This is a genomic window from Maribacter zhoushanensis, assembly GCF_029350975.1.
Classification (GTDB): Bacteria; Bacteroidota; Bacteroidia; order Flavobacteriales; family Flavobacteriaceae; genus Maribacter; species Maribacter zhoushanensis.
In genome coordinates this window covers 287,970-345,640 of record NZ_JARKMR010000002.1, presented here as the reverse complement: position 1 = coordinate 345,640, position 57,671 = coordinate 287,970, and the positions used below count along the sequence as shown (strand labels likewise).

The window sequence follows — 57,671 nt, the reverse complement described above, 5'->3', positions numbered from 1 at the left end:
TGTTTCAATTGAAAATTCTAGCAACACTATTAATTATGAATTAGATAAAAAAATTGTCATTTCATCTCATGAACAGTCGTCCGATGGAAAACTATATCGATATTCCAATTATGAAAATCCTATTGAATTTGAGATATTCAACAATAGTTTAAGAGCATTTTTGGAAACGAATAAATATTTCAACGAAACTATTCTTTCAAAAGATTACGAAGGCTCTATGTTATTGCAAATACTAACAGACTATAAAGGCAAAGTTTTAAATTATGAGATATTGAATGCCAATAATAGTACTCTTGAAAAAAACATCTTACCTTTTTATAATGCGTATTTAACAGATGAAGGCAAGAGTACTATAAGATTTAAACAAATTAAACTCGAAAATAAAAACGACCGTTGTACTTTTCTTTTACCAATTAATTTTGAGCACAGACAGTTTTATAAAACTTTTTCTAGATCAAACGACACAAACTGGCTATGGGATTGGCAGTGGCAACAACAAATGTATTTTCATAATCAAATGATGCAACAACAGATGATGAATAGTTTGCCAAAATTTTAATAAAATTTAAAACGAATAATATTTTAAACAAAGGCAAATTTACATCTAGTACTAGCAGAGTAGGCTTCACATAAAAATTCCATATTTTAGCTTAAAATATACGCATAGTATGCAACAATCTATAAAGCTTTCTGTTGACGCCGTGGTTTTTGGGTATGAATCTGAAACCATATCCGTTTTACTCATCAAGAGAAAATATGAACCTTTTAAAGGGAAATGGGCAATACCCGGCGGATTTGTTACAGACTCGGAATCTTTAGAAGAAGCGGTAGAGCGGGAGCTGAAGGAAGAAACGGGAATCAAGATTAATTACTTAGAACAATTATACACCTTTGGAAAACTTAATAGAGATCCAAGAAACAGAGTAGTTTCCGTTGCGTATTTCGGTTTGATAAAACCTAGTGCTTTTAAACTTTCTGCTTCGACCGATGCGGAAGAGGCACAGTGGTTTACTATCAATAATTTACCTGAACTATCTTTTGACCATGCCGAGATTCTAAAACTTGCCATAACACGGTTACAGGCAAAAATCACATATGAACCCTTAGGGTTTGAATTATTGGATACCAAATTTCCTTTTTCTGACCTTGAGAAACTATATACTTCTGTTTTAGGTAGGGATATAGATAGACGTAATTTCAGAAAGAAAATGCTTGGTTTAAATATTTTGGACGAGTTAGACGAAAAAGTATCTAAAGGTTCCGGCAGACCCGCAAACCTCTTCATGTTCAATAAAAATAGGTACTTCAAGCTCAAAAAGGAGGGTATCATCTTCGAAATCTAAACTACTATTTTTTTAATTTGCGTAAAATAAACACAAATAATTCTTTGCGAACTTAAATTATATTTTATATTTGCGTTATAATTACGCAAATTCATTTCATGATTTATACATCTAACGACATACTACCAATAAATAATAGTAACCAGCGTTCTATTTTTCTAGCAGGTAGTATGGATCATAAACAAGAGGGGAGTTGGAGAGCAAAAGTAATTGCCGAGTTTGGCGCCCATGATATTTTTGACCCTACACATGTACATCACAATAATTTAAATGATGAACAAATGAAACGTCATGTACAATGGGAACTAGATGCCTTACAACTTGCAGACATGATTCTACTTAATTTTCTACCAAATGCATTATCACCAATTTCTTTGGTAGAATTAGGATTATACGTGAACTCGGAAAAACTCATCGTCATTTGTCCGCATGAATTTTACAAAAGCAATTATGTAAACATCCTTTGCAACAAGTACAACACACCAATATTCAATAACATTACAGAAGCGAAAACACTGTTGAAAAACAGTATCTAAATTTAAGATTATGAACGGATTACTATTAACAGACGGTTATAAAACAGGACACCACCAACAATACCCTAAAGGTACAGAAGAGGTATATTCTAACTGGACCCCTAGAAGCAATAAATATGCTCCTGAAGGTTGTGATAAAGTAGTTTCTTTTGGACAACAATATGTTTTTAAATGGTTGCATGATTATTTTCAAGACAACTTCTTTTCTAAGCCAAAAGCACAGGTTTGTAATGAACTAAAAGAAGAATTATCGCTTTATTTAGGCACTGATTATGATGTTACACATTATGAGGAACTGCACGACCTTCAATACTTGCCAATTAAAGTAAAATCTATAGTTGAAGGGGTAGAGGTTCCCATTAGAGTACCAATGGTTACCGTTGTAAATACAGATAAAAAATTCTATTGGATTACTAATTTCCTGGAAACCATCTTATCTACCATGTTATGGCAGCCAATGACATCGGCTTCTATTGCATTATGTTACAAACGAATTTTCAAAAAATGGACCCTAAAGACTGATAAGGACAACTTGGCTTTCATTGATTTTCAAGGGCACGATTTTTCTATGAGAGGTATGGGCGGCTTGCAAAGTGCCATTTCATCTGGTATGGGTCATGCATCTGTATTCTTAGGTTCAGATACCCTACCGGTAATCAGTAGTTTACGTCACTACTATAAAGCTAAAGGTTTTGTAGTTGGTTCTGTAAATGCTACTGAACATTCCGTAATGTGTGCCGGTACAAAAGATGATGAGATTGGTACCTTTAGAGCTTTAATGAATACGTATCCTACAGGAATTTTATCTGTAGTTAGTGATACGTGGGATTTATGGAAAGTACTCACAGATTACCTTCCAAAGCTTAAAGAAGAGGTATTATCAAGAGATGGTAAATTAGTGATTAGACCAGATAGCGGAGATCCTGTAGATATCATTTGTGGTGAGTCTGCCACTCTTGGCAGTAACACTCCAAAAGATAAAGGGGTGGTAGAGCTGCTTTGGGATATTTTTGGCGGTACCCTAAACGAACAGGGCTATAAAGTATTGGATAGTCATATAGGCGCTATTTATGGTGACAGTATTACCACTGAAAGGGCAGAGGCTATCTGTCAGCGTTTAAGTGATAAAGGTTTTGCTACGACCAACGTGGTATTGGGTATTGGTTCATTTACCTACCAATTTAATACTAGAGACACCTTTGGTTTTGCTATGAAAGCAACTTCTGTTGTAGTAAATGGTGAACGCAGAGAAATTTTTAAAGACCCTATTACCGATGACGGAGTTAAAAAATCTGCTAAAGGATTAGTCAAAGTGGCATTACAAGATGGAGAATATGCCTTAGTAGACCAAGTGACACCTGAAGAGGAAAACACGGGCGAATTACAAGTGATTTATGAAAACGGACAATTTGCAAATCAAAAAAGCATACAAGAAATAAGAGAACGTATTAATACGAATCTTTAATTTATAGCTTATGAAATATAGTAATAAATGGTTAAAGAATCAGATTGAAGAAATGGAGGTTAAATACCTATTTTTCTGGGGGCATCAACCACTCAATAATGGTCAAATAGGCAAATCCTGCTTTAGTCAATGGTTTGAAAAAGGATTTGAGCACGAAGGAATTACTTATTTAACGGCTGAGCACTGGATGATGGCTGAAAAAGCAAGACTCTTTGTTAATGAAGACATATTATCTAAAATTTTACAAAGTGGCTCAGCTGGGGAGGTTAAAAAATTTGGAAGACAAATTATCAACTTTGATGCAGATATTTGGGATAGACATAAATATGATATAGTAAAAAAGGGAAATTATTTAAAGTTTAAACAAAATGAAGATTTGCTTACCTTTTTGCTTAGTACCAACAATAGAATTTTAGTAGAGGCTAGCCCTTATGATAATATTTGGGGAATTGGGATGACGGCAAATGATGAAAATATACAAAATCCGGATATGTGGAAAGGCCAAAATTTATTAGGATATGCCTTAATGGAAGTTAGAGACTCTTTAAAAAAATAATCATATGAAATACGAAATTAAAAAATTTAAAGACGGACAAGTAGCTGCTAAAATCACTGAAGGCGGAGATATTCATATTAAAATTAGAGGAAACAGTTATGAAGATTTATTCAAAGCTGCTGCCATAAAAGAAGCTTGGGATGCTGAAAATGCGACCAACAAAACAGCGATAGCTAAACTGACTATATTTTGCCTCATTGGACAACGTTCTGATAGACGATTCAATAAAGGGGAGTCGTTCGATTTAAAAGTCATTTGCAAGTTCATTAACGACATGAAATTCGATGCTGTTTCTATCTTACATCCGCATAGTCCTATTTCATTAGCTTTAATTGATAATTCTGAAAAAATATCTCATATAGACTACGTTGAACAGGCTTTTAATAGCATTGGGAATCCGGTATTGGTAAGTCCAGATGCTGGTGCGTATAAAACTACCCATGAAATTGCAGAAAAGCTAAATGCCGATTTGGTACCTTCTAACAAAGTACGAGTAGATGGTGCTCCGGTAATTAGTATTCAAGGTGATGTCAAAGACAAGCAATGTCTAATTGTGGATGATCTTGCCGATGGTGGAAGAACATTCAAATTTTTGGCAGAAGCGTTGAAAAAACAAGGTGCCGCAAAAGTTTTTCTATATGTTACCCACGCACAATTCAACTATGGTTTTGAAGAATTAAAAGAAACCATTGACCATGTTTATTGCACCAATAGCTATAAAGATATTGATGATGATTTTGTGACGCAGTTTAAGTTAGGTGGGGTATAAAATTCAATTAAATAAAAAGTGATTTTTTATATCTGACATTTGAGATATAAAAAATCACTTTTAAAATATGGTGCAGTTATAATACTATAACCAGACAAGCTTTAATCAAAATAGGAATACAATTCCTTTTTAAGGTTATCCCATTGTCCCTTATCTCCACTAATTACTTGACCAACTTCTTTTACTTTAGATGTTCCAAAACCTATAGCTTCCTTTAAACCGATATGTGGTGGTAATGACAATGCGCCACTGCTCACTACGGCATCGATAATAAATGGTTTTTTACTCGCTTTGGCCTGTATAATGGCTGCATCTATATCTTCAGCATGTTCTACTCTTACACCCTCTCCACCACAAAGTTTCGCATATTCGGCAAAATTTACATTGGTTTCATGTAAGGCATCTAAACTCGCTGCTAATCCTGCTTCTTCCATTTCCAATTTTACAAAGCTCAATTCAGAATTATTGAATACCAGTACTTTTATTGGTAATTCATGTTTAACGGCGGTTATAAAATCTTGCATAGACATATTAAATGCTCCATCACCGCAGAAAGCCCATATTTCTTTATTCTTATTGGCAAATTGTGCACCAATGGCAGAAGGCAGACCTACAGCCATAGAACCGTGGTTAAAAGAACCAATAAGCCTTCTTTGACTATGAAAAGATATATGATGTGCCGCCCAAATGGCCGAAGTACCTGTTTCTACTGTAAAAATTGCATCGTTGGCGGCATGTTCATTTACCAAATCAGCAAATATTTGTGGGTGTAAAGGTTCATGGTCACGGGTAGGGGAGGCTTGTTCTTTCATATTAGCCCTCCAATCTTTAAAATTACCTCTTAATTTATCTAAAAAGTCGGAATCGCTTTTTTGCTCGATTTGTGGATTCAATAATTCTAAAAATGATGATATATCACTCCAAACACCAAGGGATACCGATGTTCTGTTCCCAATATTTTCTTGGCGTATATCTACTTGTATCGTTTTTGTTTTATGTGGAAGAAAATCTATATATGGAAAATCGGTTCCTAGCATCAATAATAAATCACATTTCATAACAGCATTATAACCAGAAGGATTTCCTATTAAGCCGGTTAAACCTACTACATTATTAGTATCATGATCAAAAATATCACTTGCACGCAAACTATGGGTAATTGGTGCTTTTAATTTCTTGGCTAATTCTAGTACTTCAGCGCGACTCTCACGGCAACCATCACCTGCCAAAATACCTACTTTTTTAGCTCCATTTAAAAGCTTAGCTGCTTCAATTATACTAGCTTCATCGGGCACTAGATGAGATATATACTTTTTAATAGGATGAATAAATTCCTCATTTTCCGCTTTCATTTCGGCAACGTTAACGGGCAGCTCTATTCTACAAACGGCATTATTTGCCATCGCAATTTTAATGGCGCGTTGTATGACCATGGGTGCCTGTTCAGGAGTTTCTATTACTGCCTGATAATCACAAACATCATCATAGACCTTTTTTAAATCTACCTCTTGAAAATAGTTGGTACCTTGTTGTTTCTGGTTAATTTGACCTGTAATGGCAATTACCGGCGTACGTTCTTTTTTAGCATTGTACAACCCGTTTATTAAATGCAAAGCACCTGGACCAACAGTACCTGCGCATACCGCCAATTTATTACTTGTTTGGCTATCACCAAAGGCTGCAAAAGATGCGTTGCCCTCGTGCTTCATACCGATCCATTCCACAGTGTCTCTCTCTTCAATTGCTTTCACAAAAAAATTCAAGGCATCGCCCGTTACTCCGTATATTTTATCTACTCCAACACTTTGTAAAATATCGAGTAGTTGTTCTGATACATTTTTACTCATAATAGTATTCTTTAAATTTTATAATTGGATGTAAAAATCATCCGTTGTTTATCTATATTCCGGATTTTCAAAATTCCATCGTGTACCGTCATCCCAATCTTTTCTTGAGTTTCCGTAGGATGGATATCCACCGTTATCCTTCAGCATTTTTGCTAAATGCATAAGGTTATAAGACATAAAAGTGGTGTTTCGGTTAGTAAATTCCGAATCGAAACCTACTGGTGGATCCATTTTTTCACTATCCCATTCCGTATCTCCATAACTGGGTCCGGGACCAACGCTACCGATCCACCCGGCATCTGCCTGCGGCGATATGCTATAACCTATATGCTGTAATGCATATAACAGCCCCATAGAACAATGTTTAACGCCATCCTCGTTACCTGTAATTATACAACCACCGGCTTTGCCATAATACACGTATTGCCCTTTGTCATTTTGGTAGCCGCTCATAGCATATAAACGCTCTATAAGTTTAGTGGCTACCGATGAACGCTCGCCCAACCAAATAGGTGTACCGATCACTAAAATATCCGCAGCCATAACCTTATCATAGATTGCAGGCCAATCATCCTTATCATAACCTGCCTCGGTCATATCTGGCTGAACACTAACAGGTATATCATAATCTGCCAGTCTTAAAATTTCTACATCAACTCCTTCAGATTTCATAATCTTGGCAGACACATCAATTAAATTACGGGTGTGACTTTTAGATGGTGATTTCTTTAAGGTACAGTTGATGAAAATTGCTTTTAACGTACTAAAATCTGTCTTTTTCATAGTCTTCTTATTTACCAATTACTTTTACGGTGACCACACCAAATACCACATGACCAATTAGCATAGCTAGTAAACGCATTGGCATAGAACCATCCATAGGCGGTATTTCAAAAAGTAATCCCATTACTTTCATACCTATTTGTGCCAATATTAACGCCATAATACCAAAAGCGATTCCTTTGAAGAAAAGGTTAGAAATTGCGACTTTAGGAGCAAACACGTAACCGTAAAACAGCGCGAATAGAATACCCATTATAAAATGTAAAATCCACCCTACCGCAATTGGTACATTCATTGCACCTGCTAATAATTTCCAGGGTGCCATTTTGGGCATACCCATGTGTGGTGCTACTAACATAATTACTGTCATTACCACTGTTCCTAAAATACCTGCCAATATAAATTTGGTCACTTCACTTTTCATTCAATTATTTTTTTTGCTTCATATTAAATATATCGGTGTTATGATTTATCACTCATATACACTTTACTATTTAATACAAATCTGATTATCAGTATGCAAGCTATCGTGATTGAGGCAAAATCATTAGTGCATACCATTTAATTATTAACGTGAAGAATTAGAAGGTCTCTGGAATGTAGAGTTGAATAAATTATTGTTGAGCTGATAATGGACTAGCGTAACAATCCTAATTATTAATGACTTAGAAAGTAAAAAGTATTATTAAGGGTATTCGCTTCAATTACTAATTACATCACATAAATGTATGTACTTACAGCGTTTAAACCCCTTCTTTGTAGTTCGATTCAAAAATTCGGTATTTGAAAAGTCCAACAACTACTGCGCCACCAATACTATTACCTAGTAAAGCTAAAAACAAGAACCACCAGTAATCTAGCATGCTAATATCTTTAGAATGTAAAAACGCGCCGAACACTTCTATGTTACCCACTATGCTATGGTGAAACCCGCCAAAACCAATAACGCCGGTTATCATGATAATCAGTGCAACACGGGTAAGGGAATTCATGGTACTGTTCAGCAACCAGGTAAGTAGCCCCATTAACCATCCGGCAACAATGGCACTCGTTAATAGTATCCATGAACTCTCTTTTATAACGTGAGAACCAATATCTATCATTGTCTCCGCTGTAAAAAGATTAAGATGGGGAGCCAATAACCCAATAAAAGCGGCAAAAATATTACCTCCAATGATATTCCCTAAAATTACCACGCCCCAAACGCGAAACAATTCCCATATACTTCTTTGCCCATTCAGCATTGGTAAAGCCAGTACAGAGGTTTGCTCTGTAAACAAGGCAGATTTCCCAAGGATAACCAATATAAAGCCTACAGGATATACTACTGCAAAAAGCTTGAATGTCATATTGGCATCTACGGTACCATTTAATAGATAGTATAATGCACAGATAAGAAAATAACTAAACCCAATTTCCAAACCGGCAATTACCGCACTTAAAAACATAGCTTTATTTTTTATCTTGAAAATTTCTTCTCCTTCATGAATAACCCTACTAAGAATAACACTGTACTCGTTGTCCCCCTTAATCTCTTCAGATTTTTTCTCTAGTTCTTTCTGATGGTCTTGTTGTTCTTTTTTTTCGGTTTCCATAATAGGATGGTTCGTTTAAACTGCTTGGTTGTAATTCATATATTGCTATATAATTGATAGGTTTAGGTCTTGTACTTTTTTAAAAATAAACAATAGTCCTAGTTCTAATTACTCCAAACAAATATTTAGATAGCTCAAAAAGAAACAAGACACAACAAAATTATTTTTATGGTTTTGTGTGATAAAAAGAAGTATTGATATACTAATAGCATAAACAAACATCTATAACATAATGAAAACAGTAACTAAAAAATTTAACCTTCAGAAAATCCTTATCAAATTTTATACCTGTGAGATACGTACTTTTAAGCGAATATTAGGACTAAAATAACAGCGTTAAATTAGTATTGGTTCATCCAGCATTGAAACCGTTTCACTTGATATAAGGGCGTAATTATGTTACCTTTATACTGGTGCTAGTTTTTAAAAGCACACCAATAAACAGCTAGGAAATTTAGCTGGTTAAATCAATAAAACGTGCATACAAGCTTTTCATATGAAGCACATCCCATTTAAAATGTTGCTAAAGAAATCATATTTCTATATCGTTTTTATCTTTTTGGGTTGTACATCTACCAAAACAAACAATCAGCACACAAACAGTTCTAGTACCGAACCTACTATCATACAAACACAAAACGGACCTGTTAAAGCAAAGCCTGTAATTCAAAATTTGGGTTTAGATGATCATTCATACATCAGTCTAACACCAAGCCAAACAGAATCAACAATCCATCATAAAGATTCGCTTCTACAAGATTATAATAATACTCAAATAAGTAGTAGTTCAGAGGAGGTCAAGTTTAATAGCGATAGTCCCGTAGCGGATAGAATTGTTCAAAATTATCTGAATAGCGAAATTAAAGAGCCTGGCGGACATTGCCTTACCGTAAGTAAAACTCGGTTTGAAAAGGCGTTCAAAGAAGTGCACGGTCATTTGCCTTATCAAGATTTTCCCGATAGCATGGCTACGGCTACATATACTTCTAAACAGGTATTTAACTTGCTTTATGTGACTGCTTCTAAACCAGATAAAAGCTGGCAAAGCCTTCCCGAACAATATAGGGGCAAAGGTAATGCGGGTGCTATTACCTACGCCGGTATGGGAACTTTGGTTGATTCTACCGGTATTTGGGGCGGAAAATTAAAACCGGGTGCCCTTATGCAAGTCTGGCGGTATAAAGAAGATTATATAGAGGTGGTACAGGGTGCCGATGTTAAAAAACTAGATCCATACGGACATTCGTTTATTTTCATAAACTATGTACGTGATGACAAAGGTGTAATTACCGGACTCCGGATTGCGGATCAGGGTTTTCAGAGTTACAGACCACTAGTGCCTAGAGATTATGATGTCTGGTGGGCAGTGAACCTAAGCGTTTAGCCAACGCATAAAAAGCATCATAAAACTTTAACTTTTTATATGTAATTTACTCAGTACTAATACGTTCTAATCATAGTATCTTATCCCTAAATCTATTGTAACCTATGTTTCTTTTTTCGATACTTCTTTCTTTAGGCTTTTCTAATGATATATCACCTAAAACAAATAGGGTGATGCATCATAGCACTGCTGCTGTAAGAACTTCACCTGTATCGAAATCAATTGGTTTTAAGAAAGAAAAAACACTCGTGCTCAACATAACATCAGATTCTATCGCTGATTCTTATGCCAGTACTAAAGAAGATTCCCATCAACTTCGGTTGCGTTTAAAAGAAGATTTAAGGGCAGGTACTATTTCTATAGATTATATTAAAACAGCTTTTGCAAATCAACTGGTAGATAAAATTATACCGCACTGGTATGGTACTCCGTGGAGTTTTGGCGGACATACCGCTACGCCTAATGAAGGTAAAATTGCATGTGGTTATTTTATATCAACTACGCTGCGAGATATGGGAATTAATATCAACCGGTATAAATTGGCTCAAAAATCGCCCATAGACGAAGCTAAAATGATCAGTTGTGGCTCGGTAATTACCCAAGTGGAGCAAGAAACCCATGAAAAAGCATTTGAAGAAATAGATACATTAACCCAAGAGGGACTTTATTTTATAGGTTTTGATGAGGGACATGTGGGCTATCTTTTAAAACGTGAGGGCGAACTTTTCTTAATACACTCCAACTATCTTAACCCGGTGTCTGTTTGTATGGAAACTCTTAAAGAATCACGCGTTTTTAATCGGTTTACTAAATTTCATCTCGTTGCCATTTCTCATAATGATGCCTTGTTACAACGCTGGTTAGACAATGGTACTGTTATGTAATTTTGCATGACTGTATCTAACTTCCTTTATCATAAACATATACCATAGCGCTTTAAAGCGCTATTTTTTTTATTCGAAAGTATGTCGTTGTTCTGCTGTTGAAGATGCTTGCAGTAATTGGTGAAATGTCTTTATACTATCAAAATTGCTGGTGATTTCTTCTGATACCGCTATACCAGATACACCTGCTTCTAATAACCCTTTCACATCTGCCGTGGTAATGCCACCAAAAGCAATAATTGGGGTTTCAGATTGTAAAGCTTCTACTAATAACATGTACCCATTTAAACCTAAAACCGGACTCGAATCTTTTTCATTAGTACTCGCTTTAAAAGGACCTAAATTGATATAATCAACTTCCTTGGTCAATAGTGTTTCTGCCTCTTGCAAGGTGTTTGCCGTACCACCAATCATTTGCCAAGTGTATAGCAGTTTTCGTACCTCGGTAGGGGAGGTAGCTGTTTTATCTAATACAACACCATCTGCTTTAATGGTATGTGCAATCTTAAACTGATTCTCAATGATTAACCGGGTCTGAAAATGAGAAGTGATTTCCCTAGCTTCTTCGGCTATTTTTAAAAACTTTTTATCTGATACATTTTCTAAACCTAACTGCACTAATTCTATACCCGAAGTACACGCTTTTTGTATATTTTCCAAAACCTCTTTTGGTGAGTTTCCTTTTGGTATGTAATGTAGTTTAGGGATAATCATGTCCATATTTTTTGATGTAAATGTTGTAGTATTTAAGTTGGCAAAGTTACGGATGTATAGTGGTAAATGATACTGTATAGATAATAAGTCGAGCAGATAGGGGAGTGAAACAATATTTTACTGATAAATATTTCATAGACTACGAAAAACCGTAATAAATAACCGTGATAATTTAATACATTTAAAAAGTAAAGTTTAAAATCAAAAACGAAGAAGAGAGCTTAAGCTAATAAATTTTATTAGAGACAAAACAATGGGCCAGGAAACTTATCATAATTACTCTTAATACATAAAGTATACCAAGAGATTGAAATGATTAATCATTTGCTTATCTAATTATTTTTTATACTTTTATCATAGAGAAGTTTTAGTAGTATTGTATTGCAGGCTTATTTTTCATCATAAGGAAGAAATTGGAAAAATAAGTTTACTTCTTACAGAGAGTCTCTGTATACCTTAATTAGTTAATAGCTAATTGGTATGCAGAGACTTTTTTTTGCTTAAAAAACTAAATAGAAAACAAAGATTATGACAACAGTTATTCATTTAAAAGAAATTAAAGCCTTGTTAGAGCACACAGATGTTGTCACTGCTATGGAAGAAGGGTTCGTTCAATATAGCAACGGAAATACTGTGGTGCCTCCGGTGGGCGAATTATTATTCGAAGACCCAAAAGGGGATGCTCATATTAAGTATGGCTACATTAAAAACGAGGCGTATTATGTCATTAAAATTGCTTCTGGTTTTTATGATAATGCTAGACTGGGAATCCCTTCTAGTCAAGGCTTAATGCTGCTATTCGACCAGAAGACAGGAGTTCCAAAAGCGGTGTTGCTAGACGAAGGCTACTTAACAGATATCCGTACAGCTGCTGCTGGTGCTTTAGCGGCAAAGTACTTCGCCCCGAAAGAGATAAAAGCTATCGGAATTGTGGGTACAGGAATTCAAGCCAAATTACAATTGCAATACCTTCAAAAACATACACCGTGTAAAACTGTATGGGTTTGGGGACGCTCCAAAGAAAAGGCTGCAAAGTTCGCCAATGAACTAGGTACTGATTTTGATGTTCATATTGCTGACAGCACTACAGAACTTGCAAAACATTGCAACCTGATTGTAACTACAACACCGTCAGAACAGGCTTTACTTAAAGCATCGGACATTCAAAAAGGAACGCATATTACTGCCGTAGGTTCAGATACAGAACACAAACAAGAATTAGAGAGTGAGTTGCTTAAAAAGGCTGACATCGTTATAGCTGACAGTATTCCGCAAAGTAAAAGTAGGGGTGAAATCTATAGGGCTACGAAAGATGGTGAAATTACAGCAGACGATATTGTTGAATTGGGTACTGCGATCCAAGATAAAAAATTACAACGTACCAATGACGACCAGATTACCATTGTCGATTTAACAGGCGTTGCAGTACAAGATATTATGATAACCGAGGCGGTCTATACTGCATATTTAAAAAATAAATTATGATTCAATTTGTGAGTAACAAAGGAGGAGGGAAGCCAGTTGATTTTGAAACTGCCATCTTAGATGGTTTTGCTTCAGATGGCGGATTGTATGTTCCTGATACCTTACCGAACATCACCAAAGAACAACTAAGTGCTTGGAAAGGATTGTCTTATGTGGAACTCGCTTTTGAGATTCTTTCGCTTTTTATTGATCGCTCCATTGTTTCGGAAAGTGAATTAAAAAACATTCTTGAAACTGCATATGCACCTTTTGAGAAGAAAGAGACCATTCCGTTTTACCCCTTAAAAACAAGAAAGGACACGTACATTATGGAATTGTTTCATGGTCCAACAATATCGTTTAAAGACGTGGGACTCGCTTTTTTGGTGAATCTGGTGAACTTCTTTCTAGAAAGAAAAAATGAGCACCTAACGCTTGTTGTTGCCACCACAGGAGATACTGGTCCGGCAACCGCATATTTCACAGCAGGGAAATCGAACTTAGATGCTTGGGTGTTATACCCAAAAGGTTTAATTACGGAAGAACAAGAGCGCCAAATGACCACCTTGCAAAATGCAAATGTGCATCCGGTTGGGGTGTCTAATTGCCCAGATGGTGCAGATGATTTAGATATTGTAATTGCTAAATTATATGCGGACAAACGTTTTAAAGACAAACTGAAATTATCTAGTGTAAACTCCATTAACTGGGGACGTGTTATGATGCAAACCGTGCATTATTTCTATGGCTACCTACAGGTCGTGGATACGATTGGAGAACAAGTAAATATGTCCGTCCCATCTGGTGCTTTCGGCAATTTATGTGCAGGAGGTATCGCACGAGAAATGGGATTACCCATCAAATATTTTGTTGTTGCCAATAATACAAATGCTTGTTTACATCGTGTTTTTTCAGAAGGTCGTTTTTCAAAGGAGGAAATAATAGAAACGCCTTCATCTGCCATAGATATTTTAGTGCCTTCTAATTTTTGGAGGTTCTTGTATTTCAGAAATGAAAAAAACACCGAGAACATTAAAAAATGGGTAGATCTGTTTAACGCCACAGGCTCCGTTACTTTTGATAAGCAGACTTTTGAAAGCTATTCTAAAGGATTTAAATCTTACAGTGCAACGGACAAACAAACCTTAGATATCATCAATGAGCTGTATACTAATGAGGACTATTTATTAGATCCACATGGTGCGGTAGCATTAGTAGCGGCAGATAGTCTAAAAACGGAACTAGGTGATGAGAAATTAATCTGTTTTGCTACGGCGCATCCATCAAAATTTCCAGAAATAATTAAGAATGCATTACACACAAGCGTATTGCCAAAAGCCGCTACGCATAGTAGTGTAGAAACTGCAAAGCAACTTTGTGAGAAGGTGTATTTGTGTGATTACGCGCATGTAGAAGATGCACTTATGCATGCCATGGAAACGAATTGGGACTTAACGAAAGGAAAGTAATATGACACATACTAAAGTTATTACCGAAGTAGATATGGAAAGTATTTTGGTTCCTTATGGTATTAAAATGATGTCCAGCAAAATGTTAAGTGGTGGGTCGGCAAACACAAACTATTTGATACGTACAGAAGACAATGCTTTTGTATTGACCATCTGTGATGAAAAGTCTATTGAAGAAACGGAGAAACTAGCTTCTTTATTGGAGTATTTACAACAGCACAAATTTTCTACTTCTAGGCTGATACAAACCACAACCGGAGCATTAACTACTACCTGGAATTCGAAACCAGTAATGCTTAAAGGATTTATTGAAGGTGATATTGCCAAAGATATATCAGAAGACTTGTTACTATATTTAGGCAAGGAACTAGCACAATTACACCAAATAAAAGCACCTGATTTTATCCCAAGAGAAATCGCATTTGGACTACAACATTTTGATGAAGTAAAAAGCTACGCTCCAGATTCCTCATTATACAAATGGCTAAAAGCTACGCAACACTATATTGAGAATCATATCAACACCGATTTGCCAAAAGCTTTGATCCATAGTGATATTTTTAATAGTAATATCATTGTCGATCAAGAAAGGAAACAAGCGACTATCATGGACTTTGAAGAAGCGTGCTATTATTATCGCGTATTCGATATTGGTATGATGATTATTGGTACTTGCAGCAATAAAACCACCATCAATTTAGATAAAGTAGCTAATTTATTGAAAGGATATCGGCAAGAAATTCAACTTCTAGAAATAGAGAAAAAAGCACTGAAAGCATTTACGGTTTACGCAGCAACGGCAACCGCATATTGGAGATATCAGAATTATAATCACGTTAACTTCAATCCTGAAATGAAAGATCATTATCTAGAGATGAAACTTTTGTCGGACTATGTTATGAACTTACCAGAGAATGCTTTTTTTGAAAACTAAAAAAAGGAGGGAAGGCGAGGTGTTTGGAATAGAATTTTATACAAAAACGCTAAAAAATATAAATGAGTTACAGTAATTTTGTAGTTCATATAATTACAGCATATTGCTAGAAAAAAGAAATCAATTACCCCAAGAGCAATTTATAGATGAAGAAAACTTCATTTATTGTTTAGAAGGCGTTCAAGATATAGAAACGAATAAGGTTACCGAAGCACAGGAAAGCTTGGAGCAACTGGCCATGAAATACGGTATTGCCAGTATCTACAAAACATGCGACACCATTGAAGGATTGGAAGACAGCTTAAACGCCCTGGTTTTAGATGATCACAATTTTAAGGACTATGAAATTATCTATTTAGTGATGCATGGTGAAGCCAATAGTATTTGCTTAAACGATTACTATTATACCTTACAGGAAATTGCAGAGCTATTTGAAGGACGATTGAAAGGAAAGATTTTACACTTCTCCAACGCAAAAATTCTAGATTTAGACGAGGAGGAATCACAATACTTTTTAGATATCACTGGCGCAAAAGCTGTGTCTGGTTATGGCAATGCATTTAACGGAGTAAGTAGCGCTAACCTTGACAAGGCTTTCTTTAACTTATTTAAAGAAGATGATGATATGTTTGAAGTGGTAGAAGAGCTACACCAAAGACATTACAATGTCTGCAAACTACTAGATTTTAGATTGTATTATTAAATCTACTCTCAACACATTTATCAAAATAGAACTACAATTTTTATAGCAGCTGCTTTCTTAAAAATTGGTCATCATACCTTCTTTTAAAAGGAAGTATATGTTGTTTATCTCTATAGCTTTTGGTTTCTATAATACTATTGAAACCACAACCAGTGAAAATTTTAGTAGCGTTCTCTAATACCTCGTCTTCAATACGAGTACCTTTACTACTGCTGGTATTTTCTCGGATAAGGTGTGTTGGAATTTCTGAAAATGAACAGATATAAATGTGTTCATCTGTACGATATAACAAAGCTTGTTTGTACAATAATAAAACCTCTTCTAAGGGCGAAGAATGCATGACCAAAAAATAAGGTTTTTCAAGCGCTAGCTCGTTCAAAATTTCTCTTGGTTTTATTTGTAAAGAAAACGAAATTACCTTCTTATACCTGTAATTGATTAAGGTAATTCCGTTTTCTAATGTGTATATAATATCATAATCCGGACACGTATATTTTTCAAAGTAGGCTTTGTTTAAAATGCGCCCCAGTAATACGGTCTTTACGAAATGAAGATCAGAAAAGCTCTTTTCAAGTTCGCCATAAAACCCTGCAGGAAACACATCAACAACTAACGTATTGATCTTATGTTCCTTTATACAGTTTAGCAGAAACCGGTTGAAATGAACTTGGTCCTTAAAAAATGCATCTTCTTTGTATAACGTTTTTATGTTTTTAGGTACCTGGTCATGAAAAACAGAGTTCGTTACTAACACGCAATCCTCTAAGGGAATTTCTTGAGTGTATATAAAATTAAGGACCCTATTTATATGCCCAAAACCAGCACCATAAACATAAAATAAATACACTATATCTTATTTAATAATTCGGCTATAATGAACATTTTATGCTCATTAGGTATCTCGTCTATTGCCAAAATAGCATACACATAACTTTGTTGGTTAGAAGAAAGTTTAAAAGCTTCGGTATCATTTACCTTAACACTATTTCCTTCAATATTAACCCTATACAGCTCTTCTTCATTACGTTTTACCTTAATTTTATCATCATAAGGTCTTACTTCAAAAGCATTTTCATTCTCTTCATTATCAGATATTTTTACTTTGTCTGGGTATATTTTAATCTTCCATAACAAATCAGAATCGGCATCTCTTAATTTGAAGCTTTCTTCTTTGAACTTTATTTCATACTTCATTTGTCCGTTTGCATAGAACTTATGCTTATCTGGCTTACTTTTAAACGTATAGGTGGTATTGTTAGCAACGATTTTTATAGGCGAAAGATCAAAACCACCAATTAATGCTCCGTCAGCGTTTGCAATGGTAACATCTAAACTATTTGTAGTTGCACTTGCTTCAGTAGCCGTTTCTGCTGGGCTAGAGGTATTCTTATTCTCTGTTTTACAACTTGCTAGTAGCAGTACCGTCAGTACAAAAAGGATGTTTATTTTTCTCATGGTTTTAAAATATTTAGGTAATTCGTTATTTCTATTTCTTCGGTATAATTCGTTTTAATTTTCTGATACAGTGCCTCACTCATAGCTTCCTTTTCAGCAGGTGTCATTTTATGTACTTGCAACAAAATGTCCAATAGTTCATTAGACTGTATTGGGTTATATAAAAATCCATCGGCTTTATTACTAATTACATCTTTTATACCTCCAACATTCGCGCCGATTACTATGTTTTTTGTTGCTGCCGCTTCTAAAAGTACATTGGGCATGCCGTCATAATATGAAGGTATGGCAACTATACCAACTGCATTATAAAAAGTTATCAGTTCATTCTGGTTGGCAAAATCATAAAACTCTACATTGACATCTAAATTTAAAATGTATGTTTTGGTTTCATCGTTAACATCACCAATTAAACACAGTACAAAGTCATTCTTATGCGGAAATTTTGCAAAGGTTTCTACAAAGTTTACAACCCCTTTTTTGGCTTTTAATTGCCCTACAAAGGCAATCGGTATTTTAGAATTGAACGCCTTTTTAATAGCGTCAATACGTTTAAGATGACTTTTCGCCGGTTTCCATAATGCTGTATTAATTCCATTTTGGGTAAAATAGGTATTGTTATGCGAAACCAACTTATCTATTTTTTCTCTCTTCTCGCTCGTTACCGTAAATACATATCTAGAGTTTTCTAATGCATATAATAATTGATTTCGCTTCTTTGAAAAGATACCTTCATCAAAATCATTCCCCCTAATAAACGTGATTAGCGGTTTCTGTATCCATTTAGATAAAATGGGTCCAATATTAAGTGGCAGGTTACCACCGAATACACCAACATGTGTCAATGTATCTAAACAGGGGAGTTGCTGTATAAATTCAGATGCCAACGATAATGTAAACTCTTCCGAACTTTCTATAGGTACAGCAGCGTAGGTTCCCTTTACAACGGTATCTACTTTAAACTTTTTCTTTCTATTCGTAAAATGAACGACATGTACCTCAACGCCATTTTTTTTAAAATTACGTACCAAGCGATCGCAAGAAACCGCCATTCCCCCTTTATTGGGTGAGTAATTTTGAGTGATTAATAGAATCTTCATTAACTATCAAAATAAGATCCATCATCAGAATCATCATGCAAGAAAACCGTAGAACTACTATCAAATAAACTACCATAATCATCTGCCATAAATACCATGTATGGATATTCTTCATGGAATCTATTAATCATTTTCCTTCTCCAAACAGACCTATCTTTAGAATAGAGCTCTATATCATTGGTCAATCGTGCATCGAATTCTACAAAGCAACTAAGACATAATATGGCGTTCTTTTTTTTATAAACCTGAGGTTCACTATTTTGATTTACAATTTTATTGGCTTTAAACGCATGTACGTTACATACGTTCTTCTTGCATTTCTCGCAAACTACGGTGGGCTTGTTTTCGCAATTCCGAACTACAAATAGTCCGGTAAATTCTTCGCAACGTATTGTATTATCTTCCATAAGACTAAGCGCTAGGTGTTACACAACTGTAGCAGGTGTTGATCAGGTTAATAACTTCTAAAGAGAAATAATCTACCGCAAATGAAGAAATGCTACTTTCTTCATACGGATTGTATTGATCCGGATTTTCTTTTTTTACATCGAATTTTCGGTAAACCTTAAATACGTAGTACTCATCATCTTCTGCAAAGCTTATTTGAGATCTATCTATCGTTGCGTTTAATTGGTATTTGCGTTTCGGTATTTTCATTTTAATGGCAAAAGGGTAGGAAGCCCTATATTTGTACTTTGTTTTCCGTTTACCAGAACTACCTCTTTTTTTAATAATACGTTCTCTTGTTCTTTCGCTGAATTGAAAGAAGATTAGCGATTCATCATCAAAAAAACAGGAGCCCTTACTAATGACCCGCTCATAATTTTTTTCTATTCCAGATATAAAACCTCTAGATTCACTGGTATAAGATTCATTTTTAATAAGATTTTCTTCTGTTATCGTATCTTTTACATTCGCCTCCAACGCTATTTTTGAATTTAACTGCAAATCCTCTTCGATCAAGGTAAATAAGGCAGAGAAGTAATCTGCAAAAAAGTCAAAACCGTCTGTAAAATTCTTTTTAAACTTTCTGTTCGTTATGTAGGTCATGATACCCGCAACGATTAACCCAGGGCATGCGAGCATACCTATTACTGCAAATACCGCACCTAAAGTCTCAGATATAAAGTTCAATGGAATTGCTATAAAATTACATAAGAAAACACCAAGAAGAATAAACCAAATTTTCTTTATTGTCTTACTCTTTTGTTCTCTGGCTATTTCTCGTTGCAATACACAGGCCCTGAAAAAACGAATCCATTTTATAGGGGTCTTTTTAGAACTAAAACCACGGTGTAAGTGCGCTCTTTCTATAGGGGCTCCTATATATTGTTCTTTATTTAATACATTGCCTTGTCTATCCATATTAGAGCGTTAAATCTTGGTATATGTTTTTCAATTTCTCTTTTTGAGCATCCCACAGAAAATTGCTTTTCACCTTGTCAAAAGCATTCGAGATATAGGTTTCCTTTCGTTCTGGTTCATCTAGTACAAAACGAATACAACGTGCTAGATCTTGCTCTCTATCGGGTTCAAAAAGTAAAGCTTCTTGTTCTGTAACCAACTCGGTAACTACGGGTAGTTCACTTGCGATGACCATAGTCTCACAAGCCATGCTTTCTAGTATCTTAAGCGGACAGCAACCTTGTGTAATATTTCTATCACATGCCTTTAAAGGTGCTATAGAGGCTTCTGCGTAATGTATGTAGTTGTATAAATCTTTCTTGGATAATCTCGACTTTAGAATAATACGATCTTCTAAGCCTAATTTCTCTACTAGTTTTTTATATGGTTTAAATGCCTTTTCTTTTACGGCTAAACAAATGACCAATTTTAAATCTTCAAAATCCTCTAAGTACGTCATTGCTTTAAGCAATACATCTACACCTTGCCATGGTTGTATAGCTCCAAAATAGATAATGTACTGTTCAGGTGCGTCTATTGGTCTTTCGTAAGATTCTGGTATATGCGCCCCGTTCGGTATCACTTTGATCTTCGCTGCATCAATAGCATATTCTTCTTCTAAATAGTTTTTTGTTACTTCTGACGGAGTAATGATTACGGTCGCTTTTTCTAAACATTTTGACTCTAGTGCTCTTAGCTTCTCTAGAAAAGCGGGTGTTAAATTAGGGTATCTATAAGGTAGTTCTATGGATGTTAAAGCATTTACCTCAAAGATGGTTTTTATACTAGGTTCGGCAGTTAATCCCATACCGCTCCAAACATCTCTAAAATGCCCTATTTGAATAGACTCTTTATTTTTTTGGATATCAATGAATAGTTGCTGAGAGAAAAGAGATGCTTTTTCTAAATAATTCATCTCTTCTTCGTTGTAGTAACGCTTTACAACAATATTACCTTCCGTCTGTACAGCAGGGTAGGTGCTATTACCTCGTAAGCAGAATAATTGCAATTCATCGCATTGCTTTGATGATACGTTAATCATCTCCCTTATATGCGTAGATGCTCCTTTTGCGCTAGGGAACACATCATATGTAGCGTATACATTTCTTGTCATCGACAATTAGAAAGAAATTTTAACCGGTTCTTTCTCTATAGAATTTTCAATTTCAAAAAACTCACCTTTACTGAAATTGAACATGTTGGCAAAAATATTGGAAGGAAAGCTTTCAATAGCAATATTGTTTTCTTTTACCGTACCGTTATAATATCTACGTGTCATTTCTATATCGTCTTCCAAAGAGCTTAACTCGTTCTGTAACTCACTGAAGTTTCTATTCGCTTTTAAATCAGGATAATTCTCGGCAACTGCAAAAAGATTGACCATCGAATTTTTCAAGGCACTTTCTGCTTTTCCCTGTTCATCAACAGATGAAGCATTTTGGGCTAGATTTCGTGCTTTCGTAATATTTTCAAAGGTTTCTTTCTCGTGAGTTGCGTACCCCTTTACGGTCTCTACCAATCCAGGAATTAAATCGTAACGCTTTTTTAAGAATACATCAATACTGCTCCAGCCTTCTTCCATTTCCGTTTTCTTTCTTACTAAGCCGTTATATACAGAAACAGCATATAAAAACAGGATTACTACAATGGCAATGATTACAATAGATACAAGCATAAGAATAGTTTTATGCTAAAATAACAGAATTAGTCGAGTTATATTATATTAATTGGAATCATCTTCCTACAAACTAATGCCTATTCGATAAAGGGTTTTATTAAATGCCTAACATTAATCTTAGATGCATTACTTATATTTTTAATCGCCATTTTCTGTAAGCAAATACAGTAAAGGCAGACTCATGACTATATAACTAACAACGCTATTTATGAAAACGATTTTCTCTTTGGTCATAGGCTTAAGCAGCTTATGTATGTTCGCACAAAAAACAATAGACTTTCCTTCTAAAGATGGTTTGCAGATTACCGCAGATTATTATGAAACCAAGGGAAGCGAAACCTTTATACTTCTTTTTCATCAAGCAGGGTGGAGCCGTGGAGAATACAAAGAAATAGCACCTAAATTAAATGCCTTGGGTTATAGTTGCCTAGCAATAGACCAACGTTCTGGCGGAGCAGTGAATTCAGTTACCAACCAGACCAACCAAAGAGCGACAGAAGCAGGGAAAGAGACCAAATACCTAGATGCTTTTCAAGATATTGAAGCAACCGTAGCTTATGTAAAAAAGACATACAACCCAAAGAAAGTAATTATATGGGGTAGTTCTTACTCTTCTTCTTTGGTACTTAAATATGCTGGAGACTATCCTAACAATATTGATGCTGCCATGGCTTTTTCTCCAGGAGAATATTTTGGCAAAGACGATTTTATAAAAAATAGCGCCGCAAACATTAAAGTACCCACATTTATTACTTCTGCACAAAACGAGCAAGATAATTGGGCTGCCATAAACGGTGCCATACCTACCAAAACAAAAGTAACTTATGTACCGGCAACCAAAGGAAATCATGGTTCACGTGCCTTATGGAAAAAGTTTGATGATAACGATGGTTATTGGAAAGCTGTAAAGAACTTTTTAAAGCAGATCTAATTAGACCCTCAACACATCATGAGACAGCCAACCATCTATTTTTATATACTATGTGCTTTACTCTTATCCATAACCGGATGTAAGGAGGCGGATAAAAAAAAACACGCAGATAAAAAAGTAAAAAACGAAGTGTTAGTCTTAGGAACTATTCACGGCGGACACCTTACGGATAGTGTTTATACTACTGACTATCTAAAAAAATTGATTAAGAACATTGATCCTGATTTTATATTGACGGAGATTCCTCCAAATCGGTTTAAAGCTGCCTATGACGGGTTTAAAAGAGACGATAGTATTTCTGAGCCACGTACCATGCGTTTTCCTGAATATGTACATGTTGTTTTTCCACTATCAAAAACCATGGATTTTGAAATTATCCCTACTGCTGGTTGGACAAAGATTATGGCTGATGAACGAGGGGAGAAATTAAGGGCTATACGGAAAGACACTTCTAGAACAGCAGATTGGCAGGCATACGTTACAGCAAATAAGCGTACGGATTCGCTTTACAAGGCTAGTGGCAAGGTCAACGATCCTTATTTTATCCATACCAATGTATATGATAGTATTCAAGATATAGGCTTACAAACCTATAATGAGCTATTTAATGAAGAACTAGGTCTTGGTGGTTGGGAAAATATAAATATTGCACATTACTGGAATATTGAAAAGGCTCTTGAAAAACACCGCTATCAAGGTAAACGAATTCTAATTACTTATGGCGCAGGTCATAAAGGATGGTTTTTAAAAGAATTGCGTAAGCGCGATGATATTGAGCTCTTAGAAATGCATCCATTTTTAGATGCTATACAATAATAGCTTTCTAGGTTAGTCTAACTTATTACCCGTGCAATTTGTAAATGGGAGGGAAGCGCTACGCATAACAACCCATATTTATACCAAAAACGCTAAAAAGAATAAAACAGTTGCTGTAATTTTGTCTTTTATATACCCCAAATACATACAAAAGCTTGTTAGATAAAAGAAGACAATTGCCCCAAGAACAATTAACAGATGAAGACCATTTCATATACTGTTTAGAAGGGGTGGATGACATAGAAAATGAATTGCTGACCGAAGCGCAAGAAAGTCTAGAACAATTAGCTATGAAATATGGTATTGCTAGTATCTACAAAACATGCGACACCATTGAAGGTCTTGAAGATAGCTTAAACGCACTAGTTTTAGATGATCATAATTTTAAGGATTATGAAATTATCTACCTGGTCATGCACGGCGAAGCCAATAGTATCTGCCTAAACGATTACTATTATACGCTACAAGAAATTGCCGAAATATTTGAAGGGCGATTAAAAGGGAAGATTCTGCATTTCTCCAACGCTAAAATTCTGGATCTCGATGAAGAAGAAGCACAGTATTTTTTAGATATTACCAACGCAAAAGCGGTTTCTGGCTACGGTAATGCTTTTAATGGCGTAAGTAGCGCAAACCTAGACAAGGCATTCTTTAACCTTTTTAAAGAAGATGATGATATGTTCGAGGTGGTTGAGGAGCTACACCAAAGACATTACAACGTCTGTAAAATGTTAGATTTTAGGTTGTACTATTAGAAATGGTATCAGTTACTGTTTAAAATTTTCAACTAAAGAACCGTATTACAAAACCTCCAAAAAATAAGGCAGAGCCATATTTGTATTTTTCTTGTTCCAAACTGCAAACAGTTCGGTTTCTTGTGGTACATTATCTAATTCAATAAATTTAATAGCAGTATTCTTCTCATCTCGCAATGAGTTCGGCACTATAGAAATACCTAATCCGCCTTCTACCAATTTAAATATCGTAGGGGCGTGAATAGAACGATGCGATATTTTAGGAGCAAAGCCATGATCACTACAAAGTGCTACAATTTGGTCATAGTACATTACACTGTCCTTGTTGGGTAACAATATGAAGGACTCTTCTGATAATTGAGATACATCTTTAAAATTAGCTTTAGAGATTGCATGATTTTTTGGCAAAACCAAAGCGAATTTCTCCTTGAATACGGACTTAATCTCCATGGTAGGAGAAACAACATTAGAGCGAATGAACCCAATATCTATTTGACCTGCTTCTAAGGCAGAAAGCTGGGCGGTGTTACTAAGATCGTTCAGGTAAAATTCAATGTTCGGGTGGCTTTCCGTAAATTTTTTAATAACAGATGGTAAGTACTGTTGCATAGCCGAACCTACAAATCCTATTTTCAGCAATCCTTGTTTACCAGAAATTGCAGATTTCCAACGCTCCATTGACACTGCTGCCTGATTCTGTATCAGCATAGCCTCTTGTTTAAATATAATTCCTTCGGGACTTAAGCTCACCTTTCTATTGGTGCGTATAAATAGCTTCTCTCCCAAAATAAATTCTAAACGCTGTATCTGTTGGCTTAAAGCAGATTGTGATATGTACAGTTTTTCTGCCGCCTCGCGGTAGTGTAAGGTATCTGCCAATACCAAAAAATAATGAAGGTGTCTAAATTCTAATTGATTAGTCATACTTATCAATAAACATACAATGTTAATTGTTTATTGTTAAAATAGATAAGAACTTTGAATAATAATTACAGCTAATTAATCTTACCATCTATTCTAAATACCTGCGTGCTATGAATTTTGAACAAAATACTGCTTTAGATAAAGTGTTGACAGCTTTGTTTCTTCCCTATAAAAAAAGCGTGACCGATGTAGAAAAAATTACCAATGCAATGATCGGTGCCAATATGATCGCTAACGAAAATGAGATTGTCAATGATCATATAGCGTTTCGTACACTTGGTGTTCCCAATTTGGGAATCGCTTCTTTTGAAAAGATATTTTTACACTACGGATATACTAAAATGGATTCCTATCATTTTGCAGCTAAAAAACTAGATGCCTACTGGTATGCACCACCAAGCCCAGAATATCCAAGAATTTTTATTAGCGAGTTAAGAGTTCAAGACCTTTCTAGCCAAGCGCAACGTATCATTTCTGAATATACCAATCCCATCAATACAGACCCCATAGATAACATTGATTTAGATAATACCAAGGCTGTAGGTGATTTTTTCTATAAGCCGTTATGGAAGTTACCATCGCTAGCCGATTTTCAACAACTATCAGAAGAAAGTGAATATGCAGCTTGGGTAATTTACAACCGCTATTATTTAAACCATTACACCATTAGCGTTCATGACTTGCCTTCTCCATATAATTCTCTAGAGGTTTTCAATGAGTTTTTAGAAGAATTGGGAATTGTGCTAAATTCCTCTGGCGGAATCATAAAAACCAGTAAGGACGGTTTGTTACGCCAAAGTAGTTCAGTAGCTGAAATGGTAGATGCCACCTTTGCCCATAACGAAAACATGAAAATTTCAGGTAGTTATGTAGAATTTGCAGAGCGCTCCGTACTACCAGAATTTGAGTCTTTAGATAAAAATGAAATTCAAAGAGAGCATAGGCGAGAAGGTTTTGAAGCTGCTAATGCAGATAAAATCTTTGAAAGCACTTATTTAGAGCAAACTTTGAAGAAGTGATAATTTTTACTATTGATAGCGCCAGTTTGTTGAATTAGCTCAATATTCGCAATAACTTACCGCTATTTTATATAACGACAAATTATGATTCATTTTTTTAATTATAATGTTCCGCGTTATGTAACTTGAGCTTTGGTTAAAAGCGAAAGTTTCTACAAATCTTCATTGATTTTTTTCTTTCTAAAAACTTTCTTCTCAAAAGGTAATGGAGCACTTATTAACTGACCGACGTTAGGAGGGAGGGCAATGTGTGCGGAATGGAAATAATAGCAATACTTGTTCTATTCGACTTAAGAATTATAATTAAACATGTATTTTAGAGCTTTATCCTACAATTTTATCTAATTCTTTACATGGAGTCAAAATTTTCCTATTTATATACACCATCTCAGTCGTTTATTGAGCCACCAATTGATAAAAAAATTTCAGTTTTACCCATCGAAAATCTTGAATGGGAAGACTTTGAGAAATTATGTTTAAGAATGCTTGAAATTGATTTTTCTGTAGATAACTGTGAAATTTATGGTGTAAAAGGTCAGAGTCAACAAGGAATAGATATTTATGCCAAAAAAGAAAATGGAAAATATTCTTCCTCACAATGCAAAAGATATAAGACTCTAACAAAATCGACTATAGATAAGGCCGTAAATCTGTTCAAAAAAAACGAGTGGTATAAAAAAAGTGATGAGTTCATCTTCTGCACCACATTTGAGATGAATAAAACTCAGTTACAAACAAAATTTAATGAGTTAAGAGATGAATTGAAAAAAGAAGGGATTAAGCTAAAGAAATGGGATAAAATCCAAATTTGTAGGTTATTAAAAAAACAACCAGAAATTGTTTATGATTTTTTTGGTAGTGAATGGGTGAAACTCTTTAATGGAATTGAAAAACTTGAGTTAATAACCCGTAAACGTCGTTTGGATTCGAACGGCTGTGCTAAACTTAGAAATGAACTCTTCGAATTTTATTCTGTGATATTCAATTTTCATGACTCTGGAATAGGTGTCCAAGAATTGAAATCTGACTTATATTCTCTGCAAGAAAGGTTTATTATGCCTGACGCATATGAGTACTCTAACTCGGAAAACTACCAGGAAATATTAGAGGATGATTCTAATGAAATTTCAAAAGATTTCAAGGAATCCCTTAATACACTATTGCCAGAAATTTATGAAAACCAGAAGAACAACGCACTAATAGATTTAAATAGCAGGAAATCTTTTACCAAAGAAACATTAGTCCAAAGACGTGTTAATATTGATTCAGAATTAACTAAAAATCGTAAATCAATAGTTCTAGGTGACCCTGGGTCTGGAAAAAGCACATTACTGCGTAATATAACGTTAGACATTCTATCTTCTAAGCCAAGGTTTTTAATAACTGCCAAGAACTGGGGCAAACTTCTACCAATATGGATGCCATTTGCCTTCATAACAAAAAACTTGAAGGAAGATAACAATCTAAGTCTCTCAGATTTGCTAAGAATATGGTTCAAGTCCCATGAGAACGAAGCTTTCATTGATTTAATCAATGAGGCTTTAAATGATGAAAGGCTTATTCTTTTAATTGATGGTATTGATGAATTGGCAGATTTATCTTCAGCTCAACACGCAATTTCAAAAATTGAAATACAATCCGAATTAACTAATTCTAAACTAATTTATTCAAGTCGACCTTATGGCTATAAACTTTTAATAGATTCTTTTCCAAAAATTGCTGAAATACATTTACTACCGTTTTCTGATATTCAGCAGCGCAAATTCATATACTACTGGTTTGAAAAGTGGGTAACTACCATTGTTAAGAGAGGTGCTGATTATTCGGAGAAAATGACTTCCGATTTCATTAATGATTTGAATCGGAATGCCGAGTTGAAAAAGTTAGCTGAAACCCCTTTGCTACTAAGTATTATAATTACCCAAAGACTTAGAGATGCAATATTGCCTAATAATAAAACGAAAGCGCTTGAAAAAATTACAGATTATTTAATTACAATTCATCCAAAAAAACGAAAAACCTCTGCAGGTATCACGGAGATCAAAAGATATAATTTTGAGCTGATTGATGTTTTTGAAGAGTTAGCTATATATATCCAAAAGAACTTTAATGATGGAGTAATCGAAAAGGAAGATGCTAAAAATGTAATCCAAAAATATTTAGTTCAATTAATGGATTTCAAAGGGCCAGAAGCGAAAATGCACAGTTCAGAAATTTTTGATATTGGAGCAAATGATTACGGTATTATCATTGAAAAAAACTCAAATGAAATTGCTTTTACTCATAGACTCTTTCAGGAGTACTTGGCAGCAAGATATATGTATAATTCTGAAGATGAATATAAGGATATTTTATCCGTTTTCGGCGGTATACCATTATGGAATCAGGTTATTCAATTGTATTTTTCCATTATACCAAATAGTCGAACTAAGCAGTTCACAAATTCCATTGACCTTATTGGGAATAAAAATAACGACTATAATGAACTAATAAAATTACAGAAATATGATATCGCACTTTCCTATAATAATTCCCCAATTACTTTAGCAAAAAAATATTTTAATGATATACTGCCACTCTTTGAATTAGAAACGAATTACTCAAAGAAAAAATCTTATTGGGAAATCCTATTGAATGCTTTGAATAATGCTAAACTTAAAAGTCTAGTAAAAGAATATCTATTTCAATATTTTCCAAACTATTACAAGTTTCAGGACTATCGAATTTCATCTATGCGCAGAATAGATAAAGGTGACATAACGAAATCACAATCGAAATTCTTAATTCATTCATTAATCAATGGCAACATTCATCAAAAGGTTGACGCTTCAAATACTATTCAATTATTCATTGAAGATGACTGGTTATACTCAGAAGTGAAGAAGCTATTAGACAAGACTAACAACCCTGCAATATTTCCTTTTCTAATAAATTGTTTCATTACCAAAAATGTTGTCAAAAAGCATAAACTTGAAGTCCTTCAAAGAGCGAAGAACTTGGAACATCCAGATATATTATTTTTTAAAATTAAGCTCAAAGTCCACTTAAGAACACATAGTAAAGAAGATTTTAAAAATTTAATAAAAATACAAAGAGATATTGGATGGGAATTTAGGGAAGATACTCTTAACATTCTAATAGATGGTTGGCCAAAGGATGAAGATTTATTTAAATTATGTCTGGAATCTGTAAAAAAACATCGTGGTCACAGGGGAGGAGGAATCGAAAAAGAAACAGCATGGAAAGTTCTTTTTCATGAATTTAACAATGAGGATTTAGTAATCGAAAGAATCATTTCAGAAATAGAAACGGAAGAGTACCCGTTTATTGGATTTCATAGCTATGATGTTTGGTCATACATTTCAAACTATTTCAGAGATAATAAGAAATTAATACCCGTGGTAGACCAATGGATTTTAAAACAACAATATAGAGAACCAGAAGTATGTTTTGCTTCCCAAGTTGGCAGAACTGATGAAATTAAGGAGCATTTACTAAAACACTTAAGTGATGCACACTTTTCTCATTGGATAACACAGGCTTTGTTGGTCGGATGGGAAGGCGATTCCCAAGTTATCAAAGTACTAAAAGAATATTTTGTAGGAGATAAAATAGGGCGAAAAGCTTCCTTTCACTACTTACATCCCGTATTTGAAAATGATAAAAAAACAGGCATTGAAATTGCCGAAGATACGATTTTTGATAGGTCATCCGATTATAGAGATAGGGCAATTGATGGGTTAATCAAATTAGATAGAGATTATTTTAAAGACAATATTTTGGAAAGATTTATTGTGGATGAATTGTCATTAATACCAGAAGATAATTTTTGGCATACCTCTCAAAGTATTGCACTCTCATTAATTAACAATTTCAAAGATGAAGAAGTCGTTAAAAAAATGGCATTTGGTTATTTTCTGAAAAATCCAAATAATCATTATTTATTGATTCAATCTTATCCGAAAGAAACGAAGACTATAGATAAACTTTTGAAAGTTTCAGCACCATTGAGCACTCAACTAAGAGCAGATTTAGTTGAAAAATTTGAGGAACAAAGTATTGTTGACGAGGATATTATAAAAAAATTATCTGAATTTGATAATGATTGTGATAATGCCATTATGCTATCTGCAGCAATAAACTATTTTAAACAATTGCAAAATACTGATCCATCAAGAATAATTGATGTTTGTAAGAAAAAGATTTTTTATCGAGGTCACGATTATGAAGAACAAAGACAGGTTGCATTTTGTGGCTACCTAATGACAAAACAACTTAAACTATACTTTTCTCAAAAAGATGGAAAAGAAAAAAAGCCTAATCCTCAGATAAGCTTTAGTCATGGGAGAAATGAAATTAGTGATTCATTGGCTGAATTGCTTATAGAAAATTTCGAATACTTATATGAAGAAATAAACGGTGATTTTAATCAACTTGCTAGATATAGCTCTGAAGACAGTCAGGCCCATTGGGGTTTTTGGGGAAGATATTCCACTGTCGCTTCTCCTTCATATAAATATATCATGGATTACGTTAAGGAGAATCAATCTTCTATAAATAATGGCGATTTATTGAAGTTTTTGGACAGAGTAGCACCAAATAGTTTGTTGTTAAAAAATATATGTTTGCGATTGACTAAAGAAAACAGTGTTTTGGGCGGGCAATTATTAGGTAAAAACTTTTATGATGATGATAATGTTTATAGTGAATTGATTAAGATTGACAGGTTCTTTAACAACGAAGCTAAAATTGTAGCATTAAGCATTGGTTGGCCGAAGGCTCCTATTCTAAAAGAAGTATTTAATGAGATTAAGGATAGATATCTTGGATTAGATATGGACAATTATGCATTTTACCATCTTAAGTTTTTATTTAATAATGCAAGTAGATTAATGTTATTTTTTGAAGAGATTTTTCGTGATATAGTTAGGAGTAAACACCTGCACAAATTTTTTATAAATCAACTTAAATCAAGATTAGAAAAGGATAACAATTTGCAATTAAAAATTAAAAAGGACTTAATGAAAACAGATTCTATTAATGCAAAAATTTCTTTTTATTCAATCTTAACGTATTTGAATATTGTCGATGAGGAAGTATTATCATGGCGAGAAGCACAAAAAGAAATGAAAACAACTAATGAATATGGTTACAACGTAATAACAAATGAGATAGACTTGTTTTCTGAAATATTAAATCCTTTATCGTATATAGTTTAAAAGTTGTTAGGCCTAAGAGAATTTTGGCTAAAACAATAGGTGAGGGGAGCGGCCATATTTTAGGGGTCTGGTTACCATTTTTCTTGACAATTGAAAAGATGCTTTTACCTTAAAGCAGTCTTAAGAGTTACAATGGATCCTAAAATATAGCGACTGAGCCGTACATTGTTTCTAAATTCCGATAGCTATCGGAACTGTCAGCCTTGATTTTTTTGTTTCGCCGCCGCATCATCTCGCTCAAAGTATACTATGCCGTATCAAGAAAAAAAAAAGATAAAACATTACGATTACTGGTTACAATGTTGAAAGTCTATTTTACATAATACTAGGGACACCCAAAGAAAAGCTTTAAACAAAGACAAGGGGTACAATTGCTCATAAATTTTATTTTCGGAAGTTTTAGCTGTTACGGCAAGCTGCCGACAATGCTCTAGAAAAAAATATGACGTACATTTTATCGAATACGAGAATTTTGAGAGAATCTAAAAGGTCAGCTTTTTTTCCCTAATCTAGCGATGGCAAATTGTGTTTAAATTTAAAATAGATTATTTCTTTTATTTATGTTGTATGCTTATTAAGCATTTAGCGTTAATCGCTTATGCTGTAATAATGTAGAATAGTCTTCACATACGCTATTCTTAGGATATACATAAATGTTCTATAATTTATATTATGTAAAATAGAATGTTTAATAATCCATTTTCTCTATTTATATACCCATACAGTTCCTTTGATTACTATACCCTATTTCGGCATAAACTTATTATGATCCGATTTACCGAAATCTTTTTGCTTACCAGATTTCAGCTCGTCTAGTTTCGCTTTTTCTTGTGCAGCTTTTATCATTTCCGGAGAATCTTGTTCTTCGCTTGCCCAAAATTTCCACCAGGGTTTAGATTTCTTTACAGTATCCTGTTTCTGTTGTTTTGAAACTACCGGTTTTATTTTATCGCTCTTATTAGCAATAGTTTTCTTAGGTTGGTATTCTGTTTTAAATTTTTCCGGTGTCGATTGTTCAACTGTTTCAGGTTGCTTTGGCTTGGATGTCGCTGTTGGAGCTATTAAAATACCATCATGCAAAAACTTAAACTGTACTTTGCTAGATGCCAATGCCTGAGAAATGGTCTGCAACATCTCATTCTTCTCAATTTGCTCTATTATAGAATTGCATTTATCAATAAGCGCTTGATCTTTGGTAATTGCCCTACTTAAATTAAAAGTAATCTCGCCTCCAAATGACTTACGTTGCAAAATCATGAGCATTACTTGCTGAAACGATGTATTTATATCGGTAACCAGTTCCTCTATATGCTTACTTTTTAGAGCTATGCTATAATTCTGTGCCTTATCCTCAGAAATCACAAAATTATCCTCAGATTCGTTTTCAGGTAGTTTCTCTCCTCCCATGGCAACCACTTCCCCGTTTTGAACCAGAAATACTTTGTCTGAAATAGGATCCTGCTGAGGATTAATAAAATACTGCTTTACCATCACCGGCAACTTTAAACGCATATCCGAATTAGCATCAATCGCAATCAAAACACCTTTAAAAGGAATACCCACCATTAGCGTATCGCACTTTAAATCAGCCGCTACCTTGATCATAAACGCAGTATCTAAAATCTTTTCACTTGCATACTCATGCCCTTCGGCAAACAGTACATTTGTACCCTCTGCCTCTGTAATTTGATACGGCACATCTATAGCCTTTAAATTATCAAGCGCCTCTTTTTTAATAGCTGGAAACCTAGCGTACAAATCTGATTCATCCGAAGCACCTTCATATACCATGGCGTTGCCACTATCTTTACCATAAGCCACTACGGGAGCAATACTATCATTGAATAAAAACTCTTTAAACTGTAGTTTTTCGTCTTTACGGTAATCAGATGTTTTTAAGATCGGTAATAAGGTATTCATCAAAAATTCTATTAAAAGTTGCTGTACATATAAAACTTTTGAAAATATGTTTTAGTGTACCTACTACCCTATTTTAAACACCAAATCCTTACAATTTTTAAATCTTAACCGCTTAATACTTGTCTATTGTGCATAAAAAAACCGCTCATTACTGAGCGGTTTAAATAATATATAGGCTTAATTTTATCTGTTGAGTACATACTTTGCCACTTCTAGTTCTAGGGCGTAGCATTCTTCAATTTGGCGTTCTACATCATCCATACTTTCCATAATAGAAATATCGTTCATCTTTAATAATTCCAGTAAAGCATCTGTACTAGTTGCCGTACGGTTGATAGTAGTTTTTAAATTTTGTTTTTTCTCAAAGCCACTAGGTGTCTGTGGCTCATACAAATAAGATTCCATCTTCATTAATAATTGCTCTACCGATTTTCTTTTTCTTTCTAATTCGGTTAAAACAGCTACTTTTTGGGAACTTATCGATATTTTCATAAACCATTTATTTTGTATAATTAACGTGTCATTTTTCAATTGATTGTGTTAAAAAATAAAGTTTCCTTAAAAATTAGACGTAATACACAAAAATCATATTTAGCTTTTAGGCATAAAAAAACCGCTCATTACTGAGCGGTTTCATATGTACTATGCTAAAAGTAATTTCTCTTAGAAAAGTCCTTTTGCCTTGTCTAGTAAGCTACCGGCATCACCACCAACTAAACCGCTAAGGTTTTCTAAACTAAAAGCCGAATCTGAAGCTTCGTTAGATAAAAACTTTTCTTTTAGACTATCTACCAATCCTGGTGCAACATTGCTAGCTTCCGCTTGCGCTTCTTCAGCGTTCATACCTTTACTTTCTAGTATTTCAGCTAATTTTCCTTTTAAATTTTGAACGATACCGCTGTCTTCTGTCGCATTACCGTCATTTGAAAATAAGCTTGTTACCGCACTTAAATCGCCAGCACTTACATTTTCCATAAGACTATTGATTAGTGAAGAAGCTCCTTCTTCGGCAGCTCCGCTAGTAGCTTCAGAATTTAAAGAATTTGCGCTCATTGTTTCTTGCAATTTTTGAATTGCCATTTGCTTTAATTGATTTAACATGTGTTTATAATATATATAGTTAATAATGGTATTACGTGTTGTTAACAAGGCGTTACAAGATTGCACTTACCTTGAGACATCTAAAAAGATGGTAGACATTTTAAAGATTAGGCTGTCTAGACCTTATTTGGATAGTGTACCAAAAAAAAGTCCGTCATTGCTGACGGACTTTTTGAAGTTTATTCTATAACTCTAACGTTAACTGCGTTTAAACCTTTTTTTCCTTGGGTTAGTTCGAATTCTACTTCATCGCCTTCGCGAATCTCATCAACTAATCCTGAAATGTGAACGAAATGATCGTTCGTTGAACCTTCTTCTGTAATAAACCCGAAGCCTTTAGCATCGTTGAAGAATTTAACTGTTCCTGTACTCATAAATGTAATATAATTTGATATTAATAATTACTGAAGAAGTTACAATTATAATGCCAAAAATTAAAAACTCAAAAATTATTTTAGTTCAGCACCTTCTTTATAACAGTTCGCATAAACTACACTATTAATTGATAACTGTAGATCACAACCCTAATAGAATGAACATTTAACAAGGAATTTCAAAAAAATTAGGATCACTTAAATAAATGCTTTATTTTAGTATCGTAAAATAATAAACGTGACGACCAAACCAAATTTTGTTCTTCTTTCTGAAAACAACACCTATTACGTAGAATACCTTATTGGGCATCTTGTTTTAGCGAACAGCATTACAGAAGCCGTTATTTTTGAATCGCAATCTCATGCCATTAAATTTCAAAAATACCTGTACAAGAATTGTAGCGTTCGTTTTTCAGTAAACACTTTTATAGCGTAACATACTAGCTATTATACCATTCTTAATGGTTAAATACTTCTTAAATCATTTCACGGTATTTAAGCTAGGCTTTATCTTCCCCAAAAAAAATCATATGAAATATATTGCTATCCTTTTTCTTGCGACCACTTTAGTGTCTTGTGGATTTTCTGACGATGCTTCACCTACTGTTGTTGAGGCTGTAGATTATACCGCTATTAACGAAGAGCAGATCAACGCATATTTAGAAGCCAATGAATTAGAATCTCAAACAACGGCTTCTGGACTTCATTATATTATAGAAAATCAAGGCGATGGCGATAAACCGACCGCATCTTCTAATGTTACCGTTGCCTACAGAGGTTATTTTCTAGATGGTTCCGTTTTTGACCAAAGTGCAGATGGCTTGTCCATTGGTCTTGATCAGGTAATTGCTGGATGGACAGAAGGTATTCAATTACTTAATGAAGGTGGCAACGGTGTATTACTTGTACCGGCCCATTTAGGTTATGGTAGTTTTGATTTTAACGGTATACCTGGTGGCTCTGTTCTAGTATTTGATGTAGAGTTAATCTCGGTTAATTAAACATAAAAGGAGCTACGTCCATTTTTGCAGTACGTACTTGAGTGACGGCACCTACTTGCTCGGTCCAAGCAAAATATAGGGTTTCTTCCATTATTTCCATTTGCGGAAATCCGGATTTTCGGGAATCCGCCATTTCTGTAATCAACTGACTTTTAGAAACGGTCCCATTTTTGTTTACGACCATTGCTTTGAACAAGGCAGTTTTGTCATTGGCTTCCATCCAACTGACTACAGCATTATCTTCATCCATCCAAAGTACATCTACACGCCCCATAATTGTACCTTCGGCAATAATAACTGGTTCTGTAAATTCTGCACCACCATCAGCAGAGAAAGCGATTTGCACTTTTTGCTTTTTTGAAGCTCCGGTGAACCAAGCTACTACCAAATTATTACCCAAAGCATCAACTTTAGGACCGTTAACCGGACAACCTTTGATCTGCCAATCATCTTCATGTATTACTTTAGGTGTAGTCCACTCCCCTTTTACTTGGCGAACTATACTAATATCGCGAATTTCATCGTCTGAGCGGTCACGATAGATTACAACCGGACCATTATCGGTAATGGCAGAAGTTGTCTGGCAGCAATCACAGGTTTTAGCATCTAATTCATATTCCTGTAATAGCTTTCCCGTTGTAGAGACTACTCCGCCTCTTAACGTCATTGCTCCACGCTCGCCCGCTTCATTTTCCTCGGTATTTCTACCATCAAGCCAATTCACAAAAAAGTTATTGTTATAGGGCACAATACTTACAAAGCCATGCTCCGTAGGTGTGCCATCTGTATGTAAGGGTATGTCTGTCTTCCAAACAGTTGCACCTTTAGGCTTAACATTTGTCTTTATATCATAAGAATATGTACCCTCAGTAGATTTTTTTAATATATGAGACCACAAATTACCATTGTTTTCAGAAATCATAGGATAATCTGCCCAATTAACAAACCAATCTGTACCACTCAGTATATTTTGTGGATTTTGCCACTCCCCATCAATCAGTTCTGAATAACGCATGGTCGCTAAAGTGTCGTTAGAAGTTTCTACCCAAGAAAGTAGCGTAACATCTCTATTGGACATAAGATGTGGCAATGCGCTTGATGCCGCTGCGGGAGATTTCATTTTTTCTACCACAACTATAGGCGCTTCCGGCTTTGGTTTTTTAAATCCATCCTTGCAACCCATTAGCAAACCGAACAATACACAAATAAAAAAGTAAAATGATGTTGACCGCATTATTGCACCGCTCTAAGTTTTTCAATCATTTCTGCACTGTCCCATTTCAATCCGCCATCAAAACGTGCTACCTGCTCCCCTACTTCATTATATATAAATGTTGCCGGTAATGCACTAACATTTTCTTCTGCATAGACACCGTTGAACTTGATAAAATCTAATTGAAAACCGCGTGCCTCTTTAAACTTATTGATTTTTTCTACAGACTGATCAGATGCAAATAGAAAAACATAATTATCATCGGCTAAAATGGCTTGGGCTTTTTCCATATCGGGCATTTCTTCAATACATGGTCTACACCACGTTGCCCAATAATTAACTAACACGCGTTTACCCTTGTAATCGCTTAATTCTATAGGATTACCCTCTAAATCTTCATAAGTTGAAGAAGCTACTTTTTCCGTAACAGTTTTCTTTTTTTCAGGTTCAACTTTTTTGGTCTTATCCTCTTTACACCCTATAACCACCATAACGGTAATTAGGAATATTAATGTTCTTAAATGCATATTCAAATATACTATTTAGCACTATGAAACCGATAGGCTTAGAAACAAAAAAAACCGCCTATTAGGCGGTTTTTCATATAATAACTTTTACGCCTTATTGAACTTCAACCAATTCTAATTCAAAGGTTAAATCTTCACCTGCTAATGGGTGATTTGCATCTACAACGATATCATTTTCGTTTACTTCCGCAACACGTAATTGTCTTTCGCTACCATCTGCGTTAGTTGCCATAAGTGCCATATCTACTTTTGGCTCCATATCTGCCGGTAAATCTGATTTTTGAACTGTTTGAAAAAGCTCTTTTTGCTTTTCACCGTATGCATCTTCTTTAGCGATAACGATAGTTTTCTTATCATTAACCTCCATATCAAGCAATCCTTTCTCAAAAGCTGGTATTAAGCTACCTTGTCCCAATTTCACATCTAATGGCTCTCTACCTACTGAACTATCAAATGTTTGACCATTACTTAGTTTACCTGTGTAATGTACTTTTACTTGACTATCTGCTTTTACTTTACTCATACTATTAAATTCTACTATTTAACTAAATTGAAGTGCAAAGGTATTGTTCTTAGTAGGGAATAACGAAGATTATAGCAAAACCTTCCCTTTTTGGGCTCTTCTTAACATTTTTGGGTAAAATATACGGTCAAATTATTAGTATTGAGCAGGTTATTGCTCTCCACCGATTGCACTTACACTACCGTTGTACTGAATAGCATTTCTATTTGCCATATTCACAGAAACTACACTTGACCTACTAGGAAAGATATCTACATAAACCGTATACCTATCAGACGAATCGTTTATTTGAAAACTGATGGTATATTTTTGCTTATCACTATTAAACTCTTGAATGTAATTATCTGGAAGTCCATTAAACTCAATTCCTGAAGTAGTTCCATAACCACCACCAAATTGACGTTCGCCATAATAAGGTAAGTTGGCAGATACACTATCACCTACTATCTTCAAGAAATTACCGTTACCGTTTAAATCTATCCTAGAAACTGTATTACCGGGAGCAATGAGTCCGCTATTGGCTATAGCAGTCATACTCTTGGTTACCATAGGACTTGCAGAGGTAGCCGTAAATTCAATATGTTTTGATGCAATTAAAGTATGAATAGCATGAGATTCGCTTATCATAGTTTTTGAGGACTTACAACCAGCAACCATACTTAAGGCAAAAATGAATAGAATAGAAGTTTTCATACTATAGTGTGTTTATGCTACTAATACCCTACGAAATCTATGCCAAAAGACAATATTTAGTCTTCATAGTCTTCTTCTTCAAATTCAGTATTAACAAGCACTGATTTCTTGAAGTCGAAGTTTCTAGATTCTTTATATAACGCTTTGATCATACGTTGACGCTTTCTGTCAGAGATGTCCAGAGTGTCTAAGCCCTTAATCTTCTCTCTTAATGCCACTCTTTGTAACATTACCGCAGTTTCATAATTAGGTTCAAATTGAAACATTACCGGACCTTCGTCTTCTTCATTCGGTTTTGTAGTAGTAGAATCGTTCGATTGTGCGTACGACATAGCCGTACAGAAAAATGTGCAGCAAATAGCTAGCCGCATAAAAATTTTCATATCAAATTCATTAATGTTCTAGGTCTAAATTAGTAACATTTTTTTTAAATGATACATAAATATGAATGTTATAGGGAAATAATACCAAGTTTAACCAATCACCTAAGAAATAGGTATTTAAACGTGTTGTCTTAAATTGACCGGTTTTCTAAATTTTAAGGTATACTCCATAAAATCAAATTCAAGCTCTGATGTTTCCCTCGTATGAAAATTGACCATTTTGTACTGCTCAGGCAATACGTCTTTTGTTGACTTCAAGTATTCCATCAATTTTTTATTTGCCTCGGAAAGTTTAGAGATTTTACTTTTCAAATACACTTTAGTTTCAAATAACGCTACAGTTGAAGGCTCATATAAGTAGGAATCTACCCTAATTTTTAAATGTTGAATGGTTTTCTTGCAACGCTCCAATTTTCCTAAACACGTAGATTTATCCTTTACATTTTCCATAGCAGTAGATTTAAAAATGAAATTGTGAGAATTTTACTTCAAGATAAGAAAATAGGAGTATATTTAAACTATGTTTGCGCAAGTTTAACTTAACTATAAAACGAATTCATTTTTGCTAACTTAATGGAAACAAAAGGATTAATATATCTTAACTTCTATTAGAGAAATTATTAAGAAATTTTTAATTGTAAAGCGTTCCTGAAATGAGTACCTTAAACTAAACTTTTAGCCTATGAATATCAATTTTGAATACGACGATGTTAAAGCCAGTAACCGATTAGAGATAATGGCTGCTGAAAAATTAGAGAAATTATTGGATAAATATGATTTTATCGTAAGATCAGATGTTTTCTTTAAAAAGGAAAATACCTCTTCACCAGAATCAGGTATGGTTTGTAACATACGCTTGAGTGCACCGGGCCCTCGCCTGTTTGCGCAGTCGTCTTCAGATAGTTTTGAAGCATCAATTGCTTCTTCTATAGAAGATTTAAAAAGACAATTAGAAAGAAGAAAAGCAAAAATGCAGTCTCATTAGACTGCATTTTTTTTATTGTTCCAAACTATCACTAGTATCTGTATGATTTGCAATCACAGATTGTACACGTTCAGAGAATGGATTCTTTTTTAATTCTTGGATCAAACGTTTTCTTCTTGCATCTGAAATATCAATAGAATCTAAAATTTCTTTCATTCGGTATTGATGTGCCAAACGGCTCTGCTTTAACGCTACACGTTCAGAAGCTGTTAATACATAATCAGCCTCAAATTGATTCAAAAGCATACGTTGTTTCACCCTTGCATCTAACTGCAATGAATCTTGTGCTTGAGCTTCTTGCATACCCAAAATAAGGCATAACAAAGAACCACAAATAATGGTTAGTTTTTTCATTTTAATAGCTTGTTCTACCCTAAATTTAAAACAAAAAAATTATACTTCTCTTGATTTTAAAATAAATTTGCACTTTATCGATCAAAAAATGTCTTTTATCCGGCAGATTATCTAATTGAAACTTCAACCCTTAAAACCCATTGATTTTCAATGTGTTGAAAATACTACCCTATTTTTTTAAGTTAATATGTAAAAGGATTAGAACAACGATTAACAATCATCTTATGCATATTTGCAATCTGAAAGGAAATCATTGACAACTGTTTTTGAATAGTGGAACATTTTAAAGAAATGGAAAACGTGAAGTCAATTTTTAATACCTTTGCAGCTTGAAAATTTCTATATGATAGTCTGGATTGTCTTTATTGCATTTGTTCTTATTTTCCTTGCCTTAGATTTAGGTGTTTTTCATAAGGATGAACATGTAATTAAATCTAAAGAGGCCGGAATTTGGACTGCTATTTTCGTTACCGTAGCTTTTGCCTTCAGTGGAGTAATTTATTGGTTGTTTGATGCTGAAATTATTGCCAACCCAACCGGACTTACCCCAAACGATGCTGTACTTAAATATATAACAGGTTACCTTATTGAACTTTCTCTTAGTATAGATAACGTTTTTGTGATTGCGGTGATATTCTCCTCTTTTAAGATTCCGCCGTTATATCAGCACCGCGTGCTATTTTGGGGAATTTTAGGTGCTATTGTTTTTAGAGCTTTAATGATTTTCTTTGGTGTTGCCTTGATCACTAAATTCGAATGGATTATTTATGTGTTCGGCGTGTTCTTGCTCTATACGGCTTTTAATATGCTGAAAGGCGAAGATGACGACTTTGATCCAAAAGATTCTTTTGTGTTTAAACAAATAAAGAAAATTTACCCGGTTACAACGACCATGCACGGACATGACTTCTTTGTAAAAAGAATGGGACTCAACGCCGCTACTCCCCTATTTGTAGCACTTATTGTAATAGAACTAACGGATATCTTATTTGCTCTAGATAGTATACCGGCCATATTAGCCATTACCGCCGATCCCTTTATTGTTTTTACTTCTAATATTCTGGCAATTTTAGGCTTGCGTTCCATGTATTTTCTAATATCTAGAATGTTAGAGAAATTTAAGTATATCAACTACAGCTTAGTGGTTATACTTGCCTTTGTAGGATTAAAGATGTTATTCTCCCATTACATACATTTACCTGAATGGGTATCACTGACCGTAATCTCAGTTTCGTTACTTGCCGGTATTTTAGCTTCGGTCTTAATTAAGAATAAAGAATAGCATAGTAACAGTATTAGTTCTCTGCGAGCTTGGCATCTATAATTGCCATGGCATCATTAACGGTTTGCATCTTTTCGATATCCTCATTTTCAAGACGAATGTCGAAGGCATCTTCTACATCTAAAACAATATCGACAAGATTGGCAGAGTTGATGTTTAAATCGTTCATGAAGTGACTATCTTGAGCAATGTCAGTAACCGACACGTCTTCAGGTAGATATATTTTAATAATATCTTTTAATTTTTGATATTTTTCTTCTTTAAGCATACTTTGATTTTATTAAAATACCTTTTAGTATAAATTATTGTTCTTTTGAAAACGCCCTAAAAATAACACAGGCATTTACATCTCCAAATCCAAAACTTGCTTTGGCAATGACTTTTGGCGAATGATTTTTTGTATCACGCGGAATGCTGGATGCCGGTATCACTGACAAAATATCTGGATGAATATCCTCACAGTTGACATTCTTAAAAACCACCTGTTCTTTAAATTGTAAAACTGTGGCAACACTTTCAATGCTCCCTGCCGCTGCCAAACAATGCCCAACCGAACCTTTAAATGAATTGATATATGGAAAATCACCTTTATCCCTATTTAGCGCTGTTCTCCAATTTTCTATTTCTAGACTATCTTTAGAAGTTGCGGTTAAATGTCCATTGATGACATCAATATCAGAAGCTGTAATTCCTGAATTTCTAATGGCATTTTGAATACATCGCTGCACCGCCATACTATTTGGTGCTGTCATTGATCCTTCTCCTAGTTGTCCACCACTATTAACTTCTCCTCCCAATACTTCAGCATAAATATGTGCACCACGCTTTTGTGCGCTTTCCAAGGACTCTAACATCAAAGCTCCTGCACCGCTTCCTGGAATAAATCCGCCCGCCGTTGCACTCATAGGTCTGCTTGCTTTTGTGGGGTTATCGTTATAACCTCTTGGCAAAATTCGCATAGCATCAAAACCGCCCCATACATAAGGTCCGCTATCACTACAGCTACCCGTGAGCATAATTTCTGCTTTTCCCTGACTAATACGATCATAAGCCATTAAAATACCTTCGGTACCAGTTGTACATGCAGCGGAGTTCGTGGTCACTTGATTTCCACAACCTAATAATCCGCCTAAATAAGCACTGATACCACTTGCCATTGTTTGAATTACCGAGGTACTGCCCAACCTTCGAACTTTACCCTCGTCTATTAAATGAATGGCCTCCCTAAATTTATCGACCCCTAAAATGCCTGTTCCAAAAATAATACCGCGGTCCCAGCTTGGCTCATTTGTTATATTCTTCTCTAAACCGGCATCTTTCCAAGCATCTACACCAGCAATTACTCCGTAAACGATTCCTGTGGCATTTAAACCCCTGCGCTCTAAAGGCGTAAAATAATTAGCTATAAGCTGATCTTTCACCAAAGGTTCTCCTGCCACTTGGCAACCAAAACCCAACTTCCCCAAATTTGGCTGATACCGTAGTCCGCTTTTACCTTCAAGTAAAGCATTGGTAAAATCAGAAAGTCCCACACCATTTGGTGCGCATACTCCTAAACCAGTAATAACTACGCGTCTATTCATTTGCTACACCTATCATGCCTGCTAAAACTCCCTTGCAGACCAATTTATCATTTTCATTATACATTTTCACTTCACATTTTAACTTCTGAAATCGAAAATAGACCAGCTCAGAAATTACCCTTACTTGCTCGCCTGGGTAAACAGGTATTAGAAAATCCATTTGAGAACTACTCATACCGATGGCTACATTTTCCAATTCACTCTTTTTACCTAAAAGATAAATACCCAAACACACTAAACCTATTTGTGCGCAACATTCCGTCAATATTACACCTGGTGTAACCGGCTTATTTTTAAAATGACCTTTATAAATATCTAAATCGGGTGAAAATCGATAACTCCCCTCAATGCCTTTATCACTAATATTCAGAATCTCCTCCACAAAAAGAAAAGGCTCCGAATATGGTAGTTGTTTCAATATCCAATCATAAGATTCTTTCATCACCTTTCATTTTACATCAAACTTTCGCCGCCATCGACCTTAATTACGGTTCCAGTAATCCATTTTGCTTCATCCATAGTTAACAAATACACCGCATTTGCTACATCTTCCGGCATTGTTAGTCTGTTCTGCGGATTTCTTTTTAATGCGTTTTCTTTTATTTGCTCGTATCCGGGAATCATCGATAAGGATTTCGTCATAGTAATACCTGCTTGTATGCAGTTTGCTTTTATGCCCACAGGTGCAAATTCCAACGCAATACTTCTGGTAAGTGCTTCCAATGCCACTTTAGCTACCGAAACAGCACTATAATTAGGTAAAGCCTTCGTATTCCCCTCACTTGTAAAGGATATGATGCGCGTATCTTCAGCAAATAAACCTGCGGTGGTCAATGCCTTTGTCCAATCATAAAGACTTAAAGCCATGGCATCAAAAGTGATTCTAAAATCAGTATCTGTCAAAGTTGGTCTACTCTCAGAATGCATAGGCTTCAACGTTCCTTTTGCCACACTGTGTACCATTACTTTTATTTGATGTCCTTGCGGTAGTTGTTGCTGGATATCAGAAATAATACCTGGTCGTTTATCGGCATTCAATACATCCACGTTCATCGCCAAAAACTCATTACCATGGGCGCGAATTTCATTAAATTCCTTTTCAATTTCATCCATTGCAGCACGTCTGTCACGGTGCATTATTAAAATATGGTAGCCGTGACTAGCCAATTTTTTTGCCGTTGCTAGACCTAGACCACTACTTCCTCCTAAAATCAACGCCCAAAACGTACTCTTCATATTTGCTATTTGATTATTCTACCATTCTATTAAAACCCGTTGCGCAGAAAAACCGGGACCAAAACTTAATATTAACCCCTGATCGCCTGCTGCTATATCTTTTTCTAAAAAACGCTCTAAAACATATAAAACAGTAGCACTACTCATATTTCCATACAACCGTAATACTTCTCGTGTATCATCAATATTCTTACCCAAAGCTCCAAATAGCGATTCTACAGTTTGTACTATTTTCTTTCCTCCCGGATGAAATACCAAGTGGTCTACTTTATTTATATCACTACCATACTTTTCTAGAAATGGATGAACGATATCACCAAAGTGATTAGAAATGGTTTCTGGCACCGCGGGATCAAGTATCATTTTTAATCCGTGATTGGTCAAATCAAAACCCATCATGTGAGTAGCATCTTTAAAATGATACATTTCTTCCCCAATTATCTTTGGACCAACTGCATCTTCTTCTGAAGATAGCAACACACAAGCCGCACCGTCACCGAAAATTGCGGCACTTACCATATTTGCCATGGAATAATCCTGAAGCTGAAAGGTTGCAGTGGGACTCTCAACAGAGACCAAAGCAATTCGTTTACCGGGATTTGATTTTAAAAAGTTATGGGCATATATGAGACCGGATACTCCCGCCGCACAACCCATTTCGGTTACCGGAAGTCTTACCACATCTTTACGCATGCCCAATTCATTAATCAAGTAAGCATCTAAAGACGGAATCATAATACCCGTGCAACTCACCGTAATGATATAATCTATGGAAGAAGCTTTCCAGTTACTTTTACCAAGTGCGTTCTTAAGCACATTAGCCCCCATTCGCTTTGCCTCTCTACTATATATTTTGTTTTTATCCTCAAAAGAAGTCGTTACAAATACGTCTTCCGGTGGCATTATAGAATATCGCTTGTCTACTGCAGCACCCTCAAAAATCTTAACGACTTTTCTTGAGAAACGTTCTTCTTGCCCACTTAGCCAGAATTCTACAAGTGGAATAATATCCTTGGTATCTCTAGAATACGGTGGCAATTCTTTTGTAACACTAACAATTCTTGTATGATTCATAGTTGCTCTTAATCTTCAATCTACTTATTTCTTTTTTAATACCCATACATATCTAAATGCCCATTTCCATTTTATGTGGTGAGATGCATTCGTAACCTGATGCGCAAAATGTTGCAATTCTTCTTTCTTAAATGCCCTAAGAATGGATAAAAGACCATCTTTTTTCCCTATTTCTGTTTTAATAAAAAAGAAACTAAATGCTTTAAACAAATAGTATGCGACCGGACTCCGTTGTAAATCATTAATGACCACACCCAACTTTGCTATAGAAACAAACCTATTCACGAACTGAACTACACCGTCATCTGTAAAATGGTGCAATGTCAACGTCGTCATCACCACATCAATTTTCCAATCAGAGAAATCAGTTTCCAAAATATCGGTATTTAAATAACTAATCTCAGGGTAATCAGATGGATATTGTTTTGCCAACTGTAATCCTTGGTCGTTAAAATCTATCCCTATCAGTTTTAGTTTAATATTTCGCTTTCTAGCTTCATCAGCCAGCTTTCTCAACATGGTTCCTTCTGCACAACCCATGTCTAAAATCGTATACGATTCTTTTAAATTAGAACTAATCAACTCAAATACAGCATCTAATGTAATACTATACCCTCCAAGTAACCTATTTACCCTATTGATGTCTTGCAGAATAGTTTCTAGCTCATTAGTTGTACCAGAAAAGGTATCCATAATCTCCACTTCACTACTTCTTTGTGTAAAATCTACCATTACGATATTAATTCTCCGTGGGTTTTAGAAATAATAAACTTCAATATTGATTTTGATTTTCCGACAGATTTAATTCCCATTGAAACTAATGTTTTATTCATTAAGACGGACTGTAATTTTCTACCAAACCATAAACGAACACTAAAAGCTTTTGACCAAGCCTTTTTATAGTCATGTTCTAAGTCGCTACGTTTGTAATCTGATTCACTAAAGTATTTTGATATTAATTCAGAAGCAATCTTAGCACTATGAATAGCCATAGCCATACCATTACCACAAAGTGGATGAATTAGACCTGCCGTATCGCCGCACATCAACATATGGTCAACAACATTATCTTTCTGATCAAAGGCAATTTGGGCAATGGTAAAAGGTTGCTCAAAAACAGGTCTTGCATTTGATAAAAACTGTTTTAAAAATGGGTTTTCTGCTACTACTTTAGCATTGAAACTTTGGACATCTTTATACTTTTTAAAACTTTCATAATTCACTAAATAACAGAAGTTTACCACTCCGGTTTCTGTTCTTGATAGTCCGCCATAACCGCCATTAAAATTGTGTAGAGCCACTAGATCTTCCTGAAAATCTTTAAGTTCATAATGTGCCTTTACCGCCAGCCACGATTGTTTTTTCTTACTGAATGCCCTATCTAAATTTCTATCTAAAACCGATCGTTTACCGTAAGCTCCTATAGCAACTTTAGAAGAATAGTGATTAGACTTGGTTGTAATAGTGAAAATATCATTCTTGAATGCGGTTGCTATGACCTTCTCAAAGTAAAAAACAACGCCAAGTGACTTTGCTCGTTCAAAAAGCAAATTATCAAGTGCATATCTACTAATACCGAATCCGCCCAATGGCAAATCGGTTTCCACCATAAATCCATCAGTAGTAGTTATTTGAAATTTAGTAATTTCTATGGCACCATGAGACTCTAAGTCTATCCCTAATCTTTTTAAATATGGTTCTATTTCTTTGGACACATATTCTCCGCATACTTTATGGTGTGGATATGCTTGCATTTCTATAACGGCAACATCCAGACCTTGCAAAGCCAAATGAACGGCAGCAGTTAATCCGGCCAATCCACCTCCAATAACTAATATGCCATGTTCTTTCACCGCATTGAAGTTACACCAAAAACAAAAAAGCCCTGCAAATGCAGGGCTTTTATTTTAACTCAATACTAATATTTATATCTCTTAGTTAGTTTGGGTTTGTGCCTCTTGTTTTAAGGACTCACTAGCCACAATAGCCAATTCTACACGTCTATTCTTTGCTTTACCGGCTGTAGTAGTATTATCACCTACAGGCTGTGTTTCACCATACCATTTGGTGTCAAAACGGCTAGCATCAATACCTTGACTAACTAAATAGTTGGTAACAGATTCTGCTCTTTGCTTGGACAGGTTTAAATTATAATCTTCGGCACCTGCACTATCCGTATGGCCTTCAATTAAAATATTAGACTGAGGGTATTCTTTAAAAATACTAACCAATTTATCTAAAGTAACTGCAGATGTACCTTGAACATTACTTTTATTGGTATCAAAATACACACCGGCATCTTCATTAAAAGTTACGTTAATACCTTCACCAACACGCTTTACCTCTGCTCCAGGAATTTCTTCTTCTATTTGCTCCGCTTGGCGGTCCATTCTATTACCAATATAACCACCAGCAGCACCGCCTATTGCAGCACCTAGAATAGCACCCAATGCAGTATTGTTACCACTACCAACGTTATTTCCTAAAATACCACCGATTACAGCCCCACCAGTAGCACCTATTGCGGCTCCTTTTTGTGTTTTATTTGCATTTTTTATAGTGCTACAGCTCATTACCAAGGCAAGAGCAAGAACGTAACTAGTTCTACGTAATATCATTGTTTTCATATGCTTATATTAAATTTTTTAGTAGATTTTATTTTTTACTGAATTCGTAAACGACATTTACCGGAGCACCTTCTACCATGACATTAGATTTTAAGGTCATAGCCGACTCTGTAAGATTTTCAATGTTTAAACGGTAACCAGCACCTCCAGAAATATCCTGATTTTTTTCGTTAATAAATTTAAACTGTAACTGGCTAGTGTAGTTCTCTTCACGCTCTACAACAGACCATCTAATATAGCGGTCTCCACCGGTACAGAAAGTTGATGGATTAATAGTGTATCTCCCTGTGCTGTTGTTGTCACGAAAGAACCACTCACTACCTTCCAAGCAAATATCTTCAACGTCATTGAACAATACTGCTTTAACGTTGCCCGTGTTGCCCTCAAAAGAAACATTATTCAATGCCCATGTGCCGCTTAATAGATTGCGCTTTGCTCTAGCATCTTTAGACACTGAACATGAAGATGCTAAAAGCATAATACTAAAAAGCCAAATCATTTTTTTCATAAGTAAATATTTAGGTTTGATTTATATACGTTAATTGTCATTTGTTGGATGAAAAAAATCCATTTATTCGACCAAATGACAATGCAAAGATGTTGCTAAACATGATTACCTATTACCTCTTTTAACAAATTTGTTAACGGGTTTACTCAAGACGCGCTTTTATAATGCTTTGCGGCTTGCCAGCCCAGTCGGCAGCCGTAGAAATTTTAACATTTGCTCTTTTAGTATGTATTACGGGTTAGCCCAATGCAGTTTAACTAATACGCGATTAGTTCTTTTAAATCAGATTCAAATCTTGATTTTGCAAGATATTGCTGCTCTAAGTTAGCATCGAAAGGAATAGGAGTTTCTAGACTACCCACTCTTTTTATTGGTCCGTCTAAATACTCAAAGCAATTTTCCATTACCATAGCAGAAATATCACTGGCAATACCACCAAACAAGCTATCTTCTTGAAGAATAATCAATTTTCCTGTTCTTACCACAGAATCATAAATAGCCTTAGTATCTAAAGGCTGTAAGGTTCTTAAATCTAAAAGGTCTGCCCGTATCTCTGGATTATTCTCCAAAGCTTCTAAAGCCCAATGCACACCAGCACCATAGGTTACAATGCTAATCTGATCACCTTGTTTTAAAAGACTTGCCTTACCTAATGGTAATGTATAGTAATCCACAGGGACTTCCTGATAAAGACTTCTATATAATCCCTTATGTTCAAAAAACAGAACTGGATTAGGGTCTTCTATAGCAGTTGTCAACAAACCTTTTGCATCATAAGGAAATGCAGGATATACTACTTTTAGACCGGGAGTTTTAGTAAACCACGCTTCATTTGTTTGTGAATGAAATGGTCCGGCAGCAACACCACCGCCACAAGGCATTCTAATAACAACATCCGCTTTTTCGCCCCAACGGTAATAACTCTTCGCTAAATAATTAACTATAGGGTTAAATCCACTACTCGCAAAATCTGCAAATTGCATCTCCACAACCGCCTTCATTCCGTTAATGGACAATCCCATAGCTGCCGATACAATTGCCGATTCACAGATGGGTGTGTTACGTACGCGCTCTTTGCCAAAGTCATTTACAAAACCGTCGGTTATTTTAAATACCCCACCATATTCTGCAACGTCTTGCCCCATGATGACAAGATTGTCAAATTTCTTCATGGACTGTCGTAATCCTTCAGAAATTGCATCGACCAAGCGTATATTCGTAACAAATCTACTAGGTCTAATTTCTTTTAAATCAGTTTTTTGATATACTTCATTTAATTCTTTACTTTCATTAGGTGAAATTGTATCTTCACTAATAGCTATCCTTAAATGTTCATCTATTTCAGCTTGAATATCTGCCTTATAGTTTGCAATGCTCTCTTCGGTCAATAACTTTTCGCCTATAAGATAATGCGTATAATTTTCTAAAGGATCTTTCGCTGCCCATGTATCTAAAAGTTCTTGTGGCACATATTTTGTCCCGCTTGCTTCTTCATGCCCACGCATACGAAAAGTCTTAAACTCCAATAACACCGGTCTAGGGTTAATTCTCATATCCCTGACCAAATGAGACACTTTAAAAAAGACCTCTAATATATTGTTCCCGTCTATAATATGAGACTCCATTCCATATCCTGCACCCTTATCCGCAATGTTCCCACATCTAAATTGCTCGTTGGTGGGTGTTGATAATCCGTATCCATTATTCTCGACACAGAAAAGCACTGGTAAATCCCAAACCGAGGCAACGTTCAAGGCTTCATGAAAATCTCCTTCGCTAGTACCTCCTTCACCGGTAAATACTGCGGTAACCTTCTTTTCGTTTTTTAATTTATGCGCAAGTGCTATGCCATCAGCAACACCTAACTGAGGTCCTAAATGCGAAATCATACCCACAATTTTAAAATCTTGCGTTCCAAAATGAAAACTACGATCTCTACCTTGTGTAAAACCACTTGCCTTACCCTGCCATTGAGCAAACAATCTATAAAGCGGAATCTCCCTTGTAGTGAACACACCTAGGTTTCTATGCATAGGAAGTATATATTCATCACTACTTAAAGCGGAAGTAACACCAACAGAGATAGCCTCTTGACCAATACCGCTAAACCATTTAGAAACCTTGCCCTGACGTAGTAAAACCAGCATTTTTTCCTCGACCATACGAGGTTTAAGCATTGATTTATACAGTGCTAACTTAACATCTTGAGCTACTTTAAAATCGGTGTAATTCATTGATTAGGTCAATTTTGGCTATTAAAATATAAATGTAACAAAAATGCATATAGCAAGTATCGTTTATAACAACGCTTATAAATGGACAATAATTATTAATTTTACGTAAAATCTTTTAAAATATGAGCTTAGTACCCAGTGTTGATTTGTCGGATTTTCTGTCGGAAGACCCAAAAAGAAAACAAAAGTTTATTGATGAAATTGGAAAAGCATTTGAAGATATAGGATTCGTAGCGTTAAGCGGGCATTTTTTATCGGAAGAATTTGTAGATACATTATATTCAGAAATTAAAGAATTCTTTGATTTACCCGCTGAAGTTAAAGACGGATACCAAATTGAAGGCATAGGTGGCCAACGTGGCTATACTTCTTTTGGCAAAGAGCATGCTAAAGGCAGAAAAGAAGGTGATTTAAAGGAATTTTGGCATTTTGGTCAATATGTAGAAGATAACGATAAGCTTGAAAAGGAATACCCTGCCAACGTCATTGTTAAAGAGCTTCCTAAATTTAACGAAGTAGGCAAGGAAACCTATAAAATGTTAGAAAAGACTGCCAGATACGTATTACGTGCCCTGGCGTTGCACTTAAACCTAGATGAATTCTACTTTGATGATTTCATTAAAAATGGAAATTCAATTTTAAGACCAATACATTACCCACCAATTACATCTGAACCTAAAAATGCGGTAAGAGCTGCCGCTCATGGTGACATTAATCTGATAACATTATTAATGGGTGCCCATGGCAAAGGTCTTCAGGTACAAAACCACGATGGCGAATGGGTTGATGCAATTGCAAGACCAGATCAATTGATGATCAATGTAGGTGATATGCTTAGCCGTCTAACGAACAACAAATTATTATCTACCATACATCAAGTAGTTAACCCACCAAGAGAATTATGGGGTACTTCTAGATACTCTGTTCCATTTTTCATGCATCCCGTTAGTGAAATGCCTTTAAATTGCTTGGAGAACTGTATTGATGAAGACCACCCAAAGTTGTACGAAGATATTACGGCAGGTGAATTTTTACATGAAAGATTAATCGACCTTGGATTAATTAAAAAGTAAGCATTATGGATCTCAAAGACCAATTAAAAAACTTATTTCCTGATCACGAAGCAGAGGAAATTCCCGTTGAAAAAAAAGTAGATAATCCCATTTGGCTTCAAGACGACCCTATTATTTGCAAGTACGAAAAGCGTAAGGGCAAACCGATTACAATTTTAGAGGGATACACTGGCGCCGATGAAGATTTTAAGAAATTAGCGAAAGAATTAAAGACCAAATTAAGTGTTGGCGGTAGTTTTAAGGATGATAAAATAATCATTCAAGGTGATTACAGGGACAAAATCATGGCAATACTGAAAGATAAAGGCTTTTCTGTTAAGCGAGTAGGTGGTTAATTAAGCAAAATCACTACCTTGAAAGTTCCATTTGTTTTCTGTTAAATAATTTTATAACGTTGTTATTAGTATTATTTTTAATCTAATCAAACTAAATCAAAGCTGGTATGAGTTCTCTCTTGCACATAACCAACGGCGATGTTTTCACCGAACGTCTCCAAAAATTAAACTTAGATGGCGATGTCATCACATGGCGCGAAATGCTATGCGAAGGACAAACACTCCCTAACGTAGGTACAGAATCTTTCTGGAAAGCTCGTTTCGAGTTTTTGCATAAAAATTATAAAGTTTCAAAATCTTGGTTTATAGAAAAGACCCTCAAAGAATACAGGTCTTTATGTAGCCACAAACAACAAGATCATATCGTTCTTTGGTTCGAGTATGATCTTTTTTGTCAAGTAAATATGCTAGCGGTTATTAGCTGGTTGTTAACCCACAGAAAATACGCACAAATATCATTGGTGTGTAGCGGTAAAGAAGACAAGTCTAATAAGTTGTATAGCCTTAATGAGCTTTCTGATGAGCAGTTACTTGGTCTGTATGATAACAAGAAGGTATTATCACAAGATGATACGGAATACGCAGATTATGTATGGCAGCTATATTGCAGTAATAATCCTATTCGTCTAGAAAACTTAACAGATTTCAATAACTATCAATTTGATTATCTAGGTGATGCTATAAAAACGCATTTAAAACGTTTTCCTAGTATTAACAACGGTTTAAATGAAATGGAGAACACCATTTTACAACTTGGTATTGACAGAAAGCCTAAATCTAAAACGGAATACATGGATGTTTTGCTTAAAAACCAAGGTAACCTAGGTTTTTCAAACACGCAATACGATCGTGCCCTAACGAGGTTAAAACCATTGATTACAAGCTTAAATCCTGTTCGCCTTTCTAAAAAAGGTAAAGAAATTTTAGATGGTCAAACAAGCTATTATTCTTGCATACAAGACAACGATGTGTATTTAGGTGGTGCTTTGAAGTACAATTTCCTTTATAACACGACTACGAACCGAATCTTAAAATTATAGCATGCAATTAAAGCCTGCTGAGCTTATCATCAATGAAGATGGTAGCATCTACCACCTGAATTTATTACCACAAGATATAGCAACCACTATTATAACCGTAGGGGACCCGGACAGGGTTCACCAGGTTTCTCGTCATTTTGATACTATTGAAGTAAAGAAAGGAAAACGAGAATTTCATACGCATACCGGACATTTGAACGGTAAACGTATTTCGGTGATTTCCACTGGGATTGGAACGGATAATATTGATATTGTTCTAAACGAGTTAGACGCTCTTGTTAATATTGATTTTAATACAAGAACACTCAAAGAAAAACACACCACTTTAAATATTATTAGAATTGGAACAACTGGTGCCATTCAACCAGATATTCCTATTGATTCTTTTTTGATCAGTAAATATTCAATTGGTTTTGATGGATTATTGCACTTCTATGAGCATGATAAAATTAACTATCCTGACATAGAAGATGAATTTATTGCCCACACCTCCTGGGATGCTAATAAAGCGAGACCATATGTACTCTCCTTCTCAGAAAAACTTGGAAAACTGTTTAGCGATAATCGTATACGATTAGGATTCACAGCAACAAATACAGGCTTTTACGGACCACAACAACGTCAATTGAGAATTAAGCCCAGTCAAATGGAATTGATGGAGAAATTATCGACCTTCAAATTCAAAGAACTTAAATTAACGAATCTAGAGATGGAAACTTCAGGCATTTATGCCCTAGCCCAGCTCTTAGGTCATGAAGCGGTTTCCATGAACTGTATTTTAGCCAACAGATCAACGGGCGAGTTTTCAGTAACGCCAACGGCATCTGTTGATAGGTTAATAGAATTTTGCTTGAAACGATTGGCTTAACGTACTTTTACAATATTTAAATATTGTACTTCTTATTTTTACGCAAATCTTATCATGAAAAAAGACAACCTAAAACATAGAGATATTAATTGGCTTTATTTTAATGAACGTGTTTTGCTTGAAGCTAAAAGTGCCGACACGCCCTTATTAGAACGATTAAAATTTTTAGCCATTTTTTCATCTAACCTAGATGAGTACTTCAAAGTACGCGTTTCTCAACTACGTCAAATAAAACATTTAGATAAAAAGTTTCGAAAGAAACTAATGTTTAAAGCCAATAGCACTCTACAACAAATATTACAAACCATCCATGAACAACAAGTTGAGTTTGGCAATGTTATTAAGGCGACTCTTTCCGAATTAGAGGATCATAATATCTATGTTCGAAATACTTCCAACTTTACGAACGAACAAAAACAATTCTTAGAATCATTATTCGACGAGCAAATAAAAAAGTTTTGTTCCGTACATAAAGAAAACCTTGAGTTAACGGATGGCACCCTTTATTTAGCGGTAGCCCACCCAAACCAAGAATATAGTATTGTTGAAATACCCACTGAAAACCAAGACAGATTTATAAGAGTACCCGGCGACGGACATCAATTTTGTTATTTAGATGATGCCATTAGATTGAACATTCAAAAATTACTGCCTTCCAAAGACATAATTGGTTGCTATTCCATAAAACTTTCTAGAGATGCAGAATTGTATTTAGAAGACGACTATTCTGATATTGAATTAGTAGAAAAAATTTACAATTCATTGGATAAACGTTTATACGGTCAAGCAACTCGTTTACTGTATGATGAATCTATGCCAAGTTGGTTGATAGAATCACTTAAGACGGATTTTAAGTTAGGTACGGTAGATTTATCGCCCGGTGGAGCATATCATAATCTATCAGATTTCTTCTCTTTTCCACTACCGGAAGGAACAGAACACTTACAATACCAAGCCAAACCAGCTTTACCGCATCCAGAATTATCATTTAAAAAGAATATATTCCAAAGCATCTCCACAAAAGACCAATTGGTACATTTTCCGTATCAAGACTTTAAAGTGGTTGAGGACTTTTTGACCACAGCAGCTACTGACCCCAATGTTAGTGCTATAAAAATGACTATTTATCGTATTGCAAAGTCTTCCTCATTGGCAGACGCCATCCTAACGGCATTAGACAACGGTAAAGAGATTACACTATTCGTAGAAGCTCAGGCTAGATTTGATGAAGCCAATAATATAAAATGGGGACGTATTTTTGAGGAAAAAGGTGCCAAAGTTATTTTTAGCATACCCCAAGTAAAAGTACATTCTAAAATAGCAATGGTATTCAGAAATGAAAATGGCAGGGTAAAACGATACGCCTACATAGGCACCGGAAATTTCAATGCTAAGACCTCCAAAATATATTGCGACCACGGACTTTTTACTGCTAACAAAAAAATAACCAAAGATTTAGGTCAGGTTTTTCAGGTTTTGGAAAGAAAAATTATTGTCCCAAAACTAAAACGCCTAAGGGTATCGCCATTTACTACTAGAATAACGTTTTTAAACCTTATTCAAAACGAAATCAATGCTGCGCGGGAGGGCAAAAAAGCTGCCATAACCGCTAAAATGAATAGTCTTGAAGATTCTGATATGATTAGGGCGTTATACAGAGCCGTTAATGCCGGTGTTGAAGTCAGACTCATCGTTAGAGGGTTTTGTTGCTATTTAACCGCCAATGAAGACCTTAGCGAGGGAATGAAGGACAATGTTTTCATCACCAGTATTGTAGATCGATATTTAGAACATGGTAGAATTTACCACTTTGAAAATGGAGGAGATGAATTGATGTATATTGGTTCTGCAGATTGGATGACGCGTAACCTAGACCGACGAATAGAGGTATTGACCCCTATTCTAGATGCCGATATCTTTGAGGAACTAAAACATATTTTAAACCTACAGCTTAGTGACAATCAAAAAGCTCGTGTTCTAGATTTAGAAAATTCCAACAAAAAAGTAGAGCAATTACCTAATGAAGAAAGTATCCGCTCTCAATATGCCATATACGATTACCTTAAAAACAAACTAGATGAAAACTGTTAGAATCATAGGTGTACCAGAACATTTTAACCTTCCATGGCACTTGGCTATCGAAGAAGGTGCATTTGAAGAAAGAGGAATTAATTTAGAATGGACAGAAGTACCGGAAGGTACCGGTAGAATGAGCGAAATGCTCAAAAAAAACGATACCGACCTTGCCATTATCTTAACAGAAGGTATAGTTAAAAGTATTACCGAGGGCAATGCCGTAAAAATTATTCAAGAATACATTGCCTCTCCCCTTCTTTGGGGAATTCATGCAGATGCCAAAAGCTCTTTTACCTCTCTGAACGATTTAAAGGGCACTACGGCCGCAATTAGCCGTTACGGTAGCGGTAGCCACCTAATGTCTTACGTTCAAGCCACAGAGATGGGTTGGGATACCAAAAATTTAAAATTCGAATTAGTTAACAATCTAGACGGAGCCGTAGAAGGATTATCTTCCGGAAATGCCGATTATTTCATGTGGGAACGTTTTACCACAAAACCCTTGGTGGATAGTGGTGTTTTTAAACACTTAGGAAATTGCCCTACCCCTTGGCCGTGTTTCGTATTGGTAGGTACAGATTCATTTCTAAAAGAAAACGAAGGTCTATTGAATCACATACTTGAAATCATCAACATGTATACCGTTGAATTTAAACAAATTCCTAGTATAGATGCAACATTAGCTAATAGATATCATCAAAAATTAGAGGATATACAAGAATGGCTGCAACTTACGGAATGGAGCCAAAAACAGTTACCAGAAAGCACGTTGATCAAAGTTCAACAGACGTTAATGGAATTAAATTTAATAGAAAAAGAGCTTCCGGTCTCTCAAATACTAAAGTAACTATATCGCAGCTAAGCTAAAATGCTTTTGAATTAGTGCTTTGAATGTTTCATCAGAAAGTGGTTTT

The 57,671-nt window shown here is 35.2% G+C and carries 62 protein-coding genes (2 of these 62 cut by a window edge); 27 read left to right on the top strand and 35 right to left on the bottom strand.

The window, feature by feature from the left end; all coding sequences use genetic code 11:
- The 6 genes from PXD56_RS08145 to PXD56_RS08120 form a co-directional block, all read left to right on the top strand.
- A protein-coding gene (locus PXD56_RS08145) for a hypothetical protein (RefSeq protein WP_276492840.1) crosses the window boundary here: on the top strand, positions 1-559 show its 3' end. Its footprint begins 1,052 nt before the window's first position; only the last 559 of its 1,611 coding nucleotides appear in the window; its start codon lies off the left edge, out of view; it ends in the stop codon at positions 557-559.
- Positions 560-668: 109 nt separating this feature from the next.
- Entirely contained in the window at positions 669-1,343 is a 675-nt protein-coding gene (locus PXD56_RS08140) for an NUDIX hydrolase (RefSeq protein WP_276492839.1), read from the top strand.
- Positions 1,344-1,441: 98 nt separating this feature from the next.
- Positions 1,442-1,879, top strand: coding sequence for a nucleoside 2-deoxyribosyltransferase domain-containing protein (locus PXD56_RS08135; RefSeq protein WP_276492838.1), 438 nt, complete (start codon positions 1,442-1,444; stop codon positions 1,877-1,879).
- A gap of 10 nt (positions 1,880-1,889) precedes the next feature.
- Positions 1,890-3,344, top strand: a complete 1,455-nt coding sequence (locus PXD56_RS08130; RefSeq protein ID WP_276492837.1) for a nicotinate phosphoribosyltransferase — start codon at positions 1,890-1,892, stop codon at positions 3,342-3,344.
- A gap of 10 nt (positions 3,345-3,354) precedes the next feature.
- Positions 3,355-3,900: an NADAR family protein gene (locus PXD56_RS08125; RefSeq protein WP_276492836.1), complete on the top strand. Its 546-nt coding sequence runs from the start codon at positions 3,355-3,357 to the stop codon at positions 3,898-3,900.
- A gap of 4 nt (positions 3,901-3,904) precedes the next feature.
- Positions 3,905-4,669: a phosphoribosyltransferase family protein gene (locus tag PXD56_RS08120; protein ID WP_276492835.1), complete on the top strand. Its 765-nt coding sequence runs from the start codon at positions 3,905-3,907 to the stop codon at positions 4,667-4,669.
- Between the two features lie 101 nt (positions 4,670-4,770).
- Here the strand turns inward: PXD56_RS08120 and PXD56_RS08115 are convergent, their stop codons facing one another.
- The 4 genes from PXD56_RS08115 to PXD56_RS08100 form a co-directional block, all read right to left on the bottom strand.
- Positions 4,771-6,516 (bottom strand): thiamine pyrophosphate-dependent enzyme, encoded by a 1,746-nt coding sequence (locus PXD56_RS08115; protein ID WP_276492834.1) that lies wholly within the window; start codon positions 6,514-6,516, stop codon positions 4,771-4,773.
- Between the two features lie 48 nt (positions 6,517-6,564).
- On the bottom strand, positions 6,565-7,299 hold the full coding sequence (locus PXD56_RS08110) for a flavodoxin family protein (protein WP_276492833.1): 735 nt from the start codon (positions 7,297-7,299) through the stop codon (positions 6,565-6,567).
- Between the two features lie 7 nt (positions 7,300-7,306).
- Complete coding sequence (locus PXD56_RS08105; protein WP_276492832.1) at positions 7,307-7,723, bottom strand: DUF6789 family protein; 417 nt, start codon at positions 7,721-7,723, stop codon at positions 7,307-7,309.
- Positions 7,724-8,042: 319 nt separating this feature from the next.
- A complete protein-coding gene (locus PXD56_RS08100; RefSeq protein WP_276492831.1) occupies positions 8,043-8,894 on the bottom strand; it encodes a formate/nitrite transporter family protein in 852 nt (283 codons plus the stop codon).
- A 496-nt stretch (positions 8,895-9,390) separates the two neighbouring features.
- Between PXD56_RS08100 and PXD56_RS08095 the strand changes: the two genes are divergently transcribed.
- Both PXD56_RS08095 and PXD56_RS08090 read left to right on the top strand, forming a co-directional pair.
- A complete protein-coding gene (locus tag PXD56_RS08095; protein WP_276492830.1) occupies positions 9,391-10,278 on the top strand; it encodes a hypothetical protein in 888 nt (295 codons plus the stop codon).
- A gap of 104 nt (positions 10,279-10,382) precedes the next feature.
- Entirely contained in the window at positions 10,383-11,162 is a 780-nt protein-coding gene (locus tag PXD56_RS08090) for a hypothetical protein (protein ID WP_276492829.1), read from the top strand.
- A 69-nt stretch (positions 11,163-11,231) separates the two neighbouring features.
- On the opposite strand, the gene PXD56_RS08085 is transcribed toward PXD56_RS08090, so the two are convergent.
- Positions 11,232-11,876 carry a thiamine phosphate synthase gene (locus PXD56_RS08085; RefSeq protein ID WP_276492828.1) on the bottom strand — a complete coding sequence of 215 codons (645 nt, stop codon included), beginning with the start codon at positions 11,874-11,876 and terminating at the stop codon, positions 11,232-11,234.
- A gap of 528 nt (positions 11,877-12,404) precedes the next feature.
- Between PXD56_RS08085 and PXD56_RS08080 the strand changes: the two genes are divergently transcribed.
- From PXD56_RS08080 to PXD56_RS08065, 4 genes are all read left to right on the top strand, one after another.
- Positions 12,405-13,361 carry a Rossmann-fold NAD(P)-binding domain-containing protein gene (locus tag PXD56_RS08080; protein ID WP_276492827.1) on the top strand — a complete coding sequence of 319 codons (957 nt, stop codon included), beginning with the start codon at positions 12,405-12,407 and terminating at the stop codon, positions 13,359-13,361.
- Positions 13,358-14,809: a threonine synthase gene (thrC, locus tag PXD56_RS08075; protein ID WP_276492826.1), complete on the top strand. Its 1,452-nt coding sequence runs from the start codon at positions 13,358-13,360 to the stop codon at positions 14,807-14,809. Before PXD56_RS08080 ends, thrC begins: the two co-directional genes overlap by 4 nt.
- Position 14,810: 1 nt before the next feature.
- Positions 14,811-15,743, top strand: a complete 933-nt coding sequence (locus PXD56_RS08070; protein WP_276492825.1) for a phosphotransferase — start codon at positions 14,811-14,813, stop codon at positions 15,741-15,743.
- A gap of 103 nt (positions 15,744-15,846) precedes the next feature.
- Entirely contained in the window at positions 15,847-16,446 is a 600-nt protein-coding gene (locus PXD56_RS08065) for a DUF6642 family protein (RefSeq protein ID WP_276492824.1), read from the top strand.
- Positions 16,447-16,486: 40 nt separating this feature from the next.
- On the opposite strand, the gene PXD56_RS08060 is transcribed toward PXD56_RS08065, so the two are convergent.
- The 7 genes from PXD56_RS08060 to PXD56_RS08030 are packed head-to-tail and all read right to left on the bottom strand — an operon-like array spanning position 16,487 to position 22,080.
- Positions 16,487-17,293 (bottom strand): hypothetical protein, encoded by an 807-nt coding sequence (locus PXD56_RS08060; protein ID WP_276492823.1) that lies wholly within the window; start codon positions 17,291-17,293, stop codon positions 16,487-16,489.
- Positions 17,293-17,901 (bottom strand): hypothetical protein, encoded by a 609-nt coding sequence (locus tag PXD56_RS08055; RefSeq protein WP_276492822.1) that lies wholly within the window; start codon positions 17,899-17,901, stop codon positions 17,293-17,295. Before PXD56_RS08055 ends, PXD56_RS08060 begins: the two co-directional genes overlap by 1 nt.
- On the bottom strand, positions 17,898-19,001 hold the full coding sequence (locus PXD56_RS08050) for a glycosyltransferase family 4 protein (protein WP_276492821.1): 1,104 nt from the start codon (positions 18,999-19,001) through the stop codon (positions 17,898-17,900). The genes PXD56_RS08055 and PXD56_RS08050 overlap by 4 nt, the downstream gene beginning before the upstream one ends.
- Positions 19,001-19,408 (bottom strand): hypothetical protein, encoded by a 408-nt coding sequence (locus PXD56_RS08045; protein WP_276492820.1) that lies wholly within the window; start codon positions 19,406-19,408, stop codon positions 19,001-19,003. Before PXD56_RS08045 ends, PXD56_RS08050 begins: the two co-directional genes overlap by 1 nt.
- Positions 19,409-19,412: 4 nt before the next feature.
- Positions 19,413-20,366: a hypothetical protein gene (locus tag PXD56_RS08040; protein ID WP_276492819.1), complete on the bottom strand. Its 954-nt coding sequence runs from the start codon at positions 20,364-20,366 to the stop codon at positions 19,413-19,415.
- A gap of 1 nt (position 20,367) precedes the next feature.
- Positions 20,368-21,519 (bottom strand): glycosyltransferase family 4 protein, encoded by a 1,152-nt coding sequence (locus PXD56_RS08035; RefSeq protein WP_276492818.1) that lies wholly within the window; start codon positions 21,517-21,519, stop codon positions 20,368-20,370.
- Positions 21,520-21,525: 6 nt separating this feature from the next.
- The gene (locus tag PXD56_RS08030; protein ID WP_276492817.1) at positions 21,526-22,080 is read right to left on the bottom strand and encodes a LemA family protein; all 555 of its coding nucleotides are present in this window, start codon (positions 22,078-22,080) and stop codon (positions 21,526-21,528) included.
- 211 nt (positions 22,081-22,291) lie between these two features.
- Here PXD56_RS08030 and PXD56_RS08025 point away from each other — a divergent pair, with 211 nt between their 5' ends.
- From PXD56_RS08025 to PXD56_RS08015, 3 genes are all read left to right on the top strand, one after another.
- A complete protein-coding gene (locus PXD56_RS08025; protein WP_276492816.1) occupies positions 22,292-23,014 on the top strand; it encodes an alpha/beta hydrolase in 723 nt (240 codons plus the stop codon).
- An 18-nt stretch (positions 23,015-23,032) separates the two neighbouring features.
- Positions 23,033-23,830, top strand: a complete 798-nt coding sequence (locus PXD56_RS08020; RefSeq protein ID WP_276492815.1) for a hypothetical protein — start codon at positions 23,033-23,035, stop codon at positions 23,828-23,830.
- 155 nt (positions 23,831-23,985) lie between these two features.
- Positions 23,986-24,585: a DUF6642 family protein gene (locus PXD56_RS08015; protein WP_276492814.1), complete on the top strand. Its 600-nt coding sequence runs from the start codon at positions 23,986-23,988 to the stop codon at positions 24,583-24,585.
- A 45-nt stretch (positions 24,586-24,630) separates the two neighbouring features.
- On the opposite strand, the gene PXD56_RS08010 is transcribed toward PXD56_RS08015, so the two are convergent.
- The gene (locus PXD56_RS08010) at positions 24,631-25,509 is read right to left on the bottom strand and encodes a LysR family transcriptional regulator (RefSeq protein WP_276492813.1); all 879 of its coding nucleotides are present in this window, start codon (positions 25,507-25,509) and stop codon (positions 24,631-24,633) included.
- A gap of 110 nt (positions 25,510-25,619) precedes the next feature.
- Here PXD56_RS08010 and PXD56_RS08005 point away from each other — a divergent pair, with 110 nt between their 5' ends.
- Positions 25,620-26,528: a DUF1338 domain-containing protein gene (locus PXD56_RS08005; RefSeq protein WP_276492812.1), complete on the top strand. Its 909-nt coding sequence runs from the start codon at positions 25,620-25,622 to the stop codon at positions 26,526-26,528.
- A gap of 353 nt (positions 26,529-26,881) precedes the next feature.
- Positions 26,882-31,747 (top strand): NACHT domain-containing protein, encoded by a 4,866-nt coding sequence (locus tag PXD56_RS08000; RefSeq protein WP_276492811.1) that lies wholly within the window; start codon positions 26,882-26,884, stop codon positions 31,745-31,747.
- Positions 31,748-32,491: 744 nt separating this feature from the next.
- Here the strand turns inward: PXD56_RS08000 and PXD56_RS07995 are convergent.
- From PXD56_RS07995 to PXD56_RS07980, 4 genes are all read right to left on the bottom strand, one after another.
- Positions 32,492-33,667: a DUF1444 family protein gene (locus PXD56_RS07995; protein ID WP_276492810.1), complete on the bottom strand. Its 1,176-nt coding sequence runs from the start codon at positions 33,665-33,667 to the stop codon at positions 32,492-32,494.
- Positions 33,668-33,850: 183 nt separating this feature from the next.
- Positions 33,851-34,159, bottom strand: a complete 309-nt coding sequence (locus PXD56_RS07990; RefSeq protein WP_276472413.1) for a hypothetical protein — start codon at positions 34,157-34,159, stop codon at positions 33,851-33,853.
- Between the two features lie 171 nt (positions 34,160-34,330).
- Positions 34,331-34,768 carry a hypothetical protein gene (locus PXD56_RS07985; RefSeq protein WP_276492809.1) on the bottom strand — a complete coding sequence of 146 codons (438 nt, stop codon included), beginning with the start codon at positions 34,766-34,768 and terminating at the stop codon, positions 34,331-34,333.
- 179 nt (positions 34,769-34,947) lie between these two features.
- Positions 34,948-35,142: a cold-shock protein gene (locus PXD56_RS07980; RefSeq protein WP_276492808.1), complete on the bottom strand. Its 195-nt coding sequence runs from the start codon at positions 35,140-35,142 to the stop codon at positions 34,948-34,950.
- 238 nt (positions 35,143-35,380) lie between these two features.
- On the opposite strand from PXD56_RS07980, the gene PXD56_RS07975 reads away from it, so the two are divergent.
- On the top strand, positions 35,381-35,578 hold the full coding sequence (locus tag PXD56_RS07975) for a hypothetical protein (protein ID WP_084684675.1): 198 nt from the start codon (positions 35,381-35,383) through the stop codon (positions 35,576-35,578).
- A 94-nt stretch (positions 35,579-35,672) separates the two neighbouring features.
- Positions 35,673-36,143 (top strand): FKBP-type peptidyl-prolyl cis-trans isomerase, encoded by a 471-nt coding sequence (locus PXD56_RS07970; RefSeq protein WP_276492807.1) that lies wholly within the window; start codon positions 35,673-35,675, stop codon positions 36,141-36,143.
- On the opposite strand, the gene PXD56_RS07965 is transcribed toward PXD56_RS07970, so the two are convergent.
- From PXD56_RS07965 to PXD56_RS07940, 6 genes are all read right to left on the bottom strand, one after another.
- Positions 36,136-37,377: a hypothetical protein gene (locus PXD56_RS07965; protein ID WP_276492806.1), complete on the bottom strand. Its 1,242-nt coding sequence runs from the start codon at positions 37,375-37,377 to the stop codon at positions 36,136-36,138. The two genes, PXD56_RS07970 and PXD56_RS07965, sit on opposite strands and share 8 nt — an antisense overlap.
- Positions 37,377-37,883: a TlpA family protein disulfide reductase gene (locus PXD56_RS07960; RefSeq protein WP_276492805.1), complete on the bottom strand. Its 507-nt coding sequence runs from the start codon at positions 37,881-37,883 to the stop codon at positions 37,377-37,379. The genes PXD56_RS07965 and PXD56_RS07960 overlap by 1 nt, the downstream gene beginning before the upstream one ends.
- A 94-nt stretch (positions 37,884-37,977) precedes the next feature.
- The gene (locus PXD56_RS07955; protein ID WP_276492804.1) at positions 37,978-38,406 is read right to left on the bottom strand and encodes an FKBP-type peptidyl-prolyl cis-trans isomerase; all 429 of its coding nucleotides are present in this window, start codon (positions 38,404-38,406) and stop codon (positions 37,978-37,980) included.
- A gap of 150 nt (positions 38,407-38,556) precedes the next feature.
- A complete protein-coding gene (locus tag PXD56_RS07950; RefSeq protein WP_276492803.1) occupies positions 38,557-39,099 on the bottom strand; it encodes a DUF4251 domain-containing protein in 543 nt (180 codons plus the stop codon).
- Between the two features lie 56 nt (positions 39,100-39,155).
- Positions 39,156-39,482, bottom strand: a complete 327-nt coding sequence (locus tag PXD56_RS07945; protein WP_276492802.1) for a hypothetical protein — start codon at positions 39,480-39,482, stop codon at positions 39,156-39,158.
- Between the two features lie 117 nt (positions 39,483-39,599).
- Positions 39,600-39,932: a hypothetical protein gene (locus tag PXD56_RS07940; RefSeq protein WP_276492801.1), complete on the bottom strand. Its 333-nt coding sequence runs from the start codon at positions 39,930-39,932 to the stop codon at positions 39,600-39,602.
- A gap of 232 nt (positions 39,933-40,164) precedes the next feature.
- Here PXD56_RS07940 and hpf point away from each other — a divergent pair, with 232 nt between their 5' ends.
- Positions 40,165-40,467, top strand: coding sequence for a ribosome hibernation-promoting factor, HPF/YfiA family (hpf, locus tag PXD56_RS07935; protein WP_276492800.1), 303 nt, complete (start codon positions 40,165-40,167; stop codon positions 40,465-40,467).
- Positions 40,468-40,479: 12 nt separating this feature from the next.
- Here the strand turns inward: hpf and PXD56_RS07930 are convergent, their stop codons facing one another.
- Positions 40,480-40,821 (bottom strand): hypothetical protein, encoded by a 342-nt coding sequence (locus tag PXD56_RS07930; protein WP_276492799.1) that lies wholly within the window; start codon positions 40,819-40,821, stop codon positions 40,480-40,482.
- 343 nt (positions 40,822-41,164) lie between these two features.
- On the opposite strand from PXD56_RS07930, the gene PXD56_RS07925 reads away from it, so the two are divergent.
- A complete protein-coding gene (locus tag PXD56_RS07925) occupies positions 41,165-42,103 on the top strand; it encodes a TerC family protein (RefSeq protein ID WP_276492798.1) in 939 nt (312 codons plus the stop codon).
- A gap of 13 nt (positions 42,104-42,116) precedes the next feature.
- Here PXD56_RS07925 and PXD56_RS07920 read toward each other — a convergent pair whose 3' ends face one another.
- The 10 genes from PXD56_RS07920 to PXD56_RS07875 form a co-directional block, all read right to left on the bottom strand.
- Positions 42,117-42,371 (bottom strand): acyl carrier protein, encoded by a 255-nt coding sequence (locus PXD56_RS07920; protein ID WP_276492797.1) that lies wholly within the window; start codon positions 42,369-42,371, stop codon positions 42,117-42,119.
- 34 nt (positions 42,372-42,405) lie between these two features.
- Positions 42,406-43,686 carry a beta-ketoacyl-[acyl-carrier-protein] synthase family protein gene (locus tag PXD56_RS07915; protein WP_276492796.1) on the bottom strand — a complete coding sequence of 427 codons (1,281 nt, stop codon included), beginning with the start codon at positions 43,684-43,686 and terminating at the stop codon, positions 42,406-42,408.
- Entirely contained in the window at positions 43,679-44,128 is a 450-nt protein-coding gene (locus tag PXD56_RS07910; RefSeq protein ID WP_276492795.1) for a 3-hydroxyacyl-ACP dehydratase FabZ family protein, read from the bottom strand. Before PXD56_RS07910 ends, PXD56_RS07915 begins: the two co-directional genes overlap by 8 nt.
- Positions 44,129-44,139: 11 nt before the next feature.
- Positions 44,140-44,922 (bottom strand): SDR family oxidoreductase, encoded by a 783-nt coding sequence (locus PXD56_RS07905; protein WP_276492794.1) that lies wholly within the window; start codon positions 44,920-44,922, stop codon positions 44,140-44,142.
- An 18-nt stretch (positions 44,923-44,940) separates the two neighbouring features.
- On the bottom strand, positions 44,941-45,996 hold the full coding sequence (locus PXD56_RS07900; protein WP_276492793.1) for a type III polyketide synthase: 1,056 nt from the start codon (positions 45,994-45,996) through the stop codon (positions 44,941-44,943).
- Between the two features lie 24 nt (positions 45,997-46,020).
- Entirely contained in the window at positions 46,021-46,728 is a 708-nt protein-coding gene (locus PXD56_RS07895) for a methyltransferase domain-containing protein (protein WP_276492792.1), read from the bottom strand.
- Positions 46,728-47,849, bottom strand: coding sequence for an NAD(P)/FAD-dependent oxidoreductase (locus tag PXD56_RS07890; protein WP_276492791.1), 1,122 nt, complete (start codon positions 47,847-47,849; stop codon positions 46,728-46,730). Before PXD56_RS07890 ends, PXD56_RS07895 begins: the two co-directional genes overlap by 1 nt.
- Positions 47,850-47,930: 81 nt before the next feature.
- Positions 47,931-48,623, bottom strand: coding sequence for a YiaD family glycine zipper/OmpA-like lipoprotein (locus PXD56_RS07885; RefSeq protein WP_276492790.1), 693 nt, complete (start codon positions 48,621-48,623; stop codon positions 47,931-47,933).
- Positions 48,624-48,651: 28 nt separating this feature from the next.
- Positions 48,652-49,131 (bottom strand): lipocalin family protein, encoded by a 480-nt coding sequence (locus PXD56_RS07880; protein ID WP_276492789.1) that lies wholly within the window; start codon positions 49,129-49,131, stop codon positions 48,652-48,654.
- 257 nt (positions 49,132-49,388) lie between these two features.
- Entirely contained in the window at positions 49,389-51,365 is a 1,977-nt protein-coding gene (locus PXD56_RS07875; RefSeq protein ID WP_276492788.1) for an alpha-ketoacid dehydrogenase subunit alpha/beta, read from the bottom strand.
- A 122-nt stretch (positions 51,366-51,487) separates the two neighbouring features.
- Between PXD56_RS07875 and PXD56_RS07870 the strand changes: the two genes are divergently transcribed.
- The 6 genes from PXD56_RS07870 to PXD56_RS07845 all read left to right on the top strand — a co-directional run bounded on the left by PXD56_RS07870 (position 51,488) and on the right by PXD56_RS07845 (position 57,604).
- Positions 51,488-52,438 carry an isopenicillin N synthase family dioxygenase gene (locus PXD56_RS07870; RefSeq protein WP_276492787.1) on the top strand — a complete coding sequence of 317 codons (951 nt, stop codon included), beginning with the start codon at positions 51,488-51,490 and terminating at the stop codon, positions 52,436-52,438.
- Between the two features lie 5 nt (positions 52,439-52,443).
- Positions 52,444-52,773: a translation initiation factor gene (locus tag PXD56_RS07865; RefSeq protein WP_276492786.1), complete on the top strand. Its 330-nt coding sequence runs from the start codon at positions 52,444-52,446 to the stop codon at positions 52,771-52,773.
- 107 nt (positions 52,774-52,880) lie between these two features.
- Positions 52,881-53,813, top strand: a complete 933-nt coding sequence (locus PXD56_RS07860) for a DUF1835 domain-containing protein (protein ID WP_276492785.1) — start codon at positions 52,881-52,883, stop codon at positions 53,811-53,813.
- Between the two features lies 1 nt (position 53,814).
- The gene (locus PXD56_RS07855) at positions 53,815-54,681 is read left to right on the top strand and encodes a nucleoside phosphorylase (protein WP_276492784.1); all 867 of its coding nucleotides are present in this window, start codon (positions 53,815-53,817) and stop codon (positions 54,679-54,681) included.
- A 54-nt stretch (positions 54,682-54,735) separates the two neighbouring features.
- Positions 54,736-56,772: a polyphosphate kinase 1 gene (ppk1, locus tag PXD56_RS07850; protein WP_276492783.1), complete on the top strand. Its 2,037-nt coding sequence runs from the start codon at positions 54,736-54,738 to the stop codon at positions 56,770-56,772.
- Positions 56,759-57,604, top strand: a complete 846-nt coding sequence (locus PXD56_RS07845) for a substrate-binding domain-containing protein (protein ID WP_276492782.1) — start codon at positions 56,759-56,761, stop codon at positions 57,602-57,604. Before ppk1 ends, PXD56_RS07845 begins: the two co-directional genes overlap by 14 nt.
- Here PXD56_RS07845 and PXD56_RS07840 read toward each other — a convergent pair whose 3' ends face one another.
- A protein-coding gene (locus tag PXD56_RS07840) for a response regulator (protein ID WP_276492781.1) crosses the window boundary here: on the bottom strand, positions 57,605-57,671 show its 3' portion. The gene runs 362 nt beyond the window's last position; only the last 67 of its 429 coding nucleotides appear in the window; its start codon lies off the right edge, out of view; its stop codon occupies positions 57,605-57,607.

Coding starts and splice junctions, on each gene's coding strand:
- PXD56_RS07985 (WP_276492809.1), bottom strand. CDS start 34,768: ATGTTAAATCAATTAAAGCAAATGGCAATTCAAAAATTGCAAGAAACA.
- PXD56_RS07910 (WP_276492795.1), bottom strand. CDS start 44,128: ATGAAAGAATCTTATGATTGGATATTGAAACAACTACCATATTCGGAG.
- PXD56_RS07990 (WP_276472413.1), bottom strand. CDS start 34,159: ATGAAAATATCGATAAGTTCCCAAAAAGTAGCTGTTTTAACCGAATTA.
- PXD56_RS07995 (WP_276492810.1), bottom strand. CDS start 33,667: ATGAATACCTTATTACCGATCTTAAAAACATCTGATTACCGTAAAGAC.
- PXD56_RS08100 (WP_276492831.1), bottom strand. CDS start 8,894: ATGGAAACCGAAAAAAAAGAACAACAAGACCATCAGAAAGAACTAGAG.
- PXD56_RS08070 (WP_276492825.1), top strand. CDS start 14,811: ATGACACATACTAAAGTTATTACCGAAGTAGATATGGAAAGTATTTTG.
- PXD56_RS07925 (WP_276492798.1), top strand. CDS start 41,165: ATGATAGTCTGGATTGTCTTTATTGCATTTGTTCTTATTTTCCTTGCC.
- PXD56_RS08085 (WP_276492828.1), bottom strand. CDS start 11,876: ATGATTATCCCTAAACTACATTACATACCAAAAGGAAACTCACCAAAA.
- PXD56_RS08020 (WP_276492815.1), top strand. CDS start 23,033: ATGAGACAGCCAACCATCTATTTTTATATACTATGTGCTTTACTCTTA.
- PXD56_RS07960 (WP_276492805.1), bottom strand. CDS start 37,883: ATGCATTTAAGAACATTAATATTCCTAATTACCGTTATGGTGGTTATA.
- PXD56_RS07915 (WP_276492796.1), bottom strand. CDS start 43,686: ATGAATAGACGCGTAGTTATTACTGGTTTAGGAGTATGCGCACCAAAT.
- PXD56_RS07900 (WP_276492793.1), bottom strand. CDS start 45,996: ATGAATCATACAAGAATTGTTAGTGTTACAAAAGAATTGCCACCGTAT.
- PXD56_RS08125 (WP_276492836.1), top strand. CDS start 3,355: ATGAAATATAGTAATAAATGGTTAAAGAATCAGATTGAAGAAATGGAG.
- PXD56_RS07980 (WP_276492808.1), bottom strand. CDS start 35,142: ATGAGTACAGGAACAGTTAAATTCTTCAACGATGCTAAAGGCTTCGGG.
- PXD56_RS07845 (WP_276492782.1), top strand. CDS start 56,759: ATGAAAACTGTTAGAATCATAGGTGTACCAGAACATTTTAACCTTCCA.
- PXD56_RS07885 (WP_276492790.1), bottom strand. CDS start 48,623: ATGAAAACAATGATATTACGTAGAACTAGTTACGTTCTTGCTCTTGCC.
- PXD56_RS08050 (WP_276492821.1), bottom strand. CDS start 19,001: ATGAAGATTCTATTAATCACTCAAAATTACTCACCCAATAAAGGGGGA.
- PXD56_RS08040 (WP_276492819.1), bottom strand. CDS start 20,366: ATGGATAGACAAGGCAATGTATTAAATAAAGAACAATATATAGGAGCC.
- PXD56_RS07855 (WP_276492784.1), top strand. CDS start 53,815: ATGCAATTAAAGCCTGCTGAGCTTATCATCAATGAAGATGGTAGCATC.
- PXD56_RS08055 (WP_276492822.1), bottom strand. CDS start 17,901: ATGAGAAAAATAAACATCCTTTTTGTACTGACGGTACTGCTACTAGCA.
- thrC (WP_276492826.1), top strand. CDS start 13,358: ATGATTCAATTTGTGAGTAACAAAGGAGGAGGGAAGCCAGTTGATTTT.
- PXD56_RS08115 (WP_276492834.1), bottom strand. CDS start 6,516: ATGAGTAAAAATGTATCAGAACAACTACTCGATATTTTACAAAGTGTT.
- PXD56_RS08135 (WP_276492838.1), top strand. CDS start 1,442: ATGATTTATACATCTAACGACATACTACCAATAAATAATAGTAACCAG.
- PXD56_RS07945 (WP_276492802.1), bottom strand. CDS start 39,482: ATGAAAATTTTTATGCGGCTAGCTATTTGCTGCACATTTTTCTGTACG.
- PXD56_RS07920 (WP_276492797.1), bottom strand. CDS start 42,371: ATGCTTAAAGAAGAAAAATATCAAAAATTAAAAGATATTATTAAAATA.
- PXD56_RS08010 (WP_276492813.1), bottom strand. CDS start 25,509: ATGACTAATCAATTAGAATTTAGACACCTTCATTATTTTTTGGTATTG.
- PXD56_RS08090 (WP_276492829.1), top strand. CDS start 10,383: ATGTTTCTTTTTTCGATACTTCTTTCTTTAGGCTTTTCTAATGATATA.
- PXD56_RS08140 (WP_276492839.1), top strand. CDS start 669: ATGCAACAATCTATAAAGCTTTCTGTTGACGCCGTGGTTTTTGGGTAT.
- ppk1 (WP_276492783.1), top strand. CDS start 54,736: ATGAAAAAAGACAACCTAAAACATAGAGATATTAATTGGCTTTATTTT.
- PXD56_RS07865 (WP_276492786.1), top strand. CDS start 52,444: ATGGATCTCAAAGACCAATTAAAAAACTTATTTCCTGATCACGAAGCA.
- PXD56_RS08080 (WP_276492827.1), top strand. CDS start 12,405: ATGACAACAGTTATTCATTTAAAAGAAATTAAAGCCTTGTTAGAGCAC.
- PXD56_RS07880 (WP_276492789.1), bottom strand. CDS start 49,131: ATGAAAAAAATGATTTGGCTTTTTAGTATTATGCTTTTAGCATCTTCA.
- PXD56_RS07930 (WP_276492799.1), bottom strand. CDS start 40,821: ATGAAAAAACTAACCATTATTTGTGGTTCTTTGTTATGCCTTATTTTG.
- PXD56_RS07905 (WP_276492794.1), bottom strand. CDS start 44,922: ATGAAGAGTACGTTTTGGGCGTTGATTTTAGGAGGAAGTAGTGGTCTA.
- PXD56_RS07955 (WP_276492804.1), bottom strand. CDS start 38,406: ATGAGTAAAGTAAAAGCAGATAGTCAAGTAAAAGTACATTACACAGGT.
- hpf (WP_276492800.1), top strand. CDS start 40,165: ATGAATATCAATTTTGAATACGACGATGTTAAAGCCAGTAACCGATTA.
- PXD56_RS07950 (WP_276492803.1), bottom strand. CDS start 39,099: ATGAAAACTTCTATTCTATTCATTTTTGCCTTAAGTATGGTTGCTGGT.
- PXD56_RS08000 (WP_276492811.1), top strand. CDS start 26,882: ATGGAGTCAAAATTTTCCTATTTATATACACCATCTCAGTCGTTTATT.
- PXD56_RS07940 (WP_276492801.1), bottom strand. CDS start 39,932: ATGGAAAATGTAAAGGATAAATCTACGTGTTTAGGAAAATTGGAGCGT.
- PXD56_RS08105 (WP_276492832.1), bottom strand. CDS start 7,723: ATGAAAAGTGAAGTGACCAAATTTATATTGGCAGGTATTTTAGGAACA.
- PXD56_RS08120 (WP_276492835.1), top strand. CDS start 3,905: ATGAAATACGAAATTAAAAAATTTAAAGACGGACAAGTAGCTGCTAAA.
- PXD56_RS08005 (WP_276492812.1), top strand. CDS start 25,620: ATGAATTTTGAACAAAATACTGCTTTAGATAAAGTGTTGACAGCTTTG.
- PXD56_RS08130 (WP_276492837.1), top strand. CDS start 1,890: ATGAACGGATTACTATTAACAGACGGTTATAAAACAGGACACCACCAA.
- PXD56_RS07965 (WP_276492806.1), bottom strand. CDS start 37,377: ATGCGGTCAACATCATTTTACTTTTTTATTTGTGTATTGTTCGGTTTG.
- PXD56_RS08025 (WP_276492816.1), top strand. CDS start 22,292: ATGAAAACGATTTTCTCTTTGGTCATAGGCTTAAGCAGCTTATGTATG.
- PXD56_RS08045 (WP_276492820.1), bottom strand. CDS start 19,408: ATGGAAGATAATACAATACGTTGCGAAGAATTTACCGGACTATTTGTA.
- PXD56_RS07895 (WP_276492792.1), bottom strand. CDS start 46,728: ATGGTAGATTTTACACAAAGAAGTAGTGAAGTGGAGATTATGGATACC.
- PXD56_RS07870 (WP_276492787.1), top strand. CDS start 51,488: ATGAGCTTAGTACCCAGTGTTGATTTGTCGGATTTTCTGTCGGAAGAC.
- PXD56_RS07970 (WP_276492807.1), top strand. CDS start 35,673: ATGAAATATATTGCTATCCTTTTTCTTGCGACCACTTTAGTGTCTTGT.
- PXD56_RS08035 (WP_276492818.1), bottom strand. CDS start 21,519: ATGACAAGAAATGTATACGCTACATATGATGTGTTCCCTAGCGCAAAA.
- PXD56_RS07860 (WP_276492785.1), top strand. CDS start 52,881: ATGAGTTCTCTCTTGCACATAACCAACGGCGATGTTTTCACCGAACGT.
- PXD56_RS08030 (WP_276492817.1), bottom strand. CDS start 22,080: ATGCTTGTATCTATTGTAATCATTGCCATTGTAGTAATCCTGTTTTTA.
- PXD56_RS07875 (WP_276492788.1), bottom strand. CDS start 51,365: ATGAATTACACCGATTTTAAAGTAGCTCAAGATGTTAAGTTAGCACTG.
- PXD56_RS08110 (WP_276492833.1), bottom strand. CDS start 7,299: ATGAAAAAGACAGATTTTAGTACGTTAAAAGCAATTTTCATCAACTGT.
- PXD56_RS08095 (WP_276492830.1), top strand. CDS start 9,391: ATGAAGCACATCCCATTTAAAATGTTGCTAAAGAAATCATATTTCTAT.